We start from the raw sequence: 51,973 nt of genomic DNA, 5'->3' as shown, positions 1-51,973 counted from the left end.
CCATTACTCCCATTACAACATTATAAACTAATCCGAAACTGGGATATAAATTCGTGCTATTTGCTAAATATTTAATAGCAGATGATATCGAAATTCCACCTAGAGCACAGCACATTATAAATGCTGTAAAAAATGCTAACAAATCTTGATTAAAATATATGAAAAACATTAAAAAGACAATTGCTATAGTGTTTATTATTTTTAAAAATTTAAAAATGTTTACGTTGTCAAAAATAAATCCAAAAAGAATTGAGAAAAAAGAAATACTTAACATAGCAATTGGTAAGCTTATATATTTTTGACCAGATGTTAGAAAAGCAAGAACTGTATTAAACATAGCAGCATAAATAATTATATAAGAGATCGCTTTAAAAATGCTTACATTTTTCGAATTTGTATCAAAAACTTCGTTGCACGTTTTTGGAATCCTTGACCTGATAATGACAAATAATAAACTAAGAATACCTGATATAATAAAAGCTAATCGCCAAGATTCTAAATTAAATAAAGAGGGAATTAGAGGTATAAGTATAAAACAAGCTGCCATTGCTACTGCTCCACTTGTTAAAAATGCAGCAATTGCAGTATTCTTGTATTTTGTAACGTTTAAATATGCAAAAACAAAACTTAAACCGCTCTCTCCGCCAAATATAAAACCTTGCATAAATCTACAGATTAATAACAAATAAATTCCAAAATCATTTCGTGGACAAAATGCTATAATAAATGTAGGAATTGCAATCCAGAGAGGGGAGTTTCTTAAAAATGTTGTGATTCCGTTTTTTTGATTCTTGGCTATCATTCCAAAAAATAATGACCCAAAAGGTCTTGCTATATAGGAGATTGAAAAAATTAATATTGATAAAAATAGACTTTCTTTTCCGAGCAGAAATTTTGAAAGCTCGTGAGAAAATACAAGATAAACGCAAAAATCAAATGCTTCAATAAAAGCTCCCAGATAAATATATCTTATTTTAATCATTTTCATTCTCCAAAAGTTCAATTTTTCCAACATGTTTTTTGTGAATTATAATTCCAGAAATCCAATTTATTTTATTGACTTTAATTATTGGATCATCAGTTCCTTCCTTGTTGTCTGCGACTAAAAAAATATCATTTTCATAAACTTTTAACCTCCTAACATAAGTGTAGTTATCATCAATTCTCGCTATTACTATTTCATTATTTAGTCTTGTTAGATTTTTAACTGGGTCGCCTTTTACACCAAAAACAATGTCTCCATTTTTTAAAAATGGCATCATTTCATTTGATGATATGCAAGCGTATTTGTAGGGAAATATTCTTGTTAAAATTGTTTTTAGCCATTGCCTTTGTTCATTATTAGTGTCATCAAAATTAATATATTTATTTGTCTTTAATACAGAAAAAGAGCTAATTGGGCATGAACCTCTACCTGTTTCTATCCATTCATCCGATATATTAAATCCATATTCTTGAATTTTTTTTGTTATTTCTATTGATTTGTTTCTTGGTAAAGATTTTTCTCCGCATTCAATGTTTCGCATGTAATTGTAGGAAAGGTTAAATTTATTACAAAAATCCTTTAGACTAAGATTAAAAATTTCATCGCGCAAAAATTTTAATCTTTTTGAAGCATCACTCATAAAACTCCTTTTATTGAAAAAGATTAAACTATAGTCTAATAAAAAATTTTACTGTAAAATAATATTTTTATCAATCTAAGTATTAATATTATTATTGGTAATCTATTATATATTATGTATATTTTTAAAATAGGCATTATTTATATAAATTTTTGAGAGGTTGTTAAATTACCAATAGTTATGAGACACATGATTCGAGCGAGCTGTATTGCAATTTGCAATGATTGCGATATTTTTAAAATATTTACGCGAGGATTTCATATGAGAATGCTAAATTTGCTACAAGCATCAAAATATTCAAATGTATCTGTAACAAGCGTTAAACGCTGGATCGATGAAGGAAAATTGCAAGCTAAATCAAAACAAGTCGGGAAAAAATTGGAATGGAAAATAGATGAAAAAGAATTAAAAGAATTCTTAGAGAAAAGGCCTTTGCTAAATACACAGATATATTCTGACAAGGATTTACTTGTTGAGAGTGTGCAAGAGTTAAAAAGTTTTATTGAAATATATAAGCAAGAAAATGCTGAATTAAAAGAAAAACTATTAATTATTACAAAATTCAACGAGAAATTAATTCAGCATAATGAGCGGTTGTTAGAAAATAATTCGGAGCTACAGAAACAGTTAATACATTTGACGCAAAAATTTATTGATAAATTTAACTGATTATGCGGCGGTTTCTTTTGCAAATTCCTTTTCTAGATTTTTGATGTGTGATTCTAATTTATTTAGAGGAACTCCGAGGCATAAATTGCTATATTGTTTGTATACCGCGACTAAATTTTTGATGTCTTTTTGATCTAATGATTTGATTGATTCAAGCGCTTTCATAATTGATTTAAAAATAGCGCGATGATTTTCATTCTCATTGTTGTACTGTTCGTCATCAACTAATTCAGCATCAACCGATTTTTGCTCAGGCATTTTATCCAAAACTTTTTGCGATTGTGCAATTTTATTTGCGACTATTTTTTGTTGTACAGCGGGTTTTTTTGGGTCTACTTTTTGTTCAACTATTTCATTTTTAACAGGCTCAATTTTTTTAGTTTCTTCCTTAATTACTGGAGCTTCTATTGCTTCATTCTGTGCTTGAGCCATCTCATCTGTAGTATACAGACCCGAAAGATCGTTTGGAAATGCTTTGCGTAATGCCTGAGATTCTGCGCATTTTCCTAACATTAATTCAGGGAATTTTTCCCACATCGCCGAAACATAAAATTTTTGGGTTTTTTTGTCTTTATATGTTTGCACGTACGAATCCCATTTTGCTATTGCATACGTGGGAGCACTATATCCCTTGCGGTACACGCCGACTTTTGCAGCGTACGGGTAATCCTTTGATGTCCATATTTCAGTCCATACACCATCCCTACCGCAGAACAACGTCGTGGTTTGTCCCGCGTAATCAGGATTTCGCGCTGCTATTGTTCTAAATCCATCAATCGATGTTTGAATAGTGCCAATTTCTTTTTCGTCCTTAGTGCTCCATCTGTGTATTAAATAAATTTGGCGTGAAAATGGATCTAATCCTGTGCGGGCACATACATATAAAAATAGTTTAAATTCTGCATCAGTTGCTTTCGGCGATATTAAGCCTTTAATTACAGTCTCTTCCTCTTTTGTAAAATAACTCACTGAACCATCATTTTTTTTAACAACTGAATTTTCTTTGCGAACTACTACGTTAGTCATAACTGTCTCCTCGTTTTCCGTTCTGGAAGTGTCATCACTATGATGACAGTGGTACTTTACAGTACGAACAAAATGTTGTCAACTTACAAGTTATAAAAATAATTTACTTATATACTTGACAAAGTCATTTTTAAGTGTACGATAAAAAAGTTCATAGTGAACAAACACAATCCTTTAAATGGAGACGCTGACATGGCTAAAAAAACGCCTGATCTTGCTATCGCAAAAATTCCTCTTGCTGAATCTCAAAAGATCCTCTCTGAATATCTCGAGTATATAGATATAATGGATGGTGAGATCCCTGACGAATTAATTCCTACTGTAAACAGCATTGAACTTACAGCACAAGCTAGCGCAGACAGATGTATATACGTAATAGAAGCATTTGAAAATCAAATTAACTATTATGATGAGCTTATCAAATCTATTAAAGAAAAACAAAATAGGCTTAATAAAGAGAAAGATAAAATTTATAATAAAGCGCTCACAGTAATGAAAAATAACAATATTTTAGAAATTAATGGCACAGTAAAATCTTTTAAAATTAAGCAAAAAGCAGGCGCAGAGGCGATCAACTGGAACGTTGAATTTAAGGATGAAAAGAATATAATTTCAGAAGATCAATTGTCCTTAATTCCAGCGGAATACGTTGAAGAGAAAACGGTTTACGTAGTGAATAAAAAAAGCCTCTCTGACGCGATCAGAAAAGGTGAAAATCTTGAGTGCGGAGAAAAAGCTGGTCGTGAAGAAATTTTAAAAATTGTTTAATTTTAAATAAATATTTTGATATAAAAAGGAAAAAAATATGTCAGGTGTTAATAAAGTGATTCTTATTGGTAGACTTGGGCAAGAGCCAGAAATTAGAAGTACAGCAGGAGGACAACAGGTCTGCACTTTAAGTTTGGCGACCAGTGAGTCATGGATAAAAGATGGCAATAAAGAAGAAAGAACAGAATGGCACCGTGTTGTTCTTTGGGGAAGACAGGCTGAGAATGCGCATAAGTATTTAAAAAAGGGGCGCATGGTTTACATTGAAGGCAAGTTACAAACACGCTCTTGGCAAGACCAGCAAGGACAGAAACGATATACGACTGAAATTGTGGCTACAGCTATGCAATTTCTTGAGGGTGGGTCTTCAAATAAGAGCAGCGATTATGTAAATGAGCAGTATGAAAATCAGGTTTCGTTTAGCGAAAATTCGCAGCCGATTGACGACGATATACCGTTCTGAGTGGACTGAAAATTCGCTCAATTATATATTAATTAAATAAAAAATTCTTAAACGAGAGCATGGATATGAAGCAAAAAGCAATAATTGTAGATCTAGATGGAACTCTAGCAGACTGCGAACACAGAAAACAGTTTATAACTGGCGGTAAAAAAGATTGGAAATCGTTTTTAAGGGACGAAAATATTATTCAAGATAAACTGAATGTGTGGTGCGCGACTATCATTGAAAAATTTAAATCATCTCACAAAATAATATTGGTCACTGGTCGTAATGAGTTTACGCGTGCTATAACAAAGGAATGGCTAGCTAATAATGATCAGCACTACGATTTGCTCTTAATGAGAAAAAACGATGATTATCGACAAGATGCGCTTGTGAAGGAAGAAATCTACAAACTGCACATTCAGCCACGATTTGACGTGCTTTTTTGTATTGATGATCGTAAACAGGTTGTTGATGCATGGCGAAAACTGGGACTTGTATGTTTACAGTGTGATGAAGGCCAATTCTAATAGAAATGACTAAAATATGAGCAATAATAAATCTCTGTATCTCAAAAATCAGGATGCTAATCTACAACGCGAATTGAGAATGCTGAAACTTCCGCTGACTGTGAAACAACTAGATCCGCAGTTTGTGGAAACTGTTGCAAGCATAATTGCTACGTTTAAAGATGGGGATCGTTTATCTGAAAGCCAGAAACGCGGCCTTGCTATAATGCTCATAAAAGCGGAAAAAATTAATGACGCAGATTTTGCAGAGAAACAGATTGCTCATATTATAGATAAAACTAAAAAACATTATAATAAAAAACGTGGGAATAACAAAAAATTAATTCATGTTCCAAATTTTCTAATCTATCATATTAAAAAAAGAATAGGATTTTGGACAATAAAATTGCTAATAAAATGCCTTAAAAATCCAAGAGAAGCTCATCCTGCTTTTGTAGCTCATGCTTGTGGAGCATTAAAAGCGATGGGGAAAGAAAAGGCCGTAGCTGCGTTTAATGAGTCTCCAGAAAAACTTTTTAAACTGATTTTTGAGCCAGAATATTATGAGCAGGGATATTTTCATCGTTCTATTTTTTTAAAGTGTCAGGGGAAGGGGCATGAACAAAAGCGGATTATTAGGGAGAGGAAAGCGACGTAAATGAACAATAGTGAAAATAAAATGACTTCTGAACTTAAACCAATATATCCAAAAAACATGTTGCCTGAAATTGATTATAATGAATTAGAAAATCCTAATTTTTTTTCTTGCAATATTGTTGACTTAGAATATGGCACAATGGATCATTTATATCATTTTGTAGATGAGTTAACGAAAATTTTAAATCAAGAGAAAATGGTTCAGAGTCCAGAAATTATGATCGCTCACCTGTGTTCTTATCTAGGATATTTAACATCGGCGAGCATTAATCCTAAAAAATCTCCAGAGTTAATTCCTCAAATTCACAAACTTATTGAATCTGAAGCAGAGAAATCATATCAAATATTTTCAAAGTATTTAATAGATCATCATAGTAAAAGCAAAGAAGAAAAAGAAAAACAATTTTCTGAGTTACGAAATAACACGCCCAGCAGCATTGTTGCTCAAACCCTTCGATTAGGTAGAGACATTATTGATTCAATTGATATACTCAAATCTAATTCTTTTTCTTATGACAAAAATAAAATTTTTTGCCCTCCAAATTTATTTCTTAATTTAATGAAGAAACAATCAAAAGTATTAAAAAAAGAATGGCGAGATCGGCTTTCGATGTTATTTGTTATCAATCAAATTTGTGTACAAATTGGGTGGGTAATGGGCTACTATGGATTCTATGATAAAAATTTTCCAAAAAAGTACCTAGAATTTGGATTGCCTTGCATCGAGCTTTTCTCGGAATACGGGCTGATGTCTTCTTTGTCTTAAAGGAGCCTTGGGCGCTTTGGAGGCTGAGTAGATGGAACTCTAAATTTAGCAAGTTCTGAAGTAATTTTTTCATTTTTTTGTATATCATTTTTAAATTTCATGCTGCTTTATTCCTAATAAGCAATTCAAAATATTCTTTATCAAGATCGCAATTGATTGCCTTTTCAAATCTTGATTTATAAAAATTTGGGAATAATAACTCAGTTTTTACAGCATCAAGTAATAGATAACACAGCATTTTACTAGGCTTTCTTCCTTTTATAACATTTGTTAATGTGCTTCTATCAATTTTTAAATACGATGATAATTTATTCATATTTACTCCAAGAAAATAAACTATTCCCTTTACCTCTTCAGATGTTAAAATATCTTTTTTCTGCGTCTTAACATAAAATTTATAAGCAACAATTCGTTCTAGACGATTAACTTCATTATAACTAATTGTTTCTATATCATCTATAATCTCAATTTTCACATCTGTATTTATTCTGCCGAGTAAGCTTATATATTCATAATTTTTTTTAATTTTCATTTTATACTCTCCTAAAAATATGTATAACTAGAATATCATTTTTTAATATAATAGCTGCTTGTACATCTCTTTTAAGTTCATCTTTGCACTCATATAAGAAACTTCCTTTTACTGAGCTTGGAAACTTATTGTTGTCAGAAAGACGTCCCTTAGTGTGCTGAATTAAATAAATTATCTCTGAATTAGTGAATAATCTATCTTTATGATCATTTTGCACGTGAAGAGAAAGAGATATTTTACCTTGTGATCTTAGACTGTTAAATAGCATCCTTGCTTCTGTAAGTTTCACAAAACCCCCTTTATGTTGTACTATACAACATAAAGGGCTATAAGTAAAGCTTTTAAGTCGTATTTCTTTTATTTTTACAATCAATTGATGGGCAAAAAATATAAAAAATTTGACCCACGTTTGCTCACTTCAAAAATTGCTGTTACATTATTTATGCATAAATATAAAATCTATATTTATGCAATTAAATTTATTTATGTTTATAAGAATAAATATTTATGCTTTTATTATTGTTTATTTATGCAATAAACAGATTTTACACTTTAAAGCTAAAATATTTATGCTTTAATACACAAAGGAGATGTTATGGAATTTCTACCTAGTTTTATCTGCTCAGCACCTAAAGAAAAGGAATTGCTAAATAAACAATCAATAGTAATTGATGACAAGGGAATTGAAACTGTGGTCGGAGAGTTAGCGCAAACCCTGAATCCTCATAGCCCACGCATTTTTGGTGGTACTTTAGAGAGTGACCACTATCAGACATTGTTAAAAGCAGGACTTGCTCGCGCTTTGGGAGAAGGGACGCATGTTGTTTCGCTTGCTATGAGCGTGCCTTTCCAGTTTATGGATCAATTTAGAGACCAGGTAGGCGATAATACCCTCGCAAGAAATAAATTAGCCCTCCTTAAAGAAACAGTTGCAAACATCCGTTTTAAAGACAAAGCTACGGACTCAAATTGGAAAAGTTGTGAAATTATTATCCAAGAGGAACCAACAATTGCGTATGAGTTTTTAGCGTCTATGCTTAACATTCCACTTGATGCAAAAACATTTTTATACTGGCACATAGGCCATGGTGACTGGCAACAAGCAAGTAAAGTAGATGGCAAAAACCTACCCGATTCGTACGCGCGAGTAGAAGGACTTACAGGGGCTATCCAAGTTTTTTCTGATCAACAAAATTTATCTTCAAGTGAAGCGATTAATTCGTGGCAGCTAGGAACCATGCCAGAAAAGAATGGAATGAACGGTAAAAGAATTGATTGCTTAAAAGAAAAAGAAACAGCGGCAAGGCAATTTATACGTTCTGTAATTGGCGAGCTTTTAAATAAAAACGCTCGCTACAAAGACAGAGCAAAAAATATTGTAGTCTCTGGGGGAGCAGCAAAAGATCATGTATTTATGTCAGTATTAAAAGAGATCGCAAAAGGTAACGGATATAGCATTATTTTGATGACCGAGCTGGTTGAAGATTTAGATCATACGTTTAGTGTTGTTTTAGGACTTTCTAAGCTAAAATCAAACTACAAACATGTAAGCATCGATATCGGCAACTCGAGCGTGAAGGTAGCAGTTGTATGAGTGAAGAAAAAAAATTTTATCAAATGAGACTACCCGACTCGGAAGAAAACTCTGACGTATTAAATTTTATTAAGAATGCTAAAACATCGTTCAATAGCTCAAAAATTAATTTTCCGAGAGGTCAAAAATCTCAGGCAGACCGTGCAATTTGGTTAATGAATTATGCGCTAGATATGTTGTCGAGAGAAAATAAAGTCGAGGGTGCTAGTACGGCAGATAATATGAAGCAAGAGGTAATAAAAGATAAGAATGATTTTCTATCTTTACTGAAGTAAAATAAAACTCAGGAAAACAAACTTCAATCCTTATTTGGAAAGAGTTTTTCTCTTAATGCTTCATTTATTTTATCATTAATTATTTCTCCTTTTAAATTATTATTCATTTCTTTAAAATGGTCTAATTCATCATTACATACAGGGCAAGTGTAAATACCTTTTGATTCTATACATTTATTATTGCCACATTTATTACAAATAAAACCTTTATTCTTATCAAAAATAATTGTCATTTATAAATCCTTAATTATAGTTATAAATATTTAATTAATCTTTTCTGGCATAATAATAATTGAATGAAGAGTGCTGTCAGAAACAGCAACTATTTTACCTTGAATTCTTTTTATCTCACCTGAAGAAGCCATTTCTCTTTGTTTTAAATCTAATACTAAGCCTATAAAAGTATTTGAAGCTGAACAATAAACGCCTTCGAATTCAATCTTATCTCTCTTTAAATTAAGCCCATTTAATTTTTTAATATTACAATGAGAAACTGTGGCAATTACTTCTTTGCCTATATATTTTTCAGGATTTGCAAGAACTTTATCTTCTGTAAACGCTAAAGAATCTGCATTTCCACCTTCAGATACCTTATTTAAATTAAAATCAACAGAAGCAAAAGCAGAGGACGAAATCATTAAAAGTGGTAGTAAAAATTTTTTCATGATTACCTCGTTTGTTGTTATTGAATAAAACTAATTGAGGTAATCAAATTATTTAAAAAAAGTCAATATAATCAAACACAATTTTAATTTATTTTTTCAAAAGCTCGTTGCTATTATTTTCTTAATTTTAAAATATTATCAAACAGAAACATTATTTAATTTATCTAACAGCTTTTTAGAATTACCCTCGGAATTTTGAAACATTTTTTTAGTATATTCTACCATTCCGCAACGAAAGAAAAATGCTTTTTTAAGATCTTCGTTTAAAAAATGAGATAGCCATAAATTTAGACCATATTCAGTGTGTGTTTCTAAGCCTTTTATGTAGAAATCTTTTTTTAGTTTTGCTTGAATTATTTTATTATTGCATGGTGTGTGACAGCTAATTATTTCTACAAATCCCATGCGTTTGCAATACTCAATTATTTTTTTCAGGTAATCAGAGTATAGTCCTTTGTTTCTGTAATCAGAATGTACAACAGAATTACGCATATAATAAACATCAATGTCTTTTTGTTCGCCCCTAAAAAGAGCGATGATTTTATTTTTATCTCGGACAACTAAATTATTGCAAATGTTATTTGACTCACTAGTCAGAGCCAATTTTAGACGCAATTTTTTTTGCTTTTCATCTAACAATTCTTCTCTAGTAAAAAACATTTCATTGGGGTAATGATCAATAAATTCTCGATAATAAATATCCCAATAAGTATCAACATCAACTTTTTCAATCGAATATTTATCTAAAATCCCGTTCTTAAATACGTCATTAAAAATATAATTATTTTCTAATTCTATTTCCTTTTTTAAAATCAAATCCATTTGATCCTCGTAATTAAAATTCTAATCGATACGTAGCACCGAGTTTGAATTGATTATTGTTTTTTCTTAACTCATGATCAAGTCCTAAAAAAATCCATAAATTACTATCCAATCTGTAGCCTAATTTTAGCGCAATATTTAAATCTGGATTAATTTTAGGAATGGCAGAAAAATTCGGAACCTCATTTTTTAAACTCGATTCAGCCTCAAAACTAAATTTTTTTAACGCTGTTTTAAGCTCGATTTTTTCAGTGGCATGTATGTTTTCCTGCGAGATATCTATTTTTTCAGCCACAGCCTCGGAAACGACTGATTTTTGCATTTGCACTTTTTCGTGCACTTTTAGCGTACCATTTTTAGTTTTAATAATGTCACGTGTTCTAATTTGATTAAATTCTGAGCGTAATTTTAAACGCTCGTGTTCTATTGCTAATCGAGTAGCCTCTATATCAATTACACGTTCAATTTTTATTTCAGCAGGAATTTTAGACACTGTTTTCCGTGCAACAATAAATGATGTTGCAGCTATTGCAGTAATCAGAATATAATTTGTTTTAGAATTTATCCGATTTTTAAACATTGTTTCCTATTGCCTGCATGATTGTATGATACGTGCACCCAGCCAGAAAATTCGTTATCTTTTTTAACGTGCTCTAATATTAATTGATCAAATTTAAAATTATTTTTTATAAAATTGAAAAGGTCAGGATGACTCATATTTTCAACCGTAATGTCAGCAGCATGACCCGATTTATGTTGTGAATTATTTACACCGCCGACTAATTTGTTTAAAGATTCACAGCGATAACCTGACAAAATTTGAATAGGTTTTCCCAGTTTTAAACGAATAGGTTCCAGCAGGTTTTCACACAAAATTGATAGGTTTTTAATAACATCATCATTTGCTTTATTTGTAATGTTATTTTTTATTGCAGTGTCAGAATATTCAAACTCATATAGTGAAAAATGTTCTGATAAATTCATCTAATTTTTCCTTTTACTTCAATTTTAATAAGCCTTCTCTCGTGGTCTTTAATTGAATTTTGTAAATCAGCTTGCATGATTTTAAAATCTGAAAACTGTTCTTTTAATTGTGTTAATGCTGCATTAGTTACTGTTATATTTTCATTAAATTGTTTGACCTGTTGATTTGCAACTTGAAGCTGCGTAGTGAGTGAATCAGAATAATATTTGTTACTCTGTCCTGAATTTTGAAATACTAAATATGTTAATAGACTAGAAAAACCTACACTTAATAAAACTAATAAAAACATTAGTAAAAACGGAGACGCGTGGTTATTTGATAAACTATTTACCAACTGCTTTCCTGTTCCTGCTATTTCATCTTTTAAATCTGTCATATTTCTCCTTTTTTTTATCCTATTTTTATTGCGTTAATTTGATAAAATACTTTGTATAAATCTATAGCTGTGTCATTTCTGATGTATGGAATTGTAAAACATAAATCTTTAACGTAGTAATTTGTGTCTACTGGAACATCAATTACGCATGAATAACCGACATTTTCAACTGCAGTTCCTAGATTTCCCTGCTCATATTCTTTTGCTAAAAAGGAACTGTATAAATTGTTTCCAACTCCCTCGGAAGCAAGAATTTTTTTTACATTTTGCTCATTTAAATTATCAGAAAATTCAGCTAGCGAGCCTTTAATCGGCGTTATTCCGCAAACAAAAATTGGGGATTGAAATTTGTTTTCTAGTTGAACATCTCGGTTTGAAATTGATTGCCTGAATGTAATAGTAAAAAACCATCTTCCTTTGGGCACAACAAATGATTTTAAATCATGCCATTTGTTTAGTTCTAATTGTTTTTCTTTGTCTGAAATTGACAAATAAGAAATGTTTGTATTAATGCTAGAAATTTTTTCGTCTAAATATTTGATCCATTTATACACTAAATTCCTGAACCAATTTTCGCCACGTAGTGACGGAATATCTGTTAATCCTGTAGTAGTATCTATAGAATATCCAATTTTTCTTTTCTCTATGCTGGGTGCCTTAATTAATGAATCCGCATTACTCGCCCATTCTGGAAATTCTGCTGGTCTTTCTGTCATTTAATTACTCCAATTCAAAAGCAAAACGTCCGCCAGTTTCTGGATTCTCTTCAATTCCGAACCCGCGCGGTTTGATTAATTCATTTTCTGCAAACATGAACGGACTGTCTAAAATATAAAATGCGTTTAAACGAGTACCAGCGAGTTTTGCGCTCTTGAGCGCTTTTAAAACATGCGCAGGTTTAGATAATGGACTTGGATTTTGTGCAGCAATGCAAATAACGAAAGGATCAGGCTCGAATAAAAAAACTTTTTTCGGATTTGTTAATAATCTAAAAATCTGGATTAAGTCTTCAATCAATCCCTCGGAAATATTTTCACAAATTGTCGCATCTATTACCTGTATATATTGCTCATCACTGAGACCTTGACGCTCAATTCCAAGAATTTCCCCATATTTATCGAGTGTAAATCCTGTTGAATCTCTGTATTTTAGATTGTAGAGTTCCCAAATAACGTTTTCTATATCCTGAAACCCACTAATATTTGATTCAATCAAGGCTTTAAATTTAGGTTTGTTTTGAAATTGTTTCAGCAGCCTTTTTATAGATAAATCAATGTGATTATCAATTTTTTCCATCTTTAATCCCACGCCTTAAATGTGATTCGAGTTGAGTCAAATTTTGCATATTCGATTGGCTGGATTTGAATGTTTGCGCTTGACGTAGGGTTAGGATTTGTGCCTTGATTTATTTTAATTCCAACTATTCCTGCAACGCTATTAATAGGCACATATAGCGAGGAGTTGATAACAGATTTACCGATTCCTAGATTTTTGTTTGCGTATTCTAAGAGTGATTTCTTTATTAATTCGTGTCCATCTGCGGGAAATTCTGATGTAGTTTGTATCGATATTTCTAGATAAATAAGTTTTTCTCGAGGTCTTGAGAATGAGACCTCACGCATAATTCCCTCCGAATCCCTGACTTTTAAAAATATTCCTGTTTCCTTTTCTGAGAATGTTTTAATTCCACCGCCACGGCTATTTACAATTGCGTAAGCGATCTCTTCAGGTTTCCCGCCCTCGACAAAAATTTGAATGTGTCCGTTTGGTATTAAATTTGAGTCGTCAGGATTTAACAATATAACAGCAGTAACACCCAAATTTTTTTTAATTGCTCCGACGATTCCTTTTGTTGTCGCTGATCCCGCTCGTTGTAATAGCTGTAAACGTCTGATTCGAGTATCACTCTCTGTCTCTTCGTCCTGCCCTGCTATCGCATCTAATTTGTTTGTGCATGAGTCAATCCCATAAATTGGATTTAAAATTTTATTAATTGTGCCTGATAATGCTTTTATATTGCCCAGTGTTGTGCATTCTGCTTCTGTTTCTACTTCTCCATTGTCACCAATTATTGCATTTTCCTTCGTTGCAAATTGATACGACGTTCCCACGATTCCCACACATGTTTGTGCTGGTATTTTTGTTCCAGCTTTACCTTTAAACGTAAGCAAAACTCTTGATGCAGTGGCGCTTAGCATTTTAATTCCATTCAAACTAATCGAGTTTTGAAAAGGAATTCCTGTTGACGTATTTGGAAAAAAAGATACGAAAACTTCCTGTAATGCGTCCCACAATAGAGATTGTTTTTCTGCTGTGATTGTTGTTATATTTCCAATTACAGATGTAGGAGAATCATCAATATTTTGGTTTATTTTATTTTTAAAACTCTCGACAATTTCTTCTCTACAAGTATTAAAATCTTTTGATACAAATCCTTCATTTGTGATGCCATATTTTTTCATAATATCTCACCCAGTCTAGTATTATCTAATTTAATATCTCCGTAATTAGTTACTGCGTGTATTTTAAATTCAGCAATTCGATTTTTACGATCTAGTTTTTTTGTCTCACATGTGACTGTTTTAATGCCTTTTATTTGCATTATTTGGTCTTTAATGTAGATAGCTAATCGTTCTTCGTCGAAATCTTTATTTGCGAGCATGTTAAACCATGTTAATCCAATAGATGGATCTAGAAACCATTCTCCATATATTGTTTTCAGAGTTATTTTTATTTTTTGCGCATAATAATCTAAATTATTTGTCGTTAAAACAAGATCGCCCGTGTGATTAAATTCTAAATCTCCATTGTAATCTAATTTAATATCGATCATTTGATTGTACCTGTGGCAACTCCAATTACAGGACCACCAGATGACGGCGCATTTAATCCAGTGCTTGGAACCGTAACAATTAATAAGGGCAATATTTCGTCTATTGATTTCGCAAATGCTTCTGCCTGTTTATCTAGTATCAACATATTTGCGTCTTTATCTGTCATGTTTAATGCAGATAAAAGATTTTTTTTATAAATTTGCTTTCCAATTGATGATGAATAGGGCATTAACGTTCTCCATAAAAATGATTAGATGTTATATTTGTCAATGGATTATCTAAATAAATCTGTTTATTTTTCTTTAATTCAATTTGAATTTTTTTTAATTCTGCAATGAGAGAAGGAGAAGCAGGAACGGGCGAACCCATGTTTCCCACGCCGATATTCTTTTGTAATGCTTCTGTTATATTGTTGAGTGACTCAATTAATGTATCTGCAAATTTAATTAATGTGTTACCTAGTACCATGGGCTCATCGGGAGAGAGTAATTCAGTTGCGACAGAGCCACGGGCAGAGAAATAAATTTTCCCGTCTGGTGATAATTTAATTTGTGATAATGTATTTGCTATTTGTATTGCATTACTATCTACGCCAAGAATAGGCATTAAAAAAGGATAGAAACCAGGCAATGCAACTGCGTCAGTCAATGCATGTTTTCGCATATCATCGTGATCAACTAATCCTCCGATTTGTGAAAATGTGTCTATTGATTTTTCGTTAAATATTAATAATACATAGTCGCCAACATTAACAGGCATATGGATAAACGATAATTTAGTACGAGGGAAAATAACAGGTACGGCCTGAATTATGGGTAATGGAGTCGGAATAGGAATTGGAATTAACTCGTCCTCAACTCGTTCCATAAAACACGGCTGAACATCTGCTTTCTGGAATTTTTCATCATATGCAGTGATTAATGCAGGCATTGCTGTATGAATACCATCAATTCTTTTTTCAATTGCATCAAAAATAATTTGTGAAAAAGAAGGTGTGGTCATAATAATTTTTTCTCTTCAGTTTCGAATGTTGTATGCCAATCGCCTTCGTGTGTATCGCCCGTATGAGTTACTTTTGTGGGAGTATATAAACCCTTTAAATAAACACTGTCTAAAAATAATTTTTGCATAGGTGCAATGTCGGGTTGTAATAAACACGTTCCTTTAATTCCATTGGACGTAACCTCTGGTGAGCCAATTAATCCGCTCGCAGAGCTTAATCTAACGATATTTGTCACAACTCCTTTTTTTTGTATTTCCAGCATTCCGTTGTGTATTTGCCATTCATAATTATTAATAGTTAGAATATCGTCTAAAATTTTTGTTGCGCTTCCGTGAGCGGTATAGCCCTTTTTAAATGTGTTGGGAGCTGCAAATAATCCTTTTACACCTTTAATAACTTTATCTTTTAATAGTGTTGCTGTTGCGGCTGAAAAAACTGCATTATGCGGAGTTTTCTCAGGAAATGATTTGCTCATTGATGATTTATTATAAGCCTCATTTCCATCGCCAGACTCTATTTTTACAATCCAATCTGCATCTTTTTTTTCTCTAACTGCTCTAACTATTTTCCCGTAAAATAACAATTTATTTGCAGAATATCCCCAACCTGTTTCAATTGTAACTGCCATGTTTTTTTGTGTGCAAAAATTAAACGATTTATCGCTCATATTATAAATAGATATTTTTGCGCTATTTTGCACTTTTTTTTCATTAGATTTTTGCACTTCAAAAGCTATTCGATGCTCAGAAAATGCGAGTCCGATTCCTCCGATTTCGGGTGCAATAGTCACTCGTGCGGCTCTAATAAATTGTTGGGGTTCTTTTGGTATTAATGACATTATTAAATAACTCCGTCATAATATAGTTGTACTCGTGTTCCAAAATCTTCTAATTTCGGTGGAATTGATTTGCCAGTAGTATCTACTGCATATAAAAAACCTTTTGGCAAATTTGAATTTTTGTATTGATAAAATAAAGGAAAATTTAAAATAATAGGGACGCTAGAAATAATTAAATTATTGTTAGAATCATAGAGGCTGAGAAAAAAGCGTTGCGCCCTAATGTTCCAATAAAATTCTAAATTATAAACAATCCCGTCCAATGGCACTGATATTTCAAAATAGTGGTTGTTTGTAAGCACAGGTATTAGAAACGTAGTCATAAAAAACCTCTCTAAATTAGTTTTAGAGAGTTCAGAACGGACTGTCTAAATTAAAAAATGTGATCTAAAATTGATCTGTCTTTTGAGATCGGATTTTTAGCCCCACCTGCCGATTTTGTTGCTGCATTTAACGCTCCAGCAGCAGGAACTTTTGGTAATCCACTCGTTAATACCATCGTATATTCTACGGGCACCGTGATTTTTTTCTCAAACGTTGCTTCAAATTCTAAATGATTTGCGTTTGATATATCTCGATTTGCTGTCAATGATGTCATCACCATATCTGAATAATTCGCTAAACCTGTGTATAAATACATTGGTTCTTTTGCTTTAAATAAATCAACCAATTCTCTCCATTTATTTTTAACAAAACCCTCAGATGTTGTTAGTTTTAAACCTCCGAGTATTTCTAATTTTAATGGACTACAAATCCCTTTTATATTAATTTTTGGAGGATTTAGCACTATATTATCAGTAATACTAGATCCCTCCTCGACTGGATTTTTTGTTGCATTTGCTTCGTACGAATGAGTCTCTGACATAGAAACATCAATTTTTATATTTTGAAATTGCAAACAAGGCTCGCCAGTTTTAAAAAAACTCATAAAAGACATAGCTATGTTGCTCCGTAAATATTTTGTTTAGCTGCACGCATTTGAGAATTCCAAAATTCATTTAAATTTTTATTCATGGCGCTAGCGATTTCTTGCGGATTACTCTGTGATGATACATTTACGTTGATTGGAGAACTAATTGAATATGTAATATTTTTTGTATCATTTTTTGTTTGAGTGTTTGGCGTAAAATTTGGAATTAGAGAGTTATTAAAACTAGCACTTCCTATTGTTTTATTTTTGTTTTTTAAATTTTTTGAATCAAGTTCTTCAACACTATTCTCGTACAAAATTTTGCCTTTTGTTTCGCCTAGTTCATTATCAAACCCGAATAAATTTTTGCTCCAGTCCCAAAAGTTTTTACCCACATGTTTAAGCCCAGCCCACGTTTTATAGATAAACCAATCAATAAATTTTAGAATATACGGTTTTAAGAATTCTATTGTTTTACTGCAAATATCTTTAAATCCGTCCCAAAACTTGGCAAACCATATTGGAGCATTTTTAATTAAATAACTAAAGAATTCTTCTATTTTTCTTTCTACATATCCAAGCATTTCATCAAATTTTATGCCAATTTTTTTAAAATATTCGACGAATGTATTAATCATATTGTTTATTGCTTCAAATATTCCGACGAGTCCATGTTCCGATATCGGATTAAATACATTTGTATTAAAATATTTACATACACTATCCCACATTTCTATAAAATATTGTTTAACATTACCCAGAAATTCGAGTACTTTTTTTTCTACCGCTTTATAATCTCCAAACATTCTGCCTAGCAGCGAATCGCCTCCACGCATCCAGACTAAAAAATCATCGATTAAAAGAAAAACTCCAACAAGCGCCGCACCGATTAACACTGCCCATCCACCGATTAGTCCAACTAGCCCAGCGATAGCTCGAGCAATTAATCTAAATGCTCCGCCTAGTCCTCGGCCTCCGAATACTCTCATTAATACTCGGCCAAATTTAAGCAAATACGCAAAAAATCCGACAAATTTTGATTTTAATTTTCCTAGACTTTGTCCAATTTTTCCAAATACGCCAACTTTTCCTCCTTTTCCTAGTATTATATTGCCTAAAACTCCAAATATTTTCCACGTCGCAAATAGTCCTAATATTAATGCTAACGTATTTAATGATATACCCATGTCATCTAATATTTTAATAAATCCAGTTAATATTCTATATGATGTAGATATTATTTGCACAAATATTTCTAGCCCATCGGTCACGCCTTTAAAAAATTTTTCTATGCCCTGCCTTATTAACGCCTCGTTTTTTTCATACCAATCAGTTATTCTGAGAATTAATTTGTTCATGAATGGTAGCAATACCATGCCGATCGATAGTTTTAATCCGTTCAGCATAGATGTTAATCTGCGAAAATTTTCGTTCATTTCTGTTAAACGTTTTATTTGATTGTCACTCAGCACATTACCCGAACGTTGTGCTTCGTCTCCTAATGCGCGTAGATGTGCAGAACCTTCACGCAAAAAAGGCAACATTTTTCTGCCACTATCTCCAAATAATGCACTCGCAAGCGCTGCTCTTTTAATCGGCGACTCAATTTTTGCAAACCGATCACTTACATCACTCAATATATCTGATACTTTTCTCGATTGGCCGTGACTATCTTTTAATGCAATTCCGAGTTTTTTAAACTGTTCTTGGGTCTCGCTTAATTTCCCATCTTTTGAGTCTTTTAATGTTTGAAACAGACTACCGAGAGAACTAGCCATCTCTTGCTGATTTATGCCTGAAATTTTCGCAGCATATGCTAATCGCTGATATTCATCTGTAGCCATGCCGATTATTTCTGCATTTTTGTGCACTTCTTCTGCATATTTTGCAGTTGAAAATGCTAAATATCCAACAGCGGAACCAGCAGCCACGATCGCGCCCGTTAATACAACAGTAACGGCTTTTAATGTAGAAATTGATTTAGCCATTGAATTTGTGCTGCTATTAACGCTAGCAGCGAGGCTTTTAAATAATTGCCCGAAACCCTGCACAGCAAATGCGGCGCTTAAAAATGCTGGGTTAACAAACAAAATTTGCGACGTTAACATGCGCATATGATCAGTAAACGAATTAATATTTGCGCCAGCCGCTTTGCTTTTAACTGCTAATTTTGAGAGCGATTCGTTTGTGTTATTTATTGCGTTTTTCTGTGAATTATTATTAACATTTAATTTTTGCCCTAATTTTTCAGCCAATTCTGCATTACGTTTTAATAATAATTCTTTTTTTATTAGCGAGGTATTGATTGCATCCTGATCTTTTTTCTCTTGTTTTAACGCTATAGATGCATAATCTTTGAATGAGTTAAATTTTGCACCCTGAGAGATTAAATCTTTATACATATCAATATGCGTGTTAAAATCTGTAAATGATCCAAATTTCAACCCGTCTCTATGCATATCTCTGTACATTTTATCTAGCTGTCTAAACTCATCAAACGATTTAAATTTTAGCCCCTGAGCAAGCGCTGCTTTGTATTGATCCCATGCCTGCGTAGCATCTTTCGTTATTTTGTAAACATTACCCATGCATATAGCTGCATTATTAATGTTATTTGTATTTAATTTTGGAGCATTAGCAGCAAATTCTTTTTTGTATTTATCAGAAGCAGTTAGTTTTTTATAGTCCTCTGCTTGTTTAATTAGCACTTTATATTTATTGATAGCGTCGTTTAAATTTGCTGAATAATTTGGAATATTTTGATTTAAATTAGATGATTTACCCAGTGAAACGGAATGAATATTCTGATTTGATTTTTTTGCATTTATGTTTTTAACGACTTCATCAATATTTATATTTGGATTTTTTATTGTAACATTTTTGTATACTTGTTGTATTTCTTGTTTATGTTTGTCGGGAACTGGCTTTTTATTGCTATTTTTTGGTACAATATTTTTTTGATTTGATGTTTGAGTTGTGTTGATTTGTTTGTTTAAATCTAGTTCTTTTTTCTTTTTTTCTATGTTTTTATCAATTACATCAGATTTTTTATTCTCTGTTTTAATCTCTCTATTGTTTATATTAATAGAAAGTGCTTTTTGCTTTAGCAGTGTTTTAAGATTATCTATTTGAGTTTTTTGTATGCCAATAGTTTTAATAAATTCCTTCGCTGACGACGCCATTTTTTTATTAACGTCATCTGCTGATATACCCAGTGATTTTGCCTCAACTTTAACATTATGCAATAATTTTTGGAGATTTTTTAAATGTTTATCGTTTATTTTAAAATCGATTTGTATTTGTAAATCTTGAATTACTGTCATTTATTTAAACTCTCGTTAGCTATATGTTCAGATTCTTCTTTTATGTCTAGTGCTTCATGAGCATCAAATAACTGATTTATGCTCCAGTTATTCTGAATCTCATTAGGCTGTGCGATTTTTGCTAAAACAATTCGCCAGATAGTCCAGTCTACATTTCCCTGATCTATTCGACTGATTCGCTCTTCGTGACTGGAGAGAGGAATTGAGATGCGGCGCCTCTCGCGCCTTCGAAAAAATCCGCTAATTGATACTCAAGTATTTTATATGCAAGCTTGTGCATATGAAGCATTTTTCGTTTAAAATGTGTCTCGAAATTTATTTCTGAATTTCCATGAACGACGCCGACAAACAAATCTTTCATGTAATTAACATAGTTATTTTCATCGAGAGACTCTAAAAATGTGTTTACACCACGCTCTAAATCAATATTTAATGAAGATAAATTACCGTCCATAACTGATGAAATATTACTACCAAGACCTGCTGCGAGAGGTTTTAAAAGAAATTCTTGGCACCTACGAACCCATTTTAATGCTTTAGATGAACTCCAGACATAAACAAAATATTCCTCATTATCTACATAAATACTATCAACAACATCACTAATTATTTTATTTTTCATTTTTTAATCCCATCATATAGTTGTCCAATCACGTTATTTCCACCAATATGTTCCGTTATTTTTGCAGCAACAAATACCCATTCTCTCGTTTCCATATCTTTTCCATAAGACAATTTCGGAGCTTTTTCTATATAACATTCAGCCGCAAACATTGTAGATGTACCAAGCTTATCTTTAATTAAAATTGGCACAATTCCATTTCCCGTCGCTCTATCTGCGATGTGAATTGCAGAAAGCAAATCATTACACATCGACGATTGCGTTAATTTGATCGTTATTTTTCCCGATTCGTTTGCGTTTTTTACACGTGTAGCCTCGCCATCAGCGCCAATAACTAATTTATACGCCTCTTCATTATAATCTACCTCGACAAAACTTCCGTCTGCATATCCAGTGATTGGGACTACGCCTACAACTACGAGCACATCTTTAGGAGAATATGTATTAAATGCCATTTAATTTTTCCTTTAATTATTGAGATAATGTTCCGTTAATTACAACTTTTTGTATTGCGCCATTTAAAACAGCGTTAAATTTAACATTTTTTAATTCTCTTTTTGGTCTATCAATTTTTGATATTTCATTTAATTTTGGTACATTTACATCCCAGTTTTTAAGAATTATTTTATCTTTTTCAAATTGGCTTAGAACTGATTTAATTTGTGTTGCGATGATTTCAAGGCCATCATCATCAAAAGAAATTTTTCCGTCTTCAGACTTTAATGCTCCAAAAATTCGAGACTGTAATTCAGATTTTAGATAGTCCTCGGCGATAGTATTATCAATAAAATTTGTTGTTTTATGCAAAACTCGACCGTCTTGATATGAGTTTACTCCTAAAATATCTGTATAAACATTACAATTTGCCGCCTGCAACGATTTAAATTCTTTTTCTATCAAACTCTGCGCAGATATGCTTTCAAGACCTTTATGTGCTAGACAATATGTCCCAGCTTTTTTAGATAGATATTTTCCTAGAATTGCAGCATCAGGAAACTCGTTTGCTGTCGTATGATACGTCAACATAGATCTATTAAATCCAATATTAGATAATTTATTTGATATATCTGTTAATTTAGTTGCGTCTAAAATATCTCTGTTTGTAGTTCTGAACGATGCAATTTTATTTTTGCTAGCCTCAATCCATTTTGCAGCTAAGAGCAAATCTTTTTCTTCGTCAAAATCAGCTAAAAATAGAGCATACCAAGAATTGTTAGCTTTATTAATCAGTTCTAAATCGTCGTTTATTTTATAAACTGATTTAGTAGGATCTGAATTAATAGAACTAACACAGCGTTTACCAACCATAAATTGCGATATAGATGGACTTTGTGCATAAATATTTTGCGCAATTAGATACTCTTTATCTGTTGATTTAAAACCGATTTTTGTATCTAACAACTCACTCGGCTCTGAGAATGTTAAAACTGGATTATCAGTTGTAAAAACCGGCAAAGAATTAAATCCTAAAATTAACGGAATATTAAAACTTTTTTCCTTTACGAATGATGATTGTTTAGTGATATTAACTTCGACAACATTATCAACTGACGTCATTTAATTTCTCCTTTAACTGCAATTTCGTTCGCTTTAATTGTTTCAATCATTTCTTTACTTTCTGTTGTTAAATTTACATGTATATCAATGTGGAATCGTTGCTCAAATTTTGATTTTATAAATTGAGTTAAATCAATGCTTTTAGCATCACCACTCAAATAAATATTATTATTTTTAAAATGATTCAGAGTTTTTCTTGTCTCTATTGAATCAATTATATTCTGAGATATTTCATCTGCAATGCCATTCTCTTTGTCGTAAACATCAATGCTTATTTGGCATGTGCGATTGCCAAAATTTATAATTTCATCATCTGTTAAATTGTAAATATTTTGGTCAAATCCTTGCTTAGAATAGTTGCTAATTTTGTAAATAATGAATGGATATTTTGGCATTTTAATTGACTGATTTGCATACACAGTTGTTGCAAAATTACTGAGCCAGTCGTAAACAACTTCGTTTATTTTACTCATTTTCTAATTCTCCCATGGATAAATAGAAAGAATAAAATGAACTAGACGCTACAATACGATATTTTTTACCGTTGTAAATAATTCTATCGGCTTCTTTTGATGGATTATTATCTAGCAATAGCTCAGTTGATGTATAAATATCTATATGTGAAAATGAATATATCCCCTGCTCAGTAGCATTTGAGTTGTTGACAGTTGGAGCGCAAAAACCGCGTATTTTAAATTCTGTGGGCTTTCCTTTGTCATACTTGCCCTTAATCATTTTCCCAACACCTGCTCGCACAACTAGCAATTCAGTCTGGAACTCAGGCAACATGTCATCGAGATCAATCATGCTGACCTCCAGCTTTCACTACGCTTGCTTTAATTGCATCAAACAATTGCTCAGTATCTACGAGTTGCAGATCGTGCCCTTTGCGCGCGATTGTTTGTTTAGATAGTGTTGGCTCTATCCCGTCTAGTATTCTCTCTTGTACGTGGCTTAAAACGCTTTTAGAAATGTTTCCTACTGCGCCATGCATATTTAATTTAGTGCGCAATGCTATATCGATTTGATCTGTAATGTGCTTCTTTATTTTGCTTTGTCGTTCAACAATTGTCTGTCTCAGAAAAGATCGTTCTGGTATATTACGACTCGGATCTCCAAACTCGTGAGTAGCGGCAACTTCACCCAGTGTCGTGTCAGATTTTTTTAAACGTCTCCCGCTTTTTTTTGTCTTGTAGTAATACAGCTTTTTTTTCTGAGCATCGTTTTTATTTATACCAACAAGCGCTTTTAAATTAGCTAACTCTTCGAGCTTTTTTTTAATATCGATATTTATTTTATCCGTAATTTTTACACTCATAAAACAATCCAATTCATTGAAGCATGCTCTTTTTTTAATCTTAAATACTCAACGCCATATACTGTGCTTAAATAATATTGATCGTTATTCGTCGCTGTTATTGTTTGATACGATTCAGTTACAGGACCTACAGTCTCTGACGTGAGCGCATTTTTAGCTTTAGAGCCTCTGTCTGCACACAACATTTGATGAGCTGAAATATAAAAAACTGCTAATTCAAAGTCATATTTAAAATAATTTTGGCTTAATTTATTTGCATTAAACGAGAAAAAGAACTCAATTCTTTTATCATCGTATGCAGTAAATTCTGGAAATAGCGATTTAAAATTTTCAGCTGTTAATTGCATTACGCGCTTTTCTTTTCTTCTGTATCATTTGAAAATTCGCTGGATTCGCTATCTAAATTAAGCTCAAATAAACGTTTATCAATTTCAGATTTAACGGCTTTTCTTTTTTCCTTACTTAGTTCAGATGTTAAAAAATCTAAGTCAATTGAATTTTTAACAAAATCAATCGCATTTTTCGGTGTCATCTCAGACAAAGAAGAAAATTTTTCTTCAACCTGAAAGTATCCATCTAATTTTTTAGATATAAAAATTGGATGTTCTTTAAATTTTTCATAGTCTTCTTCGCTTAATTTTGAGGATCCTGGCAAAATTCTAATACCCTCAAAAAATGTTACATATGATAAATTAGATATAATTTGCATTATTAAAATCCTTCGCTAATTATTAATGACATAGGTAAGTACACAATTAATCCAGCTAATCTGAAACGTGTTGGCACAATAAATTGTAGACCATCGGGTTGCGGTGGGAAGAATTCAGTTTCAACTGGTATACATAGTTTTACTTTTTCAGCACTATCATTATACATCACCGCAACATCTGTATTATTTGCGCCAGACTTTGATAATTGCTGAACTCGTTCAATTTTAATATTAGAAAATGTATCTTTAAATATGGTAATTAATTTTGTAGATTCTTTGTCAGAAAATGTTTTTTGAGTCAGGATTCCATGCATTCGTGGAGATACTAATAATGTATTTGGCTCTTCCATGTCAGACGTTAAATTTTTCTGTGAATTGTACATGTCATACAAATCTTGGAGAATTTGTTCTGAATTTTTTTTATCCCACGTAGTTTCCTTAGAGCTCCCAACCGCTGATGCGGTAGTTCTTGGAATATTTGGATGATTTAATAAACCAGGTATTCCTCGCTCTTTGTCGCCATAAAATGTTACTCTCTCAATTAATTCATTATTAGCTCTTAGAGCTGTATTTGCCCTTTTTTGCTCTAATTGAGTTCCATTACGTAATGCAGCTCGTATTTCCTTAATTGTATATGCGAAACTATTTCCACCATCATAAATATCGACCGAATTTGATTTAGCACTCGCATCTGCACGAGGTAGATCTCTAACAGAATATGTCGATAATATTTTAGATGTCCCCTTTTTATCAAAAGAAATCCATGTATATTTATCAATTCCATCTCCTAACGAATAATCAACATCAAATAATGTTTTTGATTTTAAATCAGGGTGGGGAACTTCAAACGCTTTATTCTCAATCACTGTCAATTGAGATTCTAGAAATAGCGACGCATCCGCGTCTTGATTCGTTAATTTGTGCATCTCTGTCTCCATTTGGAAATAAAAATCTTTATAATAAATAATTAAATAACCTTATATTCAATAAAAAATTGTCCTTTTAAAGCTCCTGTACCAGCAACCGCAACATTGGCAATTAAAGGAGTTCCCGATGGAACCAAAACAGGGTTAAATGATAGTTTATTAATAGCCCCAGCTTTAATTGCTGTTACTGCTGTTGATAATGTTGAAATTTTACTAGTTCCGTTATTAATGTTAATTACTACGTTGTTTGATGTGTTTGAGGCTACATCAACAGGTGAAATAAAATAGATATTTTGTAATAAAATATTATTAAATGATGCTGTTAATGCATGGTTTCCTTCTGTTGAATCAAAATCGATTGAGCTTGTAGCAATAGGGCTCTCCGAATTTCCTGTAATTTCAATTACAGAAAGGCCGCCTGCCGAGGCATTTTTAATAAATTTTGCATTTGGTAACCTTATAGCTTTGCCGCCATCGTTGTCTTTTCTAAAGGATCCAGCATTTGCGGCTGTTGAATAACGAACGTAAACGCTTTGTCCTGAAAGTACATCAGTTTCAACATTTACATATATTGATCCAAAATTTAAAACTGAAATTGATTTACCACTTGGAATTCCGGCAATGCCATTATTTATATCAACCACAGAATTAACCACTATTCCTAATATTTCCTCGGTAGGATTTTGTAGAGGTTTTACTTGACACTCGGTGCCCTGAACTTTTGTTACTGCGGTTCCATACTGAATATTTAAATCAGATTTTGTCATAAATGAACGAATAATACTCTGATGTAAATCATAAACTTGACCCGCCGACCCCTCATCCATATATATGCTATAATCTGCCATATTAATTTCCCTCCTATTATTTATTTCTGTTTTGAATATTTTTCATATAAATTTCTCTAGCCGATAATTTTTCTCCATCAGTATTTTTAACTTTTGAAACAAATTTTGCATCGTTATCGACATTTGAAACAATGTTAATTTGTTTAAATGTATCAAATGCTGCGTTAATATAGTCGTTTGATTTGTCTTTAATGCTCTCGTTACCAAGCTTTTCTGACACAAATATTTTTTTAATTTCGTCGCTAGATAATCCATCAATTGTAAGTTTAGGAGCATTTGTTTTTACAAATTCCCTAACCTCGATTAGCTCGCTTGCTAAATTTTGAATTGCTTTATTGTCTAATTTTGGTGCGCTTTTTAATTGTTCAATTTCTCTAGTTGCTGAGTCAAGATTCACCGCTAGCGAGTCTTTCTGAGCTGTAATTGTGTCCAATTGCTTTTTTAGTTCTGAATTTAATTTTTTTTCTTCCTCAATTTTTAGCGCGTCTTGAATTAATTTATTTTTTATTGCAATAGCTGTGCTTGCATCTGCAAATTCTAGTTCCATGCCATCCAAATTTAATTTCATAAATGTACTGTCCTTTTCTGTTTGTGAATCATTATTTAAAATTTGATTTTGGTCTTCGATTTCTACTGATACGTCAGTGTCGTGGTCTAAGTTTAATTTTACGCGTCTGAGATGATCATTTATATTTGCTCTGCCGCTTGGTACGAGAGCCAAATGATTGTAGCGAATGTTGCGCTGAATGCAGTCGTAAGGTTGGCCATTATATATGCCAGACGCAAATTCCTTATCCGCGTTATACCCAAGTGAAACCTCAATTTTGCCATTCGAGATTTTATTTATAGTGTTACTGTCAAACGCTAGTAATTCTGTTTCTAGTAAATCATTATTTTGCCACACTCGTGAGCCTGTTAATCCACGTGTGTATTTAATTGCGTTTTCACTAGTGACTGCCTCACAGGGATGATCATCAGTGAATGGAATGTTCGCCAATGATTCCATACTCTCTTTTTTGAACACTTCTTCAGGGAGACGCAATTCTCGGCGTATTTTTCCAGTGCTATCAACGTAAGGAAAAACGCCCGTCCGCGTTGCGGATACTAAACAACGAAGAAAACCCTGGTCGGTAATGTGAGGTTTTTCTGTTTTTATCTTTACGATATTGTAGCAATTTGACATTGCGCCTCCTGTTGCGCAATATAAAAGCGTAATAGCAGACCGACGAAACTACATTTGAATTCTCACGGTCTGCTCGTGACAAATCCCAAAGCGGAGACAGAGATGAAAAAACGCGGACGACGAATGGCGGCATGGACTGCTAACCTCACGTATTTAAACCCTGACCATAATTATTCGATCGAAGAAATTTCCAGATTATTTAGCAAAACAAATGACGCAGCAGAAGGACAAATTAGAAATTTAAATATAAAACCTAGCTTTTATTTAAAGGCTAGCAAATTTTCAAGACGGGCATTTTTTAGAGGCAAAGATATTACATTAGGATTTAAACGAAAACTTTTGCTTGAGCCTGATTATGTTGAAAAAGAAATAATTGAGCTTACTAAAATTATCGCAAAATATAAATCACGATTAGAAATTAAACTGAACCTATTTTTTGCATTACAGTTGAAAATTAATCCGAATTTTAAAAAGGATCTTCGCGATGTCATTAGAATTGAGCAGGCCTCGTTCAGCATGGATTAATAGTCTATATAAATTAGATAGAAATAAAAATTGGTCTTTAAATGAATTAAGTTTTTATACAAAAAGAACTCCAAAAGCAATGAACCTATATTTTGCTAGGTGGAATATTAAACCATGTGATTATTTGAAAAATGGTAGAAAAAAATATGCTTTATATAATATAAATGATGTTATATTCAAATTAGAAAAAGGAAAAACAATGCGCCCATTTTGTCAAAAAATATTCATGAAAAAAGTTGAATTGTTTCTCAAATACTCATCTATCAAAGACAAAGATCTGTTTAAAAAAAACTTAGAATAGTTGCTAACTATTTAAAATTATGTTACTATTGCAGAGTTTTATTAGCTAAATTATTTTGAGGAAATTTAAATGAAAAAAATTTTTGTTTTATTGCCTGTTATATCGCTTTTAGTTGCATCGTGTGGAGACAAGAGTAACAACAATAATAATGTCACTGAGCAAAAGCCTAAACCAGAAGATCCAACACCAGTTAAACCTGTTGATCCTGCTCCGCAACCAGAAGATCCAGTAAAACCCGTGGATCCGAAACCCGATCCAAAACCTGACCCTACACCAGAGCCTACTCCGAAACCCGATCCAAAACCTGTGGATCCAATTAAACCTATTGATCCTGTTCCAATTAATGAGAATGAATCAAATATTTATTTAGGAAAAAGCGGTAAAATTGTTATTAATAATAAAACTGGCGGATATAAAATTGAAAATCCAATAAACGGAGAATTTGATTATAATAATAAATTTTTAAAAAGTTCATTTTATGACTCATATCAATCAGATCCTGTATACGGATATAAATCCTCACTATTTCCCGTGGATAAATACTCATACATTGAAATTCCACAGGTTATAAAATTTGATAAGGATAAATCAACGGCGGGTAGCCCTAAATCTGGTAATTATAATGTAACAATTTCTATTTGGGGTGCTTTAGGGAATGTTAAGGAAGGCGTGGCATATACAATATGCTATAAAACTGGAAAAAATAAGGATTCATATTTAGATTTTATAGTAAATACTGACGATAATAAAAAGAATGAAACCTGCGATTTACTAAATAAACGTTTGAAAAATAATGAATTTTCTGCGATTAAATTAGACGATTTCATTTTAATGCGTGTTTATGGATTTAGATTTTATTCAAAGGGAGAATGCTCAAATATTAACACATGTAATATCTTTCACGGTTTTGATCTAAGATATTACACGCAAAAATAAAATGCTAATTTGCTATAAAATCTTTTGTAAAATCATATGTGTATTTATTAAGTAATTCAAATATTTTACAAAGAAGGCGCAGATATTCAAGTATAAATTCAATAGATGAATCATCTGCGCCGTTAATTTTTAATTCTCCGATTAATTTGCGACGCAATTCCTCTGAAAATGAATTATGAATGCCTTCTAGCAATTTATACATATCAATGTAATATGAGCTTAGATATCCACTTTTATACTCGCTTACTATTCCTTTTATTAATGAATAAATATTTGACATCTCTACATGATTAAAAAGAGGGATAAATCTTAACTCATAAAAATCACGACTTATATCTCCCCCTATCGTGAGTTCATTTTTAAATACAGAGTAAATAGTATAAGCATTTTTTTTCATGCATTCCACATTTTTTGCAAAATCTTTTTTTGAATGCATCTTATCTAGCAAAAATTGAGGAGATTTTTTATCCGTATATACTACATTTCTTGTTACATTAAATAAATTTAATTGGAATTTTTCTATATCATCTTTTAAATTTGATGATAATTTTATAAGCTCTTTTGATTTCGATAAATTATTACTTGCTATGTCAATTATCTTTTCATAATTTTCATTAATTTGTTTTAAATTTAGACTCATAAATTCCTCATTTCTATAATTGTATTCAACGTGTTGACACATTCATTTTTTTTATCAATCATATATTCTAAATATTTGTTTCTTTTGCTTATTTCTTCTAATATTTTTTCTAAATATTCGAGGCTGTTTTTTAAATATGATAGGGATATTTTCCCCTTGTCTTCTAAAACGTCACGAATTTTTTTAGGAGCATTATCGCTTCCATCATATATTATTCTGTTTAAATTATTTAAAACTTCAATGCTTTCATTGATTTTAATATATGTATTTGTTCTTATTTCGTTAATTGATTTCATTAATAAAACCCTCCAATAGATTTCTTATTTCAGTGTCAAAATTTATTTTGTTTTTTTCATCTGGTATTATCTCGATGTCAACTGAGCCGTTAGGATATGGATCTCCAGGATTATCTATATGCATTATATCTAGATGATGCCTACATTTAGTAACTGTAAATCCCCAAACAGATTCCTCAACTTTCTCCATTCTAATGTATTTTATTCTTGCATTACCTGGCTTTCCTCCGTCTCCAGGAAATTGGCCGTTTTTATTTTTATACTTACAAACAGCATCATTAATTGAACCATTTGCATAATGAAATCCCATGTGTTTATTGTTAAAATATAGACACATGTTTGTTATACCAATATTGTTTAAATCAGAAAAACTAAACCTTTCTTTTTTGTTTATATTATCATTAAAAATTAAATAAGGAAGATTAATTTTTTTATCGCTAGTCATTATTCCCCATGGATCTTGTTCACTATTTACCGATATTTTATCGCCCTTCTTTATACTAAATTTTCTAAAATCTGGTAAATATGATGCGCTTTGAGTTTTATTATAATATATATCAAACAATTGATTATCGACCATATATAGATCAATACCTTCAATTACAGTTTGGCCTAATTTTAAATCTAATTTCGGTATTTTTCCTGTTCTGTATGCTGTAACAAATATTTCACCGTCGAAAGGTAAATAAAATTCTTTTTCATCTGTAAATGATAAAGTTACAGGAGTATTAATAAATTCATTTAAAGATTTTACGCTACTGCTTATTAATTCGTATAATTTTGTCATAAATTATCCCTCAATTATTTCTTTTAGCTTATTTTTAATTTGTTCAATTTCTGATTTTAAATCATCAGTGCTTTTTTTAATTTCGTTTACTATTTCGCTATATTTCCCGTCGATATCACTAATATTTTTTAGCACTTTATCATTTAGGCTTTTTTCCAAATCTGAAACCTTAGTGCTAAATTCGTTATTAATTTTTTCCTGCAATTTTGTATTTGAGTCTAATTTTTCATAAAAGCCTTTTTCCAAATCACCAATCTTATTTGTAAATTCACTATTAACTTTTTCTTGTAATTTAGTAGTAGAATCCAATTTCTCTTTTACATCACTCTCAATGAAATGACGCAATTCTGAGTTGGTTTTTTCAAACTGTTCAACGATTTTTTTATCGCTATCTTTTGATTCAGTAGCGTTTAAATCGATCTTATTTTTAACTAACTCAAACTCAGAGTTTACTGATTCCGTATAACCACGTGTGAGATTTTCGACTGATTTCATTTATTTTTCCTTTTATATTAATCAATATATTTGTAGTTAACGCTACGCGCACTTCGTGATAGCTGTGACAATTCGATATGTGCAGTCAATTCTAATTTAGATGTTGTTAACTCGACGCTATAGCCAATCGCGTCAAAATGGTTTGCTTTTTGATCAACCGTGTTAGAGAAAACTAGATTATTTGTGTCATTTACTGATACAGAAAGATTGCCTTCCCCTACCACTACATCATTAAACACATTCAAAAATTGTTTATTTAGAATTTTTGTAAATGATGTTTTGCGTGGAACGTTACCTGGAACATGAATTGCTCTTCCAGCAACCAAATATTCGATTTTGACAAATACATCAATTTTTGAGAAATCAGTTTCAATATTGTGTTGAACCTCCTCAGATTCTCCTTCTTTTAATAGTGCTTTTTTATATTTAAACTCCTTATTTGAGGAATCCATAATTTCAAGAACAAAGGTCTTTCCTTCAATTTTAGCTTGACAATATTTTGGGCTTTTCTCTCCAATAAATTTAATATCTATAAAGTTTTTTGGATTTGCCTTGTTTCCAGCAATTACAATATTTTCATATTTGTATTCATTGCCAGAAAATTTAGCCAACACAGAGTGTTTTAAATATTTAGCATCAGAATAATCGATAATTTTAATACTCAAATCTGCTGTTGCTATATCTAAATTGTGAGTAAATGATGTTGCCTGATTTAGTGTCGGAGAGAACTCAATAACTGGAAAAATTTTGTCTTTAATTACTGGTGTTATATTATTAATTTTCTCGTAAATATCGTTAATAATATTATCGTAAGGGTCAATCCAGGGCTGAACATAAATAATAAAAGAAATAGTTTTATTTGTAATATTCTCTATTATCATATTCGTTTTATATTTTAAATAATCAGGCGAAATTTTTAAAGACTCTGATTCAAACCAAAATGAATTTTGCGAAATTTTTTTGATAGCTCGTTCTATTTTACCGTTTACTGATATAGTAAATTGTAATTCATCGTAATCAAATTTAAAAACCTGTAAATTTACTGATTCAGCATTACCTGCGTCAAACGCACTATTTGCAATCCTGCGTCCGCTATTAGTTGTAGAAATCTCAAAACCCATTATCAAAATACTCCATATATTCAGAAATTAATTTTCCTGAATCAGCATTAAAATAATGATGCGAGAACGGACTGTCTAAATTGTAAAATGATTAAAAAATAGGCTTTGCTGTGCATCTGCAATTGTACTGTGAGCCTGGCCATACAGTTTCGCCCGCAATTTTTGGTAAATCATTCCAATCACATTCACGTCCCTCTAGCTCGCGATGCGTAGGTCTCACACGTTCATCTCTGCATGTTTGCCAAATAAATTTTTTAACACCTATTTCATTTTGCAATATCATTGTTGTCTCGCCGTCGAAACCTGAAACCTGATCACGTGCGAGGTTTGCAATGTTCCCCTCAATTTTTTGCGCGTGAACATCAACCGTTGCTTTAAACTCATTGATATGATCTGTTTTATTTTCAGATGCTCTGCTCTTTGTAATTACGTTATTTACATGTGCCTGAATTTTGTTGACGTAATTATTAGCAATATCGTTGACGCTATTTATGTTTCTATCGATCCATAATAGTTTTGATTTCTCAATGTTATCCTCGGAGTAATATGGATTCATCTTGTATTTTTTTATTATTTGATTATCAAGCTTGACTTTTGAATATTTAACAATTTTGTCTGAGTATTTTTTAATTATTGATTTTATGCCTTTGTATGTTAAATATAACCCAAGCATTAATTTGATTTTATCAAACCAAGATGATACCTCTGTATTATTTTCGTCACTCTCGTTTTGATCAAAAAATCCGTCGGTATTCATGCTGTAATAGTCGAGCCATACTGGTAGTTTTTTAAGCACTAATTTATTTATTTCTGCGATAGCTGGCTCTAATATGTAAAATAATTCTCTTTGAAATTGACGCTCTAAATTGATTGGAGGCTCTGCCTGTATTTTAACTCGATTATTTGGTTTTGATTTTCTGTTTGCGTATTCAATGAATTTCATAGCAAATCTTCCGATTCATTTTCTAAATCTGACTCATTTTCTTGCTCAATATTTTCGCGTTCAAAATTTGCAGCCTCACGATTTGCACGTCTTATTTTTTGATCCAGCACTATTTTTTCTCCATATTTTAGGCCACCGAACCGAGATTCCGCCACTTCCTCTGGATCCAATGTTTGATTATTTATGTATAAATTATCTGCCTGAGCGTTTTGTAGTCTGACCTGTGCTTCTTTTAGCGGATCCTGTTGATAGAGGGACGCAAACTCTATCGCAATTTCTTCATCACTATTTTTATTTAAATAATAGCTAAAAAACTCGCCAATTTGTTCAAGTATCGGTTGCAAATATTGCTCCTGTTTATGTGATACAATATCGTACCACTCGCTCTGTTCCGTGCGTCCAGATGTATTTCCTTGGCTACCCTCTCCTAGCAATTTTGAGTGAGGCATTCCGCTTGCAGCAACTAATCTATTTGTAACACGGTCGAGTAACTCAGGAATTCCGCTTAGCTGTAATGATTTTCTATCGAATTCTTCATCTCCACCGAGAACAATAGCTCTAAAATTTGAGCGCATATCATCCATAGCTGAAATTCTTTTTTGAACTAACTCAACATTATTTGTTGCTATTGCGTCTATAAATGTTGGTATTTTATATATGCCCTGCCAGATTTCAGGAAACGCTGCAGCCACGTTTTCATGTGCGATATTAAAATCTCTGAGTGGAGTATAAAGCGATTCAAAAACACTACCGTGCCAATAACTATTTCGTTTAAAATCGTCTTCCCCTATATCCGATCCTTCAAAACGAATACATCGAGAGGCATGAAACAGCTCAACTTTTTTAAATCCATCTGTATAATTATTTGTAGAGTTAAATTTATAAAACAATGGTTTCCCAAAATTTTTAGATGTTATATCTGTGTCAATTTCCTCAGCCGAAATTTGATACCTGTTAAATGAAATTACCCATTTAATAGCTCTAACTCTATTAATATTTAGCGGTTGATCAATTGTTTGACCATCATCAAATCCGAATAGCAGAACTGAACCGCCGTATTTCCGTGCATCTTTCCATGATTTTTCAATGTGATTTCTCAAGCTAAGCTTTTTAAATTCTCTGTTAAATTGCTCCGATAATTTTTTGCTTTTTAAAACGTAATTAAATCCCTCCCTGAGAGAGTCATCAACGAGATCATTAACAACTTTTTTTGCAATATCATCAAATCTGTAGAGTTGATCTGCAATTGTATTATTTATATTTGTTGATGATATATGTGCTGTTGTACGTTTGTCTTTAAATGATCCGAGTCCACGCTTTACGTCTTGCCAACCATCTAAATTTGTTATTTTAGTTTGATTTTTTAATTGTGCTTGTTTTTTGAGTTGAGCCTTTGTCATAAATCCCCCTAAATAAAAATTAGAAGGATTTGAACAGACTGTCTAAATTTATTAGATCTTTATTATTTGAGATTCATTATATCCTAATTCAATTAACTTTTTTTTGCATTCGTTAATAGTATTGTATTTATCAGAACTTTCTTCAATAGGATTATCGCATTCAAATATTCTATAAACTGTTTTATTATTATATGAATACACTTTAACACAGTATTTGTTATCGCTTGTTTTCATACAAGTTTGACTATCTCTGTGATCTTTCCAGCTCTCGCTCATGTCTCACTCACATTTCGCGCTGCTAAATGACTCGCTAGTTCATTCTCAAACGAGTTAATATCATCAGAAAATTTTTGATATAGCTCTGACAAATCAGGATAATGCTCTTCATATTTGTCACATATAATATCAATATTTTTCCGCGCGGCTGATAACAGCACAAATGATGCTTCCAACTCGTTTTTTAAATACTGATTAACTGTCGCTATTTTGTTTATATAAATCTCAAACTCTTTTTTCACGTTTTCAATATCAACATCGTTGATTAAAATTTCATCATTCATAATTTTCTCCTTGCGCTTAATATGATTGCAAAGATTTTTAACGATTACAATTTTTTTGATTGACTGTTTATTTACCCATCAAATGATGGTAGAATTTTTAGAATAGGAGGTGATTATGAAAATATCAGGATTCTACGGTTTTGAGAGCGATGTTTGGATTTGTAAATTAGAATTGCTAGACATCAGAGAGATTGCAAAAACTAAAGAAGAATTATTTTTAAAATTGAACAATCAAATACTGGATATTTTGAAATTAGTTTCAAAAGAAAAAGCAACTGACGACGATTTTAGCATTGAGATTTTTGATGACAATAATTTCTCAGTAAAATTCTTTGAACCTCGTTATGTAACTGCATTATTGTTTAAAAAATTACGAAAAAATGAGCGTTTAACTCAGTCTCGTGTAGCGTTAGAATTGGGCTCGGGACAAAATTCATATGCACAGTATGAAGAAGGAAAACGTGAGCCGTCGCTGGGGAAATTTACAGATATTTTGAATGTATTGGGCTACGAATGGCAGTTGACGTTGCAGAAAAAATGAGAGTTATTTAAAAATATTTTTTAATAATTAATATTAAACTAACTCAACTAAATCAGAATATTTTTTAACTAAAGGATCTGCTGTTATTAGTCTCAATGGTTCAGATAGAGCTTGAGCAACTAGTATTCGATCAAATGGATCTCTGTGTATATCGGGTAATCCGTTTAATGACAGAATATGATCAAATTTTAAAGGTAGCTCAATAAAATTTGTCTTTTTAAATATGCTTTTTATATCGTCTATTTCTATATCTAATTTTCCCAAATTCATTTTTATCATCATTTCCCAGACTGAAACTGAACTAATAAAAACTTCGTCAGCATTATCAAGAATTTTGCGCGCTTTTTTTGATAATTTTTCTGAGTCTTCTAAAATCCAAATTATTATATGCGTGTCTAACAAAATCTTCATTTATAGTCACCATAGAACATGTTATTAATTTCATCACATGGTGCATCAAAATCATCAGAGATTTTAATTTTTCCCTTCATTAATCCGTAAACTATTTTGCGCTTTTCTTCTTTAATTGGTTCCACGGTCACTAAAGGTTTCCCGGCTTTAGCTATAATAAACCCAACTCCGTCGGTTATCGCCTCTTCAATCAATCTAGATAAATTTGTTTTTGCTTCGTGCATATTAATTACGTGCATATCATATTCCTCCTGCCGTCCTATCGGCTAAACTAAGTTTAGCTTAAATAAGAAGAAAAGACAAGATTCTTTTATATTGTGCTACAAAAAAAAGCATAATCATTTTAAGCCCTTCTAAAACATTTTAAAATGCTGGGGCTATGTTTGTACCTATTTTTTGAAACGCTGGCTTAAAATGAAGAGGAAAATAAAAATTTGGGGCTATCGTGACCTCGGATCTGAAATGTCTGAACACACAAATATTAACGCTGACTCAGAAGTGAAGCTTTTTTAGTCTTTAAGAGACAATATATTGATATAATTTATATAAATAACAAAAATATCGTATATATCAAAATTATTTTATTAGCACTGTCTAAAAAATAATCGCTGAAAAAAAGTTTTTTTCAGCGATTACAACAACGAGCCAGAGGCGATGTTGTTTAACGTAGTTTTTGCTTTTCACAGAGGTAGTTAGAGAATAGATATACTATAAGGTAAGATTTTTGAGTTTTAATTTAATAATATCAAATATTTAATATCTGAATTTGGGACAAACGTGGGACAAACGTGGGACAGAATTTGGGACAAATTTAGGACAAATTTGGGACATGTGGATTAACGATATTAGCATGTTACAAAGTATATTTTTTTGGCTTGGGACATGTCCGTTGGGACAAATCTGGGACAAATTTGGGACAAAGCGTGGATCAATGAATAGGACAAAAATGGGACATTTGACATAATGTGTACATATAAAATATAAAAGTTTCACGGACAATCGAAAATTCACGGAGGAATCGGTGGCTGTTTCTAAATCAAAAAACTATGAAAACATGAGAAAATATTTAGATAGAAATCTCAATATTTCATGCGCAAGCAAAAATTCCCGACTTTTTTTTGACAAATACACTAAATCTTTAAAACCTACAGACTGGCAATCAATTAGCATCAAAGATCTTCAAGAGTACGGCATCCATTTCGTTACATTTTCAATATGGCGAGAAGAAATGATACAAAAAGGTGCATTGATTTGCATGGCTACTAAGGAAGAAATGAAAACAAAAGATGTAAATTTTAAAGCTGGGATGTTCAAATATGGGTCTAAAATTAAAAAATATATTGAATCAGAACTAAAAATGTCAATTCACGAAAAAATGGACTCAAAAGCAGATGAGGAGCGAGTAATAAAGTTGGAAGAAAACGTTTCGGTGTTAGAAGAAAAAGTAAATACACTGGAAGGAAATATGAACAACATGGCGACATTAATACTTAAAGTTTTACCTCCTGACACGCCAGAACGAAGAGTTATTCTCGATGAATTTAAACATGATCCAGTTGAATGTATGCGTAGATTAAAATTAGATATGGATAAAAATATTAAAGAAACTGGCCACATGTTTAATTAATATTTTGTAGAACTGACATCTTACCAACAAAACCCTCACATCGCAATTTAGACAGTCCGTTATCTCCTCTGTTTAATACATGAGGAGGTAAGACTATGTTACGACAAACACAAAAACCAAAAAGAAACCCCCGTGGAGCGGGTCGCAAAACAGCATTTCATGAAAAATTTCATGATGAAATTATAGAGCACATGAGCAAGGGCTACTCAGTTAACTATTTCGCATCAAAAATAAAAGTTTCAAAACAAACAGTTTATAATTGGATTAGAGAAAATCCAGAGTTTAAAGAATCATTTGAAATTGCCACCACTGCATCGCAGGCATATTGGGAAAGTCTAGCATTAAATAATGCAAAAACCGCAAAAGGAAATGGGAATCAAATTCAGTATCAGATGTCAAAACGTTTTCGTGATGATTACGGAGATACTTCTTCAATAAATATATTTAATTCTAACAATCAAAATAACAATAAATCTGTGACTGAGATGACACGAGAGGAGCTTGAAGCTTACGAGAATGAACTCAGAAAATCTTTAATTGAAGATAACAAAAATGACAATTGATATTAAAGAACGTATTAAAATACTTGAGAGATTAAGAGAAATTAATGAAAGAAAACATGAGCAAGATGACTTTTTAAATTTCTGCAAAAAAAGTTTTTCTGATTATATTCCTGGCTGGGTACATGTTGATATATGCAGAAGATTAGAGAAATTTGCGCAGGATGTAATTGATAAAAAATCACCTCGTCTCATGATGTTCATGCCTCCTCGCCATGGAAAATCATTTCATTTTAGTGAGAGATTTCCCGCGTGGTTTCTGGGTAAATATCCTAAAGGCGAATACATTTCTACATCGTACGGGCAAACATTATCTGAGGAGTTCTCAGGAAAATGCAGGGATTTAATTAAAGAGGACTGGATCCGAGAGATTTACCCGAAATTTAATCTTAAAAAAGACTGTAAATCATTACAAAAATGGCGCACGACTTATGGCGGATCTTTTATAGCTGGCAGTGTGGATTCTGGGATTACTGGCAAAGGCGGTCACATAATTTCCATTGATGACCCTCATAAAAATGGGCAGGAAGCTCTCTCGGATACAATGAGAAATAAGGTCATTAATTGGTATAAGTCCACGGTTTATACTAGGCGTCGCAAAGGTGCTGGAATTTTAATAATACAAACCCGTTGGCATGAAGACGATTTGAGTGGTTATTTATTAAGAACAGAACCTCATAAATGGCAGGTCGTTTGTTATCCTGCCATAGCAACAGAGAATGAAATATATAGAAAAAGAGGGGAAGCGTTATTTCCTGAGCTTTATGATTTAAATGAGCTTGCAGACATTAAAGAAACAATTGGTGAATACAACTGGAACGCTCAATACCAACAGGATCCGTTACCAGCAAGCGGTACTTTATTCAAAAGAGAGGATTGGCGATATTACGATCAGTCATTCAGTTTTTATGACCGCATTATTCAAACGTGGGATTTTTCTTTCAAAGGATCGGAAGATAACGATTTTACCGTCGGGCAAGTTTGGGGCAAAAAAGGAGTTAATCTTTATTTGCTTGATCAAGTACGTGGTCACTGGGATTTCCCACAGCAAATCGAACAAGTGAAAATGCTATCCCGTAAATACCCGTTAGCACATGCGAAATATATTGAAGATAAGGCGAACGGTAGCGCTGTTATTTCAATGTTGAAAAATAAAATTTCAGGATTAATTCCGTTCAATCCTAAAACTGAAAAATTCAACCGTGGTTTAGTTGTGCAACCCTTTCAGCAGGCTGGAAATATATATCTTCCAAATCCTCGCACGAACCCGTGGGTCGATGAATATGTTGCTGAAATGAGCAAATTTCCGAAAGCAAAATATGATGATCAGTTTGATTGCACTGCATTAGCTGTAATACAATTAAACAACGGCGGGCTAGAACAATTGCGCGCTCTCGTTGGTTAACAAATTAAAATTTAAACCCAAAAAATTTTAACGCGTTTTCTATTAAGTTTTTTTCATAATCGCTTATTTTATTTTCAGAAATATATTTACTAAATTTCTCACTCGTAATTTTTTGTCTTGGGGGAACGCGTTCCCCTTTTACTAAACCGCAAATAAATTTAAGCTCGTCTAAAAGCTTTTCTTCACTATCCCACTTTTTTTTGGAAATATTGCAAAGAGAACGCAGGCTGAATTTTTCAGGGAACTCTTTGATTAACTCTCTTGCTTTTATTGGCCACTGACCAACTTTTATTATATTTTTAATATATTTTTTATCTCGACTAAATTTTTTCGCTATGTCGTCAGCATCCCATCCTTGCGCAACTAGATCAGCGTAGCCCTCAGCTACATCAATAGGATGCAAGTCTTCACGTAGTAAATTTTCAATTAAAGCATGTTCAGTTCGTTTTGAAGAATTAGATGAGTAAACTTTAAGATTAGCTTTAATTTTTTCAATACCAAGTTCTTTGCATGCTAAGATTCTTCTATGACCAGCGACAGCGATTAGTTCAAAATCATCACCATCAATGTTTCTCCTAACCTCAACTAGAACTGGCTGGATCACTCCCTCACTTGCAATACTATTCTTTAAATCCAAAAATTCAGGTTTACTAATATCAATTCTGTTTCTAATATTTTCATTTAATTTTATCTGATTTACATTTAAAGCCACCGTTTTATTTTCTTCAGCAGCTTTTTCATAAAGTAAAACAGTATTTAGTCTATCAGAATTAGAAACAACGCTAGCAAATCTACTTAATTTTTCAGCTTCAATCGCTTGACTAATAGTACTCATATTTCAAGATCCTCTATTTCGATAGAATTTAAACTGTAATTTTCTTTCTTAATTTCTAATTTAGAAGTTGCTCCTGTAATTTCTTTCTGTGCTAAATCAATCTGTTTTTGAGCTTCTTCAGCTAGGCTCAAATATGCTTTTGAAATTGGGCTTTTTTCTTTATAAATAATTAGTGCTTGATGTTTCATCGATGCGCCATAAATCATTTGAGAAAATGGAATAATAGTTTCAAAAATGTGGATATCATTTTCATTACCTATTTTTCTTAGAAGCTTTTCACCTGCTAATTGGAATGCGCTTTTTTTATCGAATTTCTGAATTACACATCCAAGCATTTTTAGATTTGAATTGTAGTATTGTTTTATTTTTTCGGCATTGCCAACAACCATTGCTAGCCCGTCAATCACGTCGTTTTCAGCAAACATTGGGACCAAGTAAAAATCACTCTCACGAAGTGCTGACTGAAAAAGGCAATCAGGATTCGGATTTGTATCAATGATGACAAAATCATAACTATTCCGAACATCATTTAAAACATCTGCCAATAAGAAAAGCTGTTCAGGCTTTCCTGTATGACGTAAAACTATTTCCTCTAAAGCTGTCGAACTTGGTAGTAAATCTAAATTCTCTACATTTGTTTTCACTGCAAACTTTTTAAAATTAACTTTTTTTAAAATTGCATTAGCTACAGATTGTTCTGATTTTAATTCACGACTACGAACATTCAACAATTCAGTAGCATTTGCTTGATAATCAAGGTCCACCAAAAGAACTTTTTTTCCAGAATAAGCAAGACATGAGGCTAGGTTAACAGCGCACGTTGTTTTTCCCGAGCCCCCTTTTTGGATTGTTACAGTCAAAATCTTTCCCATTTATTGTCTCCTATTTAAATAAAAATATTCTATTAAAAATTTTGCATATTAGTTAGAGTCAATAGTTTGGGGGAACGCGTTCCCCTTTTTTGATACTATGACTAAAGCGTCTCCATCATCAAGGCAAAAAGAAATTGAATTTCAAAAAGACTAACAAAAAGCAAAGTCGTGGCGCAGATCATCATGAAGACGCTGGGGATTAAATGAATGAAATTAAATGGGTGAGTGAAAAATTAGAAATAAAAAAAGGGGATAAAATAACTATTAAAAATAAAAAAACTAATGAAATTTTTGAATCAATAGCTGATTTTAATGAAAATGGTGAGTTAAAGCGCAAAGAATCTGACAAAATATTCATAGAAGAAACGGATTTAGAAATTATAAAGCCCATACTTTAATTCAAGACCCAATTCTTTACATTTTAATAAAAATATAACAACTTGCTCTTTAATTGCTTTATCGGTTAGTAGTATTTTATCAGCTAATTTAATGTTTATATCAAATTTTGTTTTAGTAAATTTTGAATTATCACCCCATCTAGTGATTAATATTTCACCATCGATGTGTTCTAGTTTGCAAAATTTTGAGTAAAATCTAGTTTCACTTTTTTCATATAAAATATCGTTTGTGATTTTATCGGCAATTAAAAACACTCCATCAGTTTCTTTTTTGTTAATACTAGGGGTAGTTTTTTTTAGCTTATTTTGAACATGAATATCAGAGAATTTACTACGTATAATCCCAAAATCTTGTTTTGTCTCTTCACAAAATCTTCTTAGATCATTTAAACGTGGTTTCTTTTTTCCGTTTTCCCAATCTCTCCAAACACTTTGGCTTTTTCGTATGATGTAAGCAGCTTCTGTTTTGCTTAATCCTGCATTTAATCTTATTTCTCTAATAATTTCTGATAATTCCATATATCAGCCTTTCTATAATGCTGGATTTATCAATCTGAGTATTTCAGTAAATATCTTATAAAACTATTATGATTTATCTTTACTTTTATAAATAACCAATCCAACATCACTGTCTTTCATGTAAAATTCATAATTAATTCCATTTAAACTATAATAGCTTAAATCGACTCCGTTAACCTTATTAAGCTTGGTTTTTTCAAAAAGTTCATTATAAATTTCAAAAGCTTCTTTCTTTTCAAGATTTAAATCAGTGGCATAAATAGCTGCGGTAAAATTAACAACTATTTTAGCACTCCGTTCATAGTCTTCATTACGTTGAGCTAACACTTTTATTTTATTAAGAGATGAGTCATTAGCAAATTCAAATATTATAGAGCAACAAACATTTTTTGTAAAAATTTTGCTATTAGGTTCTTGTGGGTAAATGGATAGCTTATCAATTGTCTTAAGTAGTTTAGATGATTTTGCTATTTCGTTATATCTTTTTTTAAAATCATTAAAATCAATTACATTATCAATATTGGCTATATTTTCGTTACTACTTAATGCTTTATTATCAGTATTTTTTTCAACTAAAGTTTCATTTAACATTATATTATCTGTATTGTTTTTAACACTATTGTCAACCTTAGCATCAATATTTTGAACTTTATTTTTATCAACAGCATGAGGTGCTAAAAATAAAAAAGCAAGAGAAAATATTAAAAAAGAATAAATAAAGAATTTTCTCTTTTTACTTTTCAAGTATTTAAATAAAGTTAATTTAGGGTAAATTATTCCAAATATTGAAAAAAATGATAGTAATAGAAAAATAAAGCATATGAAAAAAAATACATCAGTCATAATGATCCCTTCATGTGAAAATAAATTTCTGAAAATCATTGCATTCAAAAATATAGAAGTTTTATATTATTAAATCATTTGGTTGTCTAGTGTGGATGAAATAATAAAATTGAACTCAAATATTCTTTTCTTTTGCAATGCTATTTACAACAATTTCTAATGTTTTTTTAAATTTCTCAGTGTCAATTTTTCTGTTACGCATGTTCTCACGTGCCTTTTTTCTGCTAAGGTAATGCTCATCATTATTACTGGACTCATGCATTTCACAATAATAGTTCTCATTTTTATCACGACAAAATTGCGTGGGATTTTGACACACAACGCACAGCGTTAAAGGCAGAAATGCTTTTGATTTAAATAGATTGCAATGTTTGCAGAAACCCACGCCATTTTTGTAGTTCCTACGCTCATATTCATGGCCACTACAATTTAAATATGACTGATATTTATCAAATGCATTTTTCTCTGCTTCTTCAAGCGTAAGCGCTACAGAACTACAATAATACGTTTTTGGATTATCTAAATAAACTTCAAAATAAAAACCAACAAATTTATATTCACCGTTTTCTAATCGTTCGTCGTCGTCATGTGGAACCAGAGTTACGCCCGAACTCCATTCACAAATCGATCCATAATTGTAATAATTATATGCAATTTTTGCGCCCGCGTAATTTGTCATATTAGAGCCTCATAAATTAATATTTAATATAAATTGTATTCAAATTTCAATTCAAACATGTTTTCAATATTACAAAAATATTTTTTATCAATATTTTCTCTGAGCATTCTGATATTTACGCGCTTAGAATATCGTTTATTGTTTAAAAATACCTCGTTATCGTATGAAATATTATTCTCTCGATGTTTCTCGCAAAAATAAACATTATCATCATTTTTACAGTATTCTGTAGCAATACTACATATACTGCATTTAAATCTAAGAGGAAATGGATTCAGACTAAACAAACCGCAATGTTTACAAAATCCAGAATTACTAGTGTATTTTCTGCGCTCAAATTCATGATTAGGACAATTGGAATAAATTAAGAGCATTTTATAACCTAGTTTTTCAGATTCTTCAAGAGTAGGCACGGTTGGACTTAAAAAATATGAGTCTGGATTTTTTGAATATATCTCAAAATAAAACCCACGCGGAAAAAATTCATTTAACGTTTCGTTATAAACATCATCTCTGTTTGGTATTAAAATAGTCCTGTCAGGCCATGTGCAAATAGATTTATAATCAAAATTATTAAATGCAATGTATGCGCCCGTGTGATTTGTCATATTTAAGCCTCAAACTTTTTTAGCTCATGTATTTTATATACATGGTTTATGCTTTTTCCGTTATAAACATGACAGGATTTTTCAATGTCATATTTTTTAACATTTATATCATCGTGCTCTTTTTTTAATCTAGTTATAATATCCATTATATATTTCCCAGCGATTTCTTCGTTATCAAAATAAAATTCTAGCGTGTCCTTATAATTATAATGAGCCATGACGGATATATAAAATATACTCATTTTTATTCCTTCATTTATAAAATTCATCGAATTCTTTTTTAGCCTTTAAAATCATTTTATTTCTATGTTTATTTGATATAAACACAAATAAATACATAGATAAAACAGTAGTAATAAACACTATTAATAACAACAAAAAAATACTTGAACTATTATTTGAGTTAAAATATACATTAATATTAAAATTTATATCTACGGTTTTAATTACATAATATACTAACGAAATTATACTAGATATAATTGCAGATATTAGAATTATTCTCGAGTGATAAATCTGTGTCATTTTAGCATTACTCCCAGCTCACTATCTGCATAATCAATGAAAATTCTATTGTTAGATTTTTCCACAATCGTTTTTTTAGACCATCTCCCCTTTGCTTTTCTTCTCTGAACATAGCAAAAATAAAGGCCATTAACGTACTCTATAAAATATTTTGATTCATAAATGAATGAGTCTGAAACTTTTCTTACTAGAGCGCTCATACCAAACAAATCAATATTAACTAAATTTTGCATGATGATCTCCTCTTTAATTCAGAACTAACATAACACAAAATAATAGAGAAAACGAGTCAAAAAAGTACTACAATTTTATTTTTCCTCTTTTAATTTTACTCGTGCTTCCTCAATTTCCTCTTTAGAAATAGCCTTAAACTGTGACGTATTGTAGTAAACAAAGCTTCTCGTGCTACCCTTGATTCGTTTCGTTCCGAGTGGCTCAATGCCACGAGATTTTAAAACAATTTTTAAATTGATGTGTGATATACCTAATTTTTCAGCAATTTCCCTAGCTAAATATTCACCTTTTGGAAGCTCCAATAACGCGACAAACCACGCTGGAGCTTTCGAGCCTGTTTTTTTATGCGGACGATTAACGCGATTTTTGTAAATATATTTCTCTCTCTTTTCCTCTGATAAATTGCGCATTATTTTTGTTGTTCTTGATGCATTTTCAACAGAATCAAAAGATTCTTCTTCACAATTAAAAATTAACTCTGACCAAAGTTTATATTTTTTAACGTTACCCAGTGTTTTATCTTTGTAAACATAACGTATATAAATAGTTAGTTTATCTATGTTTTCTTCTTTATATTTACTAATAAAAAAATCTTTAGCTACTGCTTTAATTTTATTTTGTAACAATTTTGATTGATAAACTATTGCGTTATTTTCCCAATCGTAGTCTCTAGGAGGATATTTCTCTTTTTTATAGCTGATTATTATTAGATATGTTTGCAATTTATAAACCTCTCATGAATTTTATATTAAATATGTCTAGCTATTACTCTAGACTATTGCAAACATGCTAGGCAATTCTCACGTCAAATGCAAATGATTTGATGATACTCTGTAACTCAGAATCGTTTGCAGATCGTACATTTTTCCACCAAATTTTATCCGCAGGGTTCCACCTAAACCCAGCTTTTTTTACGTCCTCTTTTTGCTCAAATTTAGCTAACGATATTATTTTAATTTCTGGTTTTTTCTTTTCTTCAATTGCTCGAGTAATTTGATCAATTGAATTTGGTAATTTAAACAGAATTTGAGCTAACATAGTCACATCTGCTAATGCTCTGTGAGCACCATCAGCAACAATGCCGTACGTGTCTGCAATCGTAGTTAATTTTTTATTTATTGTTTGTACGTCATACGTGATATCGCGATACGAGCAGATCCATTCCAAAATTTGATTGTCGCTATTCTTTAAAATTATTCCGCTTTGCTCGACAAAAGATTTATCAAATTCAGCATTATGCGCAATCACGCATACACATCGCTGTGCGTATGTTTTAATTAAATCAAACGGATCAGCAAATGAGTTTTTAACTCCGTCTAACATATCCTGTGTTATGCCCGTGATTTTTTCTGAATCTTGATTTGTTACCGCATATATTAAAGAAGATCTCTCTGCTTCAATTATTTTGCTTTCTAGATCAACAACAATTGCTGCAACCTCAATAATTGAATCTTTTTTACAATCTAATCCTGTTGTCTCAACATCTAAAATTAGTGCTTTCATATTTTATTCCTCGTTTTCTTCTTTTGTAATTATTAATTTTTCTCCATTTTTTCCAGCATTATATGCTAATTCCATCATGTGTGTTATTATGTAGCAGTCATCAAAATTATCATTTAGCGACCACGAATCTAGGTCGCTATTTTTTAAAGAAAACATTTTTTTATCATCTATTATAATTTCAATTTTGATGCTACCGTCTTCACATTCTGTTGTAATTTCATTTACTATCATTGCATTTCCTTATTTATTACAGAATAAATAATACTATCATCGAAAAAATAACCCAAATCTATCAATTCATAAAAAACTTTTTTAGCATCTAGTTCAGATTTTGCATAAATAATAACATTTGAATCAAACTGATCATCAATATATTTGTATGAAATATTAAATAGTTTTAACGCACTCATAAATACTCCAAATATAAAGCACAGAGCTATTAGTTCGGCTCTGTGAACTCAATTAATTTGTTATCAATTAATTCAAGATGTGCTTTTATTTGTTCTGATGTATTTATGTTAGAATGTTTTAAAACTAGATAAACGTAATATAGATCATCATCGCTAAAATCTGCAAACTCGTTGCATTTGCCCATTTCGTTTAGAATTTTAACATCTGATTTGTTCATGCGTATGTTGCGTAGTCTAGATTCGATTGTAACTCTCTCGTGCAAACTAAAAATCATTTTTCTTAATTCAAAATTGCGTGCGATGTAGCTATACATAGTCTGGTCTCCATTTTGAGGATTGCTTGTGTTCACTATGAACATTTTGATCGTACATGTAAAATAAACATTGTCAAGTATATCATGTTATTATTTTTAATTTTTGTAAGTTGACAATATTTTGTTCGTACTGTAAAGTACCCTTGTCATCAAGGTGATGGCAACTAAATCCCAAAGCGGAGACGAGACATGACACATTATAGTGAACGCTATTTTGATAATTGCTATGCAAACGACAGTTCAACATTGATTGAGATTGACGAAACACACTACAAACCATTCAACAAATCTGATATTTACAAAACATTTTTTCTATCTAAAAATTTACAAACTTTGTATGTGTTTGAAACGTATTCCGAAGACCAACATTATAGCTACTCTGAAAACGATTTTAACGCTCCAGACTGCATTGATATATACGAGGATTTGTCATCATATATTATAGATATTGTATACTCAGAATACACATGTATCGACGACGAAACCACATACAATAATGTTGAGATATTTTTAGATAATGGTGATAGCTACGAGTTTCACGACGTGTCAGATTTATATGACGACAATAAACGCTATACTCTATTAAACGCAATTAATAACAACAAAAAAGCCGCATAAGTGCGGCTAAATAAAGTATTCAATATCTAATTGTAAAGTCTAGAGTTATCTTAAAAATAGCTTCTAGCATTATCAATTTTAAAACCAGAATAAATAGAATTAATGAAAAAATATTTCGTTTATATTTATAAATATTTTGAGAAATAAACATTAATAAATCGGTACATTTTTCTTTTTTTTTATCTAGTAAATTCATTTATAGCTCCAATATTTTTAATAGACATAACCAACAATATATTAATAAGATCTTTATTAAATAAAAAAAAGTTTTTGCATGTGCAAAAACAGAAAAATAGTTATCCATATTTTTAAAGTGTTTTAATTCTCATATTTTTGCATATTTTTGCAAAACTAAGGTTTTTGTGTGCATTTTGCAAAAACATGAGAAAGCGAGCGTCTGCCTAGACTTCATGAGAGCAGTAAAAAATGGTTGAAATTATAGAAAAAGAGATTAAAATTTTGATAAAAGGAGGCAACAAATGTTATTAGAGACTAATGTATCGGCCTGCGTAGACCATAACAACGACTATAATACTCATTTAAATAGTTATTTAGAGCATTTAAAAATAGAGAAATCAAAAAAAAGAAGAAAAAAATGTAACAAATTTGATTTTTCGTTGCTTAGGTTTCGCCCATTTTTGCGTCATCAAATTTTTTTAGAGCGTGAGATAGAAGAAATAGAGAGACGGATTGAATATTGTCATGATCATAACGAAGGAGTTTAATAAAATGAAAGAGCAGATAATAAATAATGGTATCATGTATGATAATTTTAATGAAGATTATACTTATAATGTTTATATTGAATCATATGAATTCGACAATGATGGAAAGCGTAAATATTCGCATGTAAATCAAGAAGCTTTAAAAACTTTTAAACGTGATCAAAAATCTGAAGCTTTGGAATATGCAAATAGTTTAAAATTAAATTTTGAAGGAGTTTGCAAAGGTTTTAATGTTAGAGTTTCAACCCATCCAACAATGTATAGCCTGTAAAGAAAATGATACATTGCTACTTGATTTAGAAATCAAATTCGTCTTAGGAGTCCTCATGTTGAATGATCCTACTGATAAAGAAGTTTTAATTAGTATTATTAGTGAATTAACACACTTCAAAAATAACTTTAACGGACATAAATCTATATTTCGCTTTAGTTTGCAAATTGAAAGGCTTGATAATTTAAATAAAAAAATAAATAATGATATTAAATCCTCTGATTTAATATTACAGAGTTTATTTTTTTAAAGAATATTTATAAATTTATGAATAATAAATAAAATAAATCCTATAAAAATAAAAACATGGTATGTAATAAATAAGGCGCTTAAACAATAATTGTTTTTATTATATTTATTTATTAAACTTTTGTCTTCTTTATTTTCAATAAGATTAATATTCAATTTTAATGATTTAATTATATAATGAACCCTAAAAGCGAGTACAATTTCGCTAAATAAAATAGATAACCAAGAAAGGATAAGCAAAATATTATATATATCATTACTTTTATTTGAGAACTGTATGCTAAAACTTAAAGCAGAAAATCCTATAAGAACTATCCCAAAATCATATCTAAGCTGAATTTTAAGCACTTCTTTATTAAGATCATTAGATAATGCTCTATTTTTTTCTTTAATGTTGTCATTCATTTATTTTTCCTGATTCATAAAAGTATATTTATCTTCAATATTGATTGTAGCGTTAAAAATTTGCAGAACAAAAAACTTTAGCCAACCCTTTTGGACATTCTAACAACAAAATCTGTAGCTAAAAACTGCCCGAAAATGTAACATATTGATTTCACTTATGATAACCTGCATTATGATGTGTGAAAAATCATCCTTTTAAATGTTATTTTTACACTTAAATAGGGTTGGTATAGGGCTTCGTTGTTATTATATCGTCTAAAAAATTATATCATTTTGATATTGACAGCTATATCATTTTGATATAAAGTTTATTTATTGAAGAGCGATAGCTAAGGAGGGCTTCACGTGAGGATCATTACTACAGGACGGTTAAATGAGTATGCTGAGCAATATCCCGACTCAAAAAAATGGCTTCAGAGCTTTAAGCTGATTACAAACAAAGCAAAATGGGCTTCATTTGCAGATCTTAAAAAAGATTTTCCTCAGTCTGACTTGATAGCGACGGATACTACAAAAGATTCTCGCATTGTATTTGATGTAAAGGGTAATAAGTACAGAATGATTACACACATAAGTTTTGAGTATCAGGTAATTTATTTAAAGGCTTTTTGGACTCATGCTGAGTATTCTAAAGTTAATCTGAAAATTTATAAATTATAGCAGCGAGAAAGAGAGGTTATTTATGTATTTAAGGGGATTTGAAATCAAACCAATCAGAAATGATGGCGAATATACAGAAGCTGAAAATTTTGTGGACAATTTAGATCATCATTCGTTAAATGATGAGGAGAGCAAACTTTTTAAAATATTGTTGGAATTAATGGGATACTATGATGATAAATATATTAACCCCAAATATTATTTTACACCCAAAGATTTAATACAGTTTTTACTAGAAGACAATGGATTTTCACAAACACAATTAGCTGAATATTTAGGAGTTAAACAACCAAATATTAACGGAATATTAAAGGGAACACGAGATTTATCAAAAGATCTCATGAAAAAAATACACGAGAAATTTAAAATACCCTATGAATCAATGTTTTAATAAAAAAAAAGCCCTAGGCGGAGCGCAGGGCTATCTCTTTCTACTCTAGGCAGATGAGCTTATTTTAAATAACTACATATAGGTACCCATGTTGTAGTGTTACCTCTAAAACTAGAAGCGAGCTTTTATTGAACTCTCAGCCTCCTGAACCTAAATTTTATTTTTAGATCTCAGCCTAGTTCAGTAAAACGTAGAATAATTACAAACATACTCAAAGTCAAATTTTAAAATTTTACCCATCAAATGATGGTTGATTTTTACAAATATTGGAGTGCATACATTGCAATACAAATTGCGTCAGCGATTCCATCGTGTGGTGTTCTAGCTCGTGGCAAAATTAGATTTTCTTTTTTTGTTAATCTTGATGCAACTAAAATACCACGCTCTTTTTTAAGATTTTTGTCCATTCCTTTAAAATATTTTGATGTCCAGCTAATCGGGTATATTTCTCTATAATCATATTCAAAATATTGGAGTACGCCGATCAAGATCCCGTAATTAATTCCTTGTTGCAGGTGTCCTGAATTGTGACGCTGATTTGATTGCGTAGGATGTTCAATAACCGTGTAAGGTTTTACCCC

At 31.4% G+C, this 51,973-nt stretch carries 79 protein-coding genes and 1 pseudogene (1 of these 80 cut by a window edge); 22 read left to right on the top strand and 58 right to left on the bottom strand.

Annotation, left to right across the window (positions count from 1 at the left end):
* On the bottom strand, positions 1 to 982 hold the 5' portion of the coding sequence (locus H7355_RS15580; RefSeq protein ID WP_186650225.1) for a hypothetical protein. 41 nt of this gene lie to the left of the window's left edge; the window shows 982 of its 1,023 coding nt (coding positions 1-982); its start codon is at positions 980 to 982; its stop codon lies off the left edge, out of view.
* Positions 975 to 1,625: an XRE family transcriptional regulator gene (locus tag H7355_RS15575; protein WP_186650222.1), complete on the bottom strand. Its 651-nt coding sequence runs from the start codon at positions 1,623 to 1,625 to the stop codon at positions 975 to 977. Before H7355_RS15575 ends, H7355_RS15580 begins: the two co-directional genes overlap by 8 nt.
* 261 nt (positions 1,626 to 1,886) lie before the next feature.
* Here H7355_RS15575 and H7355_RS15570 point away from each other — a divergent pair, with 261 nt between their 5' ends.
* Positions 1,887 to 2,294 carry a helix-turn-helix domain-containing protein gene (locus tag H7355_RS15570; protein WP_186650218.1) on the top strand — a complete coding sequence of 136 codons (408 nt, stop codon included), beginning with the start codon at positions 1,887 to 1,889 and terminating at the stop codon, positions 2,292 to 2,294.
* On the opposite strand, the gene bet is transcribed toward H7355_RS15570, so the two are convergent.
* Positions 2,295 to 3,320, bottom strand: coding sequence for a phage recombination protein Bet (bet, locus tag H7355_RS15565; RefSeq protein WP_186650205.1), 1,026 nt, complete (start codon positions 3,318 to 3,320; stop codon positions 2,295 to 2,297). It lies immediately after the preceding gene.
* A gap of 192 nt (positions 3,321 to 3,512) precedes the next feature.
* Here bet and H7355_RS15560 point away from each other — a divergent pair, with 192 nt between their 5' ends.
* The 5 genes from H7355_RS15560 to H7355_RS15540 all read left to right on the top strand — a co-directional run bounded on the left by H7355_RS15560 (position 3,513) and on the right by H7355_RS15540 (position 6,465).
* Positions 3,513 to 4,088 (top strand): siphovirus Gp157 family protein, encoded by a 576-nt coding sequence (locus H7355_RS15560; protein WP_186650201.1) that lies wholly within the window; start codon positions 3,513 to 3,515, stop codon positions 4,086 to 4,088.
* 37 nt (positions 4,089 to 4,125) lie between these two features.
* The gene (locus H7355_RS15555) at positions 4,126 to 4,551 is read left to right on the top strand and encodes a single-stranded DNA-binding protein (protein WP_186650198.1); all 426 of its coding nucleotides are present in this window, start codon (positions 4,126 to 4,128) and stop codon (positions 4,549 to 4,551) included.
* Positions 4,552 to 4,616: 65 nt separating this feature from the next.
* Positions 4,617 to 5,063, top strand: coding sequence for a phosphatase domain-containing protein (locus H7355_RS15550; RefSeq protein ID WP_186650195.1), 447 nt, complete (start codon positions 4,617 to 4,619; stop codon positions 5,061 to 5,063).
* A 16-nt stretch (positions 5,064 to 5,079) separates the two neighbouring features.
* A complete protein-coding gene (locus H7355_RS15545) occupies positions 5,080 to 5,700 on the top strand; it encodes a hypothetical protein (RefSeq protein ID WP_186650192.1) in 621 nt (206 codons plus the stop codon).
* Complete coding sequence (locus tag H7355_RS15540; RefSeq protein WP_186650189.1) at positions 5,701 to 6,465, top strand: hypothetical protein; 765 nt, start codon at positions 5,701 to 5,703, stop codon at positions 6,463 to 6,465.
* 97 nt (positions 6,466 to 6,562) lie between these two features.
* Here H7355_RS15540 and H7355_RS15535 read toward each other — a convergent pair whose 3' ends face one another.
* A complete protein-coding gene (locus H7355_RS15535; protein ID WP_186650184.1) occupies positions 6,563 to 6,997 on the bottom strand; it encodes a hypothetical protein in 435 nt (144 codons plus the stop codon).
* Position 6,998: 1 nt separating this feature from the next.
* Complete coding sequence (locus H7355_RS15530) at positions 6,999 to 7,286, bottom strand: hypothetical protein (protein WP_186650180.1); 288 nt, start codon at positions 7,284 to 7,286, stop codon at positions 6,999 to 7,001.
* A gap of 306 nt (positions 7,287 to 7,592) precedes the next feature.
* Between H7355_RS15530 and H7355_RS15525 the strand changes: the two genes are divergently transcribed.
* Both H7355_RS15525 and H7355_RS15520 read left to right on the top strand, forming a co-directional pair.
* Positions 7,593 to 8,591: a hypothetical protein gene (locus tag H7355_RS15525; protein ID WP_186650177.1), complete on the top strand. Its 999-nt coding sequence runs from the start codon at positions 7,593 to 7,595 to the stop codon at positions 8,589 to 8,591.
* Complete coding sequence (locus H7355_RS15520; protein ID WP_186650173.1) at positions 8,588 to 8,866, top strand: hypothetical protein; 279 nt, start codon at positions 8,588 to 8,590, stop codon at positions 8,864 to 8,866. The genes H7355_RS15525 and H7355_RS15520 overlap by 4 nt, the downstream gene beginning before the upstream one ends.
* Before the next feature lie 23 nt (positions 8,867 to 8,889).
* Here H7355_RS15520 and H7355_RS15515 read toward each other — a convergent pair whose 3' ends face one another.
* The 27 genes from H7355_RS15515 to H7355_RS15385 all read right to left on the bottom strand — a co-directional run bounded on the left by H7355_RS15515 (position 8,890) and on the right by H7355_RS15385 (position 27,785).
* Positions 8,890 to 9,099, bottom strand: a complete 210-nt coding sequence (locus H7355_RS15515) for a hypothetical protein (protein ID WP_186650170.1) — start codon at positions 9,097 to 9,099, stop codon at positions 8,890 to 8,892.
* 30 nt (positions 9,100 to 9,129) lie between these two features.
* Positions 9,130 to 9,531 (bottom strand): hypothetical protein, encoded by a 402-nt coding sequence (locus tag H7355_RS15510; RefSeq protein ID WP_186650167.1) that lies wholly within the window; start codon positions 9,529 to 9,531, stop codon positions 9,130 to 9,132.
* Positions 9,532 to 9,669: 138 nt separating this feature from the next.
* Complete coding sequence (locus H7355_RS15505) at positions 9,670 to 10,353, bottom strand: GNAT family N-acetyltransferase (protein WP_186650163.1); 684 nt, start codon at positions 10,351 to 10,353, stop codon at positions 9,670 to 9,672.
* A 13-nt stretch (positions 10,354 to 10,366) separates the two neighbouring features.
* The gene (locus H7355_RS15500) at positions 10,367 to 10,933 is read right to left on the bottom strand and encodes a hypothetical protein (RefSeq protein WP_186650148.1); all 567 of its coding nucleotides are present in this window, start codon (positions 10,931 to 10,933) and stop codon (positions 10,367 to 10,369) included.
* Entirely contained in the window at positions 10,915 to 11,337 is a 423-nt protein-coding gene (locus tag H7355_RS15495; RefSeq protein ID WP_186650144.1) for a D-Ala-D-Ala carboxypeptidase family metallohydrolase, read from the bottom strand. The genes H7355_RS15500 and H7355_RS15495 overlap by 19 nt, the downstream gene beginning before the upstream one ends.
* A complete protein-coding gene (locus tag H7355_RS15490; RefSeq protein WP_186650141.1) occupies positions 11,334 to 11,714 on the bottom strand; it encodes a hypothetical protein in 381 nt (126 codons plus the stop codon). The genes H7355_RS15495 and H7355_RS15490 overlap by 4 nt, the downstream gene beginning before the upstream one ends.
* A 14-nt stretch (positions 11,715 to 11,728) precedes the next feature.
* Positions 11,729 to 12,430: a hypothetical protein gene (locus H7355_RS15485; protein ID WP_186650138.1), complete on the bottom strand. Its 702-nt coding sequence runs from the start codon at positions 12,428 to 12,430 to the stop codon at positions 11,729 to 11,731.
* A 4-nt stretch (positions 12,431 to 12,434) separates the two neighbouring features.
* Positions 12,435 to 13,010, bottom strand: coding sequence for a hypothetical protein (locus tag H7355_RS15480; RefSeq protein ID WP_186650135.1), 576 nt, complete (start codon positions 13,008 to 13,010; stop codon positions 12,435 to 12,437).
* Between the two features lie 2 nt (positions 13,011 to 13,012).
* The gene (locus tag H7355_RS15475; RefSeq protein WP_186650131.1) at positions 13,013 to 14,176 is read right to left on the bottom strand and encodes a baseplate J/gp47 family protein; all 1,164 of its coding nucleotides are present in this window, start codon (positions 14,174 to 14,176) and stop codon (positions 13,013 to 13,015) included.
* Entirely contained in the window at positions 14,173 to 14,547 is a 375-nt protein-coding gene (locus H7355_RS15470) for a hypothetical protein (RefSeq protein ID WP_186650128.1), read from the bottom strand. Before H7355_RS15470 ends, H7355_RS15475 begins: the two co-directional genes overlap by 4 nt.
* On the bottom strand, positions 14,544 to 14,777 hold the full coding sequence (locus H7355_RS15465; protein ID WP_186650113.1) for a hypothetical protein: 234 nt from the start codon (positions 14,775 to 14,777) through the stop codon (positions 14,544 to 14,546). Before H7355_RS15465 ends, H7355_RS15470 begins: the two co-directional genes overlap by 4 nt.
* Positions 14,777 to 15,550, bottom strand: a complete 774-nt coding sequence (locus H7355_RS15460) for a Gp138 family membrane-puncturing spike protein (protein WP_186650110.1) — start codon at positions 15,548 to 15,550, stop codon at positions 14,777 to 14,779. Before H7355_RS15460 ends, H7355_RS15465 begins: the two co-directional genes overlap by 1 nt.
* Positions 15,547 to 16,389: a baseplate hub protein gene (locus H7355_RS15455; protein WP_186650098.1), complete on the bottom strand. Its 843-nt coding sequence runs from the start codon at positions 16,387 to 16,389 to the stop codon at positions 15,547 to 15,549. The genes H7355_RS15460 and H7355_RS15455 overlap by 4 nt, the downstream gene beginning before the upstream one ends.
* Before the next feature lie 2 nt (positions 16,390 to 16,391).
* A complete protein-coding gene (locus tag H7355_RS15450; RefSeq protein ID WP_186650094.1) occupies positions 16,392 to 16,712 on the bottom strand; it encodes a phage baseplate plug family protein in 321 nt (106 codons plus the stop codon).
* 50 nt (positions 16,713 to 16,762) lie between these two features.
* A complete protein-coding gene (locus H7355_RS15445; RefSeq protein WP_186650089.1) occupies positions 16,763 to 17,326 on the bottom strand; it encodes a phage baseplate protein in 564 nt (187 codons plus the stop codon).
* A gap of 2 nt (positions 17,327 to 17,328) precedes the next feature.
* A complete protein-coding gene (locus H7355_RS15440) occupies positions 17,329 to 20,622 on the bottom strand; it encodes a phage tail tape measure protein (protein WP_186650085.1) in 3,294 nt (1,097 codons plus the stop codon).
* A gap of 163 nt (positions 20,623 to 20,785) precedes the next feature.
* Positions 20,786 to 21,244, bottom strand: coding sequence for a phage tail assembly chaperone (locus tag H7355_RS15435; protein ID WP_186650082.1), 459 nt, complete (start codon positions 21,242 to 21,244; stop codon positions 20,786 to 20,788).
* Positions 21,241 to 21,699, bottom strand: coding sequence for a phage structural protein (locus tag H7355_RS15430; RefSeq protein ID WP_186650079.1), 459 nt, complete (start codon positions 21,697 to 21,699; stop codon positions 21,241 to 21,243). Before H7355_RS15430 ends, H7355_RS15435 begins: the two co-directional genes overlap by 4 nt.
* A gap of 16 nt (positions 21,700 to 21,715) precedes the next feature.
* Complete coding sequence (locus tag H7355_RS15425; protein WP_186650074.1) at positions 21,716 to 22,801, bottom strand: DUF3383 family protein; 1,086 nt, start codon at positions 22,799 to 22,801, stop codon at positions 21,716 to 21,718.
* Complete coding sequence (locus H7355_RS15420; RefSeq protein WP_186650070.1) at positions 22,798 to 23,274, bottom strand: phage neck terminator protein; 477 nt, start codon at positions 23,272 to 23,274, stop codon at positions 22,798 to 22,800. The genes H7355_RS15425 and H7355_RS15420 overlap by 4 nt, the downstream gene beginning before the upstream one ends.
* On the bottom strand, positions 23,267 to 23,608 hold the full coding sequence (locus tag H7355_RS15415; protein ID WP_186650066.1) for a hypothetical protein: 342 nt from the start codon (positions 23,606 to 23,608) through the stop codon (positions 23,267 to 23,269). The genes H7355_RS15420 and H7355_RS15415 overlap by 8 nt, the downstream gene beginning before the upstream one ends.
* Positions 23,601 to 24,119 carry a hypothetical protein gene (locus H7355_RS15410; protein ID WP_186650063.1) on the bottom strand — a complete coding sequence of 173 codons (519 nt, stop codon included), beginning with the start codon at positions 24,117 to 24,119 and terminating at the stop codon, positions 23,601 to 23,603. Before H7355_RS15410 ends, H7355_RS15415 begins: the two co-directional genes overlap by 8 nt.
* Positions 24,116 to 24,466: a DUF4054 domain-containing protein gene (locus H7355_RS15405; RefSeq protein WP_186650060.1), complete on the bottom strand. Its 351-nt coding sequence runs from the start codon at positions 24,464 to 24,466 to the stop codon at positions 24,116 to 24,118. Before H7355_RS15405 ends, H7355_RS15410 begins: the two co-directional genes overlap by 4 nt.
* The gene (locus H7355_RS15400; RefSeq protein ID WP_186650058.1) at positions 24,466 to 24,828 is read right to left on the bottom strand and encodes a hypothetical protein; all 363 of its coding nucleotides are present in this window, start codon (positions 24,826 to 24,828) and stop codon (positions 24,466 to 24,468) included. Before H7355_RS15400 ends, H7355_RS15405 begins: the two co-directional genes overlap by 1 nt.
* Before the next feature lie 2 nt (positions 24,829 to 24,830).
* Positions 24,831 to 25,754: a major capsid family protein gene (locus H7355_RS15395; protein WP_186650055.1), complete on the bottom strand. Its 924-nt coding sequence runs from the start codon at positions 25,752 to 25,754 to the stop codon at positions 24,831 to 24,833.
* 41 nt (positions 25,755 to 25,795) lie between these two features.
* Positions 25,796 to 26,602: a structural cement protein Gp24 gene (locus H7355_RS15390; protein ID WP_186650052.1), complete on the bottom strand. Its 807-nt coding sequence runs from the start codon at positions 26,600 to 26,602 to the stop codon at positions 25,796 to 25,798.
* 16 nt (positions 26,603 to 26,618) lie between these two features.
* Entirely contained in the window at positions 26,619 to 27,785 is a 1,167-nt protein-coding gene (locus H7355_RS15385; RefSeq protein ID WP_186650048.1) for a DUF2213 domain-containing protein, read from the bottom strand.
* Between the two features lie 102 nt (positions 27,786 to 27,887).
* Here H7355_RS15385 and H7355_RS15380 point away from each other — a divergent pair, with 102 nt between their 5' ends.
* From H7355_RS15380 to H7355_RS15370, 3 genes are all read left to right on the top strand, one after another.
* Positions 27,888 to 28,310 (top strand): hypothetical protein, encoded by a 423-nt coding sequence (locus H7355_RS15380; RefSeq protein WP_186650031.1) that lies wholly within the window; start codon positions 27,888 to 27,890, stop codon positions 28,308 to 28,310.
* On the top strand, positions 28,270 to 28,611 hold the full coding sequence (locus H7355_RS15375) for a hypothetical protein (protein ID WP_186650028.1): 342 nt from the start codon (positions 28,270 to 28,272) through the stop codon (positions 28,609 to 28,611). The genes H7355_RS15380 and H7355_RS15375 overlap by 41 nt, the downstream gene beginning before the upstream one ends.
* 69 nt (positions 28,612 to 28,680) lie before the next feature.
* Positions 28,681 to 29,547, top strand: a complete 867-nt coding sequence (locus H7355_RS15370) for a hypothetical protein (RefSeq protein ID WP_186650025.1) — start codon at positions 28,681 to 28,683, stop codon at positions 29,545 to 29,547.
* Between the two features lie 4 nt (positions 29,548 to 29,551).
* On the opposite strand, the gene H7355_RS15365 is transcribed toward H7355_RS15370, so the two are convergent.
* The 9 genes from H7355_RS15365 to H7355_RS15325 all read right to left on the bottom strand — a co-directional run bounded on the left by H7355_RS15365 (position 29,552) and on the right by H7355_RS15325 (position 35,789).
* Positions 29,552 to 30,187 (bottom strand): hypothetical protein, encoded by a 636-nt coding sequence (locus H7355_RS15365; protein WP_186650022.1) that lies wholly within the window; start codon positions 30,185 to 30,187, stop codon positions 29,552 to 29,554.
* Positions 30,184 to 30,483, bottom strand: a complete 300-nt coding sequence (locus H7355_RS15360; protein WP_186650019.1) for a hypothetical protein — start codon at positions 30,481 to 30,483, stop codon at positions 30,184 to 30,186. Before H7355_RS15360 ends, H7355_RS15365 begins: the two co-directional genes overlap by 4 nt.
* Positions 30,470 to 31,270: a hypothetical protein gene (locus H7355_RS15355; protein WP_186650015.1), complete on the bottom strand. Its 801-nt coding sequence runs from the start codon at positions 31,268 to 31,270 to the stop codon at positions 30,470 to 30,472. Before H7355_RS15355 ends, H7355_RS15360 begins: the two co-directional genes overlap by 14 nt.
* Before the next feature lie 3 nt (positions 31,271 to 31,273).
* Positions 31,274 to 31,765 carry a hypothetical protein gene (locus H7355_RS15350; RefSeq protein ID WP_186650011.1) on the bottom strand — a complete coding sequence of 164 codons (492 nt, stop codon included), beginning with the start codon at positions 31,763 to 31,765 and terminating at the stop codon, positions 31,274 to 31,276.
* 17 nt (positions 31,766 to 31,782) lie between these two features.
* Positions 31,783 to 32,886, bottom strand: coding sequence for a hypothetical protein (locus tag H7355_RS15345; protein WP_186650008.1), 1,104 nt, complete (start codon positions 32,884 to 32,886; stop codon positions 31,783 to 31,785).
* A gap of 91 nt (positions 32,887 to 32,977) precedes the next feature.
* On the bottom strand, positions 32,978 to 33,829 hold the full coding sequence (locus tag H7355_RS15340) for a minor capsid protein (RefSeq protein WP_186650004.1): 852 nt from the start codon (positions 33,827 to 33,829) through the stop codon (positions 32,978 to 32,980).
* On the bottom strand, positions 33,826 to 35,229 hold the full coding sequence (locus H7355_RS15335; protein WP_186650001.1) for a phage portal protein: 1,404 nt from the start codon (positions 35,227 to 35,229) through the stop codon (positions 33,826 to 33,828). The genes H7355_RS15340 and H7355_RS15335 overlap by 4 nt, the downstream gene beginning before the upstream one ends.
* A gap of 51 nt (positions 35,230 to 35,280) precedes the next feature.
* The gene (locus tag H7355_RS15330; protein WP_186649998.1) at positions 35,281 to 35,505 is read right to left on the bottom strand and encodes a hypothetical protein; all 225 of its coding nucleotides are present in this window, start codon (positions 35,503 to 35,505) and stop codon (positions 35,281 to 35,283) included.
* The gene (locus H7355_RS15325) at positions 35,502 to 35,789 is read right to left on the bottom strand and encodes a hypothetical protein (RefSeq protein WP_186649981.1); all 288 of its coding nucleotides are present in this window, start codon (positions 35,787 to 35,789) and stop codon (positions 35,502 to 35,504) included. The genes H7355_RS15330 and H7355_RS15325 overlap by 4 nt, the downstream gene beginning before the upstream one ends.
* A gap of 115 nt (positions 35,790 to 35,904) precedes the next feature.
* Here H7355_RS15325 and H7355_RS15320 point away from each other — a divergent pair, with 115 nt between their 5' ends.
* Positions 35,905 to 36,330, top strand: coding sequence for a helix-turn-helix domain-containing protein (locus tag H7355_RS15320; RefSeq protein ID WP_186649977.1), 426 nt, complete (start codon positions 35,905 to 35,907; stop codon positions 36,328 to 36,330).
* 33 nt (positions 36,331 to 36,363) lie between these two features.
* On the opposite strand, the gene H7355_RS15315 is transcribed toward H7355_RS15320, so the two are convergent.
* Positions 36,364 to 36,741 carry a type II toxin-antitoxin system VapC family toxin gene (locus H7355_RS15315; RefSeq protein WP_186649974.1) on the bottom strand — a complete coding sequence of 126 codons (378 nt, stop codon included), beginning with the start codon at positions 36,739 to 36,741 and terminating at the stop codon, positions 36,364 to 36,366.
* Positions 36,738 to 36,980, bottom strand: coding sequence for a type II toxin-antitoxin system Phd/YefM family antitoxin (locus H7355_RS15310; protein ID WP_186649971.1), 243 nt, complete (start codon positions 36,978 to 36,980; stop codon positions 36,738 to 36,740). The genes H7355_RS15315 and H7355_RS15310 overlap by 4 nt, the downstream gene beginning before the upstream one ends.
* Positions 36,981 to 37,762: 782 nt before the next feature.
* Between H7355_RS15310 and H7355_RS15305 the strand changes: the two genes are divergently transcribed.
* From H7355_RS15305 to terL, 3 genes are all read left to right on the top strand, one after another.
* Entirely contained in the window at positions 37,763 to 38,368 is a 606-nt protein-coding gene (locus H7355_RS15305; protein ID WP_186649957.1) for a hypothetical protein, read from the top strand.
* A 95-nt stretch (positions 38,369 to 38,463) separates the two neighbouring features.
* Complete coding sequence (locus H7355_RS15300; RefSeq protein ID WP_186649954.1) at positions 38,464 to 38,931, top strand: helix-turn-helix domain-containing protein; 468 nt, start codon at positions 38,464 to 38,466, stop codon at positions 38,929 to 38,931.
* The gene (gene terL / locus H7355_RS15295; protein WP_186649951.1) at positions 38,921 to 40,333 is read left to right on the top strand and encodes a phage terminase large subunit; all 1,413 of its coding nucleotides are present in this window, start codon (positions 38,921 to 38,923) and stop codon (positions 40,331 to 40,333) included. Before H7355_RS15300 ends, terL begins: the two co-directional genes overlap by 11 nt.
* A 4-nt stretch (positions 40,334 to 40,337) precedes the next feature.
* Here the strand turns inward: terL and H7355_RS15290 are convergent, their stop codons facing one another.
* Both H7355_RS15290 and H7355_RS15285 read right to left on the bottom strand, forming a co-directional pair.
* The gene (locus H7355_RS15290) at positions 40,338 to 41,168 is read right to left on the bottom strand and encodes a ParB/RepB/Spo0J family partition protein (RefSeq protein WP_186649936.1); all 831 of its coding nucleotides are present in this window, start codon (positions 41,166 to 41,168) and stop codon (positions 40,338 to 40,340) included.
* Positions 41,165 to 42,040: a ParA family protein gene (locus H7355_RS15285; RefSeq protein WP_186649933.1), complete on the bottom strand. Its 876-nt coding sequence runs from the start codon at positions 42,038 to 42,040 to the stop codon at positions 41,165 to 41,167. Before H7355_RS15285 ends, H7355_RS15290 begins: the two co-directional genes overlap by 4 nt.
* 203 nt (positions 42,041 to 42,243) lie before the next feature.
* On the opposite strand from H7355_RS15285, the gene H7355_RS15280 reads away from it, so the two are divergent.
* The gene (locus tag H7355_RS15280; protein ID WP_186649930.1) at positions 42,244 to 42,438 is read left to right on the top strand and encodes a hypothetical protein; all 195 of its coding nucleotides are present in this window, start codon (positions 42,244 to 42,246) and stop codon (positions 42,436 to 42,438) included.
* On the opposite strand, the gene H7355_RS15275 is transcribed toward H7355_RS15280, so the two are convergent.
* From H7355_RS15275 to H7355_RS15225, 11 genes are all read right to left on the bottom strand, one after another.
* Complete coding sequence (locus H7355_RS15275; protein WP_186649926.1) at positions 42,412 to 42,957, bottom strand: helix-turn-helix domain-containing protein; 546 nt, start codon at positions 42,955 to 42,957, stop codon at positions 42,412 to 42,414. The two genes, H7355_RS15280 and H7355_RS15275, sit on opposite strands and share 27 nt — an antisense overlap.
* Positions 42,958 to 43,023: 66 nt before the next feature.
* Positions 43,024 to 43,800, bottom strand: a complete 777-nt coding sequence (locus H7355_RS15270) for a hypothetical protein (RefSeq protein ID WP_186649921.1) — start codon at positions 43,798 to 43,800, stop codon at positions 43,024 to 43,026.
* A 115-nt stretch (positions 43,801 to 43,915) separates the two neighbouring features.
* Positions 43,916 to 44,479, bottom strand: a complete 564-nt coding sequence (locus tag H7355_RS15265) for a hypothetical protein (RefSeq protein ID WP_186649919.1) — start codon at positions 44,477 to 44,479, stop codon at positions 43,916 to 43,918.
* Between the two features lie 23 nt (positions 44,480 to 44,502).
* Complete coding sequence (locus tag H7355_RS15260) at positions 44,503 to 45,087, bottom strand: hypothetical protein (protein WP_186649917.1); 585 nt, start codon at positions 45,085 to 45,087, stop codon at positions 44,503 to 44,505.
* Positions 45,088 to 45,089: 2 nt separating this feature from the next.
* Complete coding sequence (locus H7355_RS15255; protein ID WP_222435739.1) at positions 45,090 to 45,356, bottom strand: hypothetical protein; 267 nt, start codon at positions 45,354 to 45,356, stop codon at positions 45,090 to 45,092.
* Positions 45,357 to 45,608: 252 nt separating this feature from the next.
* The gene (locus H7355_RS15250; RefSeq protein WP_186649912.1) at positions 45,609 to 45,845 is read right to left on the bottom strand and encodes a hypothetical protein; all 237 of its coding nucleotides are present in this window, start codon (positions 45,843 to 45,845) and stop codon (positions 45,609 to 45,611) included.
* Between the two features lie 75 nt (positions 45,846 to 45,920).
* On the bottom strand, positions 45,921 to 46,568 hold the full coding sequence (locus H7355_RS15245) for a hypothetical protein (RefSeq protein ID WP_186649909.1): 648 nt from the start codon (positions 46,566 to 46,568) through the stop codon (positions 45,921 to 45,923).
* A 67-nt stretch (positions 46,569 to 46,635) separates the two neighbouring features.
* Complete coding sequence (locus H7355_RS15240; RefSeq protein WP_186649906.1) at positions 46,636 to 47,349, bottom strand: exonuclease domain-containing protein; 714 nt, start codon at positions 47,347 to 47,349, stop codon at positions 46,636 to 46,638.
* A gap of 3 nt (positions 47,350 to 47,352) precedes the next feature.
* Entirely contained in the window at positions 47,353 to 47,580 is a 228-nt protein-coding gene (locus H7355_RS15235) for a hypothetical protein (RefSeq protein WP_186649902.1), read from the bottom strand.
* Positions 47,577 to 47,759: a hypothetical protein gene (locus tag H7355_RS15230; protein WP_186649898.1), complete on the bottom strand. Its 183-nt coding sequence runs from the start codon at positions 47,757 to 47,759 to the stop codon at positions 47,577 to 47,579. The genes H7355_RS15235 and H7355_RS15230 overlap by 4 nt, the downstream gene beginning before the upstream one ends.
* Before the next feature lie 29 nt (positions 47,760 to 47,788).
* On the bottom strand, positions 47,789 to 48,073 hold the full coding sequence (locus H7355_RS15225) for a hypothetical protein (RefSeq protein WP_186649895.1): 285 nt from the start codon (positions 48,071 to 48,073) through the stop codon (positions 47,789 to 47,791).
* 189 nt (positions 48,074 to 48,262) lie between these two features.
* Between H7355_RS15225 and H7355_RS15220 the strand changes: the two genes are divergently transcribed.
* From H7355_RS15220 to H7355_RS15205, 4 genes are all read left to right on the top strand, one after another.
* A complete protein-coding gene (locus H7355_RS15220; RefSeq protein ID WP_186649892.1) occupies positions 48,263 to 48,691 on the top strand; it encodes a hypothetical protein in 429 nt (142 codons plus the stop codon).
* A gap of 479 nt (positions 48,692 to 49,170) precedes the next feature.
* The gene (locus H7355_RS15215; protein ID WP_186649888.1) at positions 49,171 to 49,416 is read left to right on the top strand and encodes a hypothetical protein; all 246 of its coding nucleotides are present in this window, start codon (positions 49,171 to 49,173) and stop codon (positions 49,414 to 49,416) included.
* 4 nt (positions 49,417 to 49,420) lie between these two features.
* Positions 49,421 to 49,687 (top strand): hypothetical protein, encoded by a 267-nt coding sequence (locus H7355_RS15210; protein ID WP_186649885.1) that lies wholly within the window; start codon positions 49,421 to 49,423, stop codon positions 49,685 to 49,687.
* A complete protein-coding gene (locus H7355_RS15205; protein ID WP_186649882.1) occupies positions 49,647 to 49,937 on the top strand; it encodes a hypothetical protein in 291 nt (96 codons plus the stop codon). The genes H7355_RS15210 and H7355_RS15205 overlap by 41 nt, the downstream gene beginning before the upstream one ends.
* On the opposite strand, the gene H7355_RS15200 is transcribed toward H7355_RS15205, so the two are convergent.
* Positions 49,934 to 50,341 (bottom strand): hypothetical protein, encoded by a 408-nt coding sequence (locus tag H7355_RS15200; protein ID WP_186649879.1) that lies wholly within the window; start codon positions 50,339 to 50,341, stop codon positions 49,934 to 49,936. The two genes, H7355_RS15205 and H7355_RS15200, sit on opposite strands and share 4 nt — an antisense overlap.
* Positions 50,342 to 50,686: 345 nt before the next feature.
* On the opposite strand from H7355_RS15200, the gene H7355_RS15195 reads away from it, so the two are divergent.
* Complete coding sequence (locus H7355_RS15195) at positions 50,687 to 51,001, top strand: type II toxin-antitoxin system HigB family toxin (protein ID WP_186649875.1); 315 nt, start codon at positions 50,687 to 50,689, stop codon at positions 50,999 to 51,001.
* 22 nt (positions 51,002 to 51,023) lie between these two features.
* Positions 51,024 to 51,392 (top strand): helix-turn-helix domain-containing protein, encoded by a 369-nt coding sequence (locus H7355_RS15190; RefSeq protein WP_186649872.1) that lies wholly within the window; start codon positions 51,024 to 51,026, stop codon positions 51,390 to 51,392.
* A 257-nt stretch (positions 51,393 to 51,649) separates the two neighbouring features.
* Here H7355_RS15190 and H7355_RS15185 read toward each other — a convergent pair.
* A pseudogene (locus H7355_RS15185) lies at positions 51,650 to 51,973 on the bottom strand (hypothetical protein); the annotation flags it as partial.

It is taken from the genome of Fluviispira vulneris, assembly GCF_014281055.1.
GTDB classification, from domain to species: Bacteria; Bdellovibrionota_B; Oligoflexia; order Silvanigrellales; family Silvanigrellaceae; genus Silvanigrella; species Silvanigrella vulneris.
Note: the sequence above shows the minus strand (reverse complement) of the source record. Positions and strands in the feature narration are given on the sequence as shown.

What these genes read in the sequence shown, in the direction of transcription:
- H7355_RS15575 (WP_186650222.1), bottom strand. Translation starts at nt 1,625, where the DNA reads ATGAGTGATGCTTCAAAAAGATTAAAATTTTTGCGCGATGAAATTTTT.
- H7355_RS15570 (WP_186650218.1), top strand. Translation starts at nt 1,887, where the DNA reads ATGAGAATGCTAAATTTGCTACAAGCATCAAAATATTCAAATGTATCT.
- bet (WP_186650205.1), bottom strand. Translation starts at nt 3,320, where the DNA reads ATGACTAACGTAGTAGTTCGCAAAGAAAATTCAGTTGTTAAAAAAAAT.
- H7355_RS15560 (WP_186650201.1), top strand. Translation starts at nt 3,513, where the DNA reads ATGGCTAAAAAAACGCCTGATCTTGCTATCGCAAAAATTCCTCTTGCT.
- H7355_RS15555 (WP_186650198.1), top strand. Translation starts at nt 4,126, where the DNA reads ATGTCAGGTGTTAATAAAGTGATTCTTATTGGTAGACTTGGGCAAGAG.
- H7355_RS15550 (WP_186650195.1), top strand. Translation starts at nt 4,617, where the DNA reads ATGAAGCAAAAAGCAATAATTGTAGATCTAGATGGAACTCTAGCAGAC.
- H7355_RS15545 (WP_186650192.1), top strand. Translation starts at nt 5,080, where the DNA reads ATGAGCAATAATAAATCTCTGTATCTCAAAAATCAGGATGCTAATCTA.
- H7355_RS15540 (WP_186650189.1), top strand. Translation starts at nt 5,701, where the DNA reads ATGAACAATAGTGAAAATAAAATGACTTCTGAACTTAAACCAATATAT.
- H7355_RS15535 (WP_186650184.1), bottom strand. Translation starts at nt 6,997, where the DNA reads ATGAAAATTAAAAAAAATTATGAATATATAAGCTTACTCGGCAGAATA.
- H7355_RS15525 (WP_186650177.1), top strand. Translation starts at nt 7,593, where the DNA reads ATGGAATTTCTACCTAGTTTTATCTGCTCAGCACCTAAAGAAAAGGAA.
- H7355_RS15520 (WP_186650173.1), top strand. Translation starts at nt 8,588, where the DNA reads ATGAGTGAAGAAAAAAAATTTTATCAAATGAGACTACCCGACTCGGAA.
- H7355_RS15515 (WP_186650170.1), bottom strand. Translation starts at nt 9,099, where the DNA reads ATGACAATTATTTTTGATAAGAATAAAGGTTTTATTTGTAATAAATGT.
- H7355_RS15510 (WP_186650167.1), bottom strand. Translation starts at nt 9,531, where the DNA reads ATGAAAAAATTTTTACTACCACTTTTAATGATTTCGTCCTCTGCTTTT.
- H7355_RS15505 (WP_186650163.1), bottom strand. Translation starts at nt 10,353, where the DNA reads ATGGATTTGATTTTAAAAAAGGAAATAGAATTAGAAAATAATTATATT.
- H7355_RS15500 (WP_186650148.1), bottom strand. Translation starts at nt 10,933, where the DNA reads ATGTTTAAAAATCGGATAAATTCTAAAACAAATTATATTCTGATTACT.
- H7355_RS15495 (WP_186650144.1), bottom strand. Translation starts at nt 11,337, where the DNA reads ATGAATTTATCAGAACATTTTTCACTATATGAGTTTGAATATTCTGAC.
- H7355_RS15490 (WP_186650141.1), bottom strand. Translation starts at nt 11,714, where the DNA reads ATGACAGATTTAAAAGATGAAATAGCAGGAACAGGAAAGCAGTTGGTA.
- H7355_RS15485 (WP_186650138.1), bottom strand. Translation starts at nt 12,430, where the DNA reads ATGACAGAAAGACCAGCAGAATTTCCAGAATGGGCGAGTAATGCGGAT.
- H7355_RS15480 (WP_186650135.1), bottom strand. Translation starts at nt 13,010, where the DNA reads ATGGAAAAAATTGATAATCACATTGATTTATCTATAAAAAGGCTGCTG.
- H7355_RS15475 (WP_186650131.1), bottom strand. Translation starts at nt 14,176, where the DNA reads ATGAAAAAATATGGCATCACAAATGAAGGATTTGTATCAAAAGATTTT.
- H7355_RS15470 (WP_186650128.1), bottom strand. Translation starts at nt 14,547, where the DNA reads ATGATCGATATTAAATTAGATTACAATGGAGATTTAGAATTTAATCAC.
- H7355_RS15465 (WP_186650113.1), bottom strand. Translation starts at nt 14,777, where the DNA reads ATGCCCTATTCATCATCAATTGGAAAGCAAATTTATAAAAAAAATCTT.
- H7355_RS15460 (WP_186650110.1), bottom strand. Translation starts at nt 15,550, where the DNA reads ATGACCACACCTTCTTTTTCACAAATTATTTTTGATGCAATTGAAAAA.
- H7355_RS15455 (WP_186650098.1), bottom strand. Translation starts at nt 16,389, where the DNA reads ATGTCATTAATACCAAAAGAACCCCAACAATTTATTAGAGCCGCACGA.
- H7355_RS15450 (WP_186650094.1), bottom strand. Translation starts at nt 16,712, where the DNA reads ATGACTACGTTTCTAATACCTGTGCTTACAAACAACCACTATTTTGAA.
- H7355_RS15445 (WP_186650089.1), bottom strand. Translation starts at nt 17,326, where the DNA reads ATGTCTTTTATGAGTTTTTTTAAAACTGGCGAGCCTTGTTTGCAATTT.
- H7355_RS15440 (WP_186650085.1), bottom strand. Translation starts at nt 20,622, where the DNA reads ATGACAGTAATTCAAGATTTACAAATACAAATCGATTTTAAAATAAAC.
- H7355_RS15435 (WP_186650082.1), bottom strand. Translation starts at nt 21,244, where the DNA reads ATGAAAAATAAAATAATTAGTGATGTTGTTGATAGTATTTATGTAGAT.
- H7355_RS15430 (WP_186650079.1), bottom strand. Translation starts at nt 21,699, where the DNA reads ATGGCATTTAATACATATTCTCCTAAAGATGTGCTCGTAGTTGTAGGC.
- H7355_RS15425 (WP_186650074.1), bottom strand. Translation starts at nt 22,801, where the DNA reads ATGACGTCAGTTGATAATGTTGTCGAAGTTAATATCACTAAACAATCA.
- H7355_RS15420 (WP_186650070.1), bottom strand. Translation starts at nt 23,274, where the DNA reads ATGAGTAAAATAAACGAAGTTGTTTACGACTGGCTCAGTAATTTTGCA.
- H7355_RS15415 (WP_186650066.1), bottom strand. Translation starts at nt 23,608, where the DNA reads ATGATTGATCTCGATGACATGTTGCCTGAGTTCCAGACTGAATTGCTA.
- H7355_RS15410 (WP_186650063.1), bottom strand. Translation starts at nt 24,119, where the DNA reads ATGAGTGTAAAAATTACGGATAAAATAAATATCGATATTAAAAAAAAG.
- H7355_RS15405 (WP_186650060.1), bottom strand. Translation starts at nt 24,466, where the DNA reads ATGCAATTAACAGCTGAAAATTTTAAATCGCTATTTCCAGAATTTACT.
- H7355_RS15400 (WP_186650058.1), bottom strand. Translation starts at nt 24,828, where the DNA reads ATGCAAATTATATCTAATTTATCATATGTAACATTTTTTGAGGGTATT.
- H7355_RS15395 (WP_186650055.1), bottom strand. Translation starts at nt 25,754, where the DNA reads ATGCACAAATTAACGAATCAAGACGCGGATGCGTCGCTATTTCTAGAA.
- H7355_RS15390 (WP_186650052.1), bottom strand. Translation starts at nt 26,602, where the DNA reads ATGGCAGATTATAGCATATATATGGATGAGGGGTCGGCGGGTCAAGTT.
- H7355_RS15385 (WP_186650048.1), bottom strand. Translation starts at nt 27,785, where the DNA reads ATGTCAAATTGCTACAATATCGTAAAGATAAAAACAGAAAAACCTCAC.
- H7355_RS15380 (WP_186650031.1), top strand. Translation starts at nt 27,888, where the DNA reads ATGAAAAAACGCGGACGACGAATGGCGGCATGGACTGCTAACCTCACG.
- H7355_RS15375 (WP_186650028.1), top strand. Translation starts at nt 28,270, where the DNA reads ATGTCATTAGAATTGAGCAGGCCTCGTTCAGCATGGATTAATAGTCTA.
- H7355_RS15370 (WP_186650025.1), top strand. Translation starts at nt 28,681, where the DNA reads ATGAAAAAAATTTTTGTTTTATTGCCTGTTATATCGCTTTTAGTTGCA.
- H7355_RS15365 (WP_186650022.1), bottom strand. Translation starts at nt 30,187, where the DNA reads ATGAGTCTAAATTTAAAACAAATTAATGAAAATTATGAAAAGATAATT.
- H7355_RS15360 (WP_186650019.1), bottom strand. Translation starts at nt 30,483, where the DNA reads ATGAAATCAATTAACGAAATAAGAACAAATACATATATTAAAATCAAT.
- H7355_RS15355 (WP_186650015.1), bottom strand. Translation starts at nt 31,270, where the DNA reads ATGACAAAATTATACGAATTAATAAGCAGTAGCGTAAAATCTTTAAAT.
- H7355_RS15350 (WP_186650011.1), bottom strand. Translation starts at nt 31,765, where the DNA reads ATGAAATCAGTCGAAAATCTCACACGTGGTTATACGGAATCAGTAAAC.
- H7355_RS15345 (WP_186650008.1), bottom strand. Translation starts at nt 32,886, where the DNA reads ATGGGTTTTGAGATTTCTACAACTAATAGCGGACGCAGGATTGCAAAT.
- H7355_RS15340 (WP_186650004.1), bottom strand. Translation starts at nt 33,829, where the DNA reads ATGAAATTCATTGAATACGCAAACAGAAAATCAAAACCAAATAATCGA.
- H7355_RS15335 (WP_186650001.1), bottom strand. Translation starts at nt 35,229, where the DNA reads ATGACAAAGGCTCAACTCAAAAAACAAGCACAATTAAAAAATCAAACT.
- H7355_RS15330 (WP_186649998.1), bottom strand. Translation starts at nt 35,505, where the DNA reads ATGAGCGAGAGCTGGAAAGATCACAGAGATAGTCAAACTTGTATGAAA.
- H7355_RS15325 (WP_186649981.1), bottom strand. Translation starts at nt 35,789, where the DNA reads ATGAATGATGAAATTTTAATCAACGATGTTGATATTGAAAACGTGAAA.
- H7355_RS15320 (WP_186649977.1), top strand. Translation starts at nt 35,905, where the DNA reads ATGAAAATATCAGGATTCTACGGTTTTGAGAGCGATGTTTGGATTTGT.
- H7355_RS15315 (WP_186649974.1), bottom strand. Translation starts at nt 36,741, where the DNA reads ATGAAGATTTTGTTAGACACGCATATAATAATTTGGATTTTAGAAGAC.
- H7355_RS15310 (WP_186649971.1), bottom strand. Translation starts at nt 36,980, where the DNA reads ATGCACGTAATTAATATGCACGAAGCAAAAACAAATTTATCTAGATTG.
- H7355_RS15300 (WP_186649954.1), top strand. Translation starts at nt 38,464, where the DNA reads ATGTTACGACAAACACAAAAACCAAAAAGAAACCCCCGTGGAGCGGGT.
- terL (WP_186649951.1), top strand. Translation starts at nt 38,921, where the DNA reads ATGACAATTGATATTAAAGAACGTATTAAAATACTTGAGAGATTAAGA.
- H7355_RS15290 (WP_186649936.1), bottom strand. Translation starts at nt 41,168, where the DNA reads ATGAGTACTATTAGTCAAGCGATTGAAGCTGAAAAATTAAGTAGATTT.
- H7355_RS15285 (WP_186649933.1), bottom strand. Translation starts at nt 42,040, where the DNA reads ATGGGAAAGATTTTGACTGTAACAATCCAAAAAGGGGGCTCGGGAAAA.
- H7355_RS15280 (WP_186649930.1), top strand. Translation starts at nt 42,244, where the DNA reads ATGAATGAAATTAAATGGGTGAGTGAAAAATTAGAAATAAAAAAAGGG.
- H7355_RS15275 (WP_186649926.1), bottom strand. Translation starts at nt 42,957, where the DNA reads ATGGAATTATCAGAAATTATTAGAGAAATAAGATTAAATGCAGGATTA.
- H7355_RS15270 (WP_186649921.1), bottom strand. Translation starts at nt 43,800, where the DNA reads ATGACTGATGTATTTTTTTTCATATGCTTTATTTTTCTATTACTATCA.
- H7355_RS15265 (WP_186649919.1), bottom strand. Translation starts at nt 44,479, where the DNA reads ATGACAAATTACGCGGGCGCAAAAATTGCATATAATTATTACAATTAT.
- H7355_RS15260 (WP_186649917.1), bottom strand. Translation starts at nt 45,087, where the DNA reads ATGACAAATCACACGGGCGCATACATTGCATTTAATAATTTTGATTAT.
- H7355_RS15255 (WP_222435739.1), bottom strand. Translation starts at nt 45,356, where the DNA reads ATGAATTTTATAAATGAAGGAATAAAAATGAGTATATTTTATATATCC.
- H7355_RS15250 (WP_186649912.1), bottom strand. Translation starts at nt 45,845, where the DNA reads ATGCAAAATTTAGTTAATATTGATTTGTTTGGTATGAGCGCTCTAGTA.
- H7355_RS15240 (WP_186649906.1), bottom strand. Translation starts at nt 47,349, where the DNA reads ATGAAAGCACTAATTTTAGATGTTGAGACAACAGGATTAGATTGTAAA.
- H7355_RS15235 (WP_186649902.1), bottom strand. Translation starts at nt 47,580, where the DNA reads ATGATAGTAAATGAAATTACAACAGAATGTGAAGACGGTAGCATCAAA.
- H7355_RS15230 (WP_186649898.1), bottom strand. Translation starts at nt 47,759, where the DNA reads ATGAGTGCGTTAAAACTATTTAATATTTCATACAAATATATTGATGAT.
- H7355_RS15225 (WP_186649895.1), bottom strand. Translation starts at nt 48,073, where the DNA reads ATGTATAGCTACATCGCACGCAATTTTGAATTAAGAAAAATGATTTTT.
- H7355_RS15220 (WP_186649892.1), top strand. Translation starts at nt 48,263, where the DNA reads ATGACACATTATAGTGAACGCTATTTTGATAATTGCTATGCAAACGAC.
- H7355_RS15215 (WP_186649888.1), top strand. Translation starts at nt 49,171, where the DNA reads ATGTTATTAGAGACTAATGTATCGGCCTGCGTAGACCATAACAACGAC.
- H7355_RS15210 (WP_186649885.1), top strand. Translation starts at nt 49,421, where the DNA reads ATGAAAGAGCAGATAATAAATAATGGTATCATGTATGATAATTTTAAT.
- H7355_RS15205 (WP_186649882.1), top strand. Translation starts at nt 49,647, where the DNA reads ATGTTAGAGTTTCAACCCATCCAACAATGTATAGCCTGTAAAGAAAAT.
- H7355_RS15200 (WP_186649879.1), bottom strand. Translation starts at nt 50,341, where the DNA reads ATGAATGACAACATTAAAGAAAAAAATAGAGCATTATCTAATGATCTT.
- H7355_RS15190 (WP_186649872.1), top strand. Translation starts at nt 51,024, where the DNA reads ATGTATTTAAGGGGATTTGAAATCAAACCAATCAGAAATGATGGCGAA.